The organism is Roseateles sp. FW305-36 (genome assembly GCF_058787015.1).
Genome location: NZ_JBYSZK010000025.1, coordinates 1 through 42,925, shown reverse-complemented (window position 1 = coordinate 42,925; position 42,925 = coordinate 1). Strand labels below are relative to the sequence as shown.

At 65.2% G+C, this 42,925-nt stretch carries 34 protein-coding genes; 15 read left to right on the top strand and 19 right to left on the bottom strand.

What is annotated here, in order from left to right; genetic code table 11:
- Positions 1 to 106: 106 nt before the first annotated feature.
- The 7 genes from AC3WOE_RS29450 to AC3WOE_RS29420 form a co-directional block, all read right to left on the bottom strand.
- Entirely contained in the window at positions 107 to 1,093 is a 987-nt protein-coding gene (locus AC3WOE_RS29450; protein WP_492695882.1) for a Bug family tripartite tricarboxylate transporter substrate binding protein, read from the bottom strand.
- 168 nt (positions 1,094 to 1,261) lie between these two features.
- Positions 1,262 to 2,254: a Bug family tripartite tricarboxylate transporter substrate binding protein gene (locus AC3WOE_RS29445; protein WP_492695880.1), complete on the bottom strand. Its 993-nt coding sequence runs from the start codon at positions 2,252 to 2,254 to the stop codon at positions 1,262 to 1,264.
- Between the two features lie 8 nt (positions 2,255 to 2,262).
- Entirely contained in the window at positions 2,263 to 4,296 is a 2,034-nt protein-coding gene (locus AC3WOE_RS29440) for a GGDEF domain-containing protein (RefSeq protein WP_492695878.1), read from the bottom strand.
- A complete protein-coding gene (locus AC3WOE_RS29435; RefSeq protein ID WP_492695876.1) occupies positions 4,293 to 6,392 on the bottom strand; it encodes a GGDEF domain-containing protein in 2,100 nt (699 codons plus the stop codon). The genes AC3WOE_RS29440 and AC3WOE_RS29435 overlap by 4 nt, the downstream gene beginning before the upstream one ends.
- 114 nt (positions 6,393 to 6,506) lie before the next feature.
- A complete protein-coding gene (locus AC3WOE_RS29430) occupies positions 6,507 to 8,201 on the bottom strand; it encodes an ABC transporter ATP-binding protein (protein ID WP_492695874.1) in 1,695 nt (564 codons plus the stop codon).
- A gap of 2 nt (positions 8,202 to 8,203) precedes the next feature.
- Positions 8,204 to 9,292, bottom strand: coding sequence for an ABC transporter permease (locus tag AC3WOE_RS29425; protein ID WP_492695872.1), 1,089 nt, complete (start codon positions 9,290 to 9,292; stop codon positions 8,204 to 8,206).
- Complete coding sequence (locus tag AC3WOE_RS29420) at positions 9,289 to 10,227, bottom strand: ABC transporter permease (protein WP_492695870.1); 939 nt, start codon at positions 10,225 to 10,227, stop codon at positions 9,289 to 9,291. Before AC3WOE_RS29420 ends, AC3WOE_RS29425 begins: the two co-directional genes overlap by 4 nt.
- Positions 10,228 to 10,379: 152 nt before the next feature.
- Between AC3WOE_RS29420 and AC3WOE_RS29415 the strand changes: the two genes are divergently transcribed.
- From AC3WOE_RS29415 to AC3WOE_RS29375, 9 genes are all read left to right on the top strand, one after another.
- Positions 10,380 to 12,191 carry an ABC transporter substrate-binding protein gene (locus AC3WOE_RS29415; RefSeq protein ID WP_492695868.1) on the top strand — a complete coding sequence of 604 codons (1,812 nt, stop codon included), beginning with the start codon at positions 10,380 to 10,382 and terminating at the stop codon, positions 12,189 to 12,191.
- A 32-nt stretch (positions 12,192 to 12,223) separates the two neighbouring features.
- Positions 12,224 to 14,020: an ABC transporter substrate-binding protein gene (locus tag AC3WOE_RS29410; protein WP_492695867.1), complete on the top strand. Its 1,797-nt coding sequence runs from the start codon at positions 12,224 to 12,226 to the stop codon at positions 14,018 to 14,020.
- Between the two features lie 104 nt (positions 14,021 to 14,124).
- The gene (locus AC3WOE_RS29405; RefSeq protein WP_492695865.1) at positions 14,125 to 14,454 is read left to right on the top strand and encodes a PspC domain-containing protein; all 330 of its coding nucleotides are present in this window, start codon (positions 14,125 to 14,127) and stop codon (positions 14,452 to 14,454) included.
- A 94-nt stretch (positions 14,455 to 14,548) separates the two neighbouring features.
- On the top strand, positions 14,549 to 16,168 hold the full coding sequence (locus tag AC3WOE_RS29400; protein ID WP_492695863.1) for a wax ester/triacylglycerol synthase family O-acyltransferase: 1,620 nt from the start codon (positions 14,549 to 14,551) through the stop codon (positions 16,166 to 16,168).
- A 6-nt stretch (positions 16,169 to 16,174) separates the two neighbouring features.
- Positions 16,175 to 16,804: a hypothetical protein gene (locus tag AC3WOE_RS29395; RefSeq protein ID WP_492695862.1), complete on the top strand. Its 630-nt coding sequence runs from the start codon at positions 16,175 to 16,177 to the stop codon at positions 16,802 to 16,804.
- Positions 16,805 to 16,906: 102 nt separating this feature from the next.
- Positions 16,907 to 17,728, top strand: a complete 822-nt coding sequence (locus tag AC3WOE_RS29390; RefSeq protein WP_492695860.1) for an esterase/lipase family protein — start codon at positions 16,907 to 16,909, stop codon at positions 17,726 to 17,728.
- Between the two features lie 98 nt (positions 17,729 to 17,826).
- Positions 17,827 to 18,597, top strand: coding sequence for a DUF4184 family protein (locus tag AC3WOE_RS29385; protein WP_492695858.1), 771 nt, complete (start codon positions 17,827 to 17,829; stop codon positions 18,595 to 18,597).
- 64 nt (positions 18,598 to 18,661) lie between these two features.
- Positions 18,662 to 19,258, top strand: coding sequence for an ATP-dependent Clp protease proteolytic subunit (locus AC3WOE_RS29380; RefSeq protein WP_492695857.1), 597 nt, complete (start codon positions 18,662 to 18,664; stop codon positions 19,256 to 19,258).
- Positions 19,259 to 19,268: 10 nt separating this feature from the next.
- A complete protein-coding gene (locus AC3WOE_RS29375; RefSeq protein ID WP_492695855.1) occupies positions 19,269 to 20,165 on the top strand; it encodes an alpha/beta fold hydrolase in 897 nt (298 codons plus the stop codon).
- 19 nt (positions 20,166 to 20,184) lie between these two features.
- On the opposite strand, the gene AC3WOE_RS29370 is transcribed toward AC3WOE_RS29375, so the two are convergent.
- The 5 genes from AC3WOE_RS29370 to AC3WOE_RS29350 all read right to left on the bottom strand — a co-directional run bounded on the left by AC3WOE_RS29370 (position 20,185) and on the right by AC3WOE_RS29350 (position 22,667).
- On the bottom strand, positions 20,185 to 20,730 hold the full coding sequence (locus AC3WOE_RS29370) for a hypothetical protein (protein WP_492695853.1): 546 nt from the start codon (positions 20,728 to 20,730) through the stop codon (positions 20,185 to 20,187).
- 68 nt (positions 20,731 to 20,798) lie between these two features.
- Positions 20,799 to 21,185, bottom strand: a complete 387-nt coding sequence (locus tag AC3WOE_RS29365; RefSeq protein WP_492695852.1) for a DUF1801 domain-containing protein — start codon at positions 21,183 to 21,185, stop codon at positions 20,799 to 20,801.
- A 10-nt stretch (positions 21,186 to 21,195) separates the two neighbouring features.
- Positions 21,196 to 21,633, bottom strand: coding sequence for a copper chaperone PCu(A)C (locus tag AC3WOE_RS29360; protein ID WP_492695850.1), 438 nt, complete (start codon positions 21,631 to 21,633; stop codon positions 21,196 to 21,198).
- A gap of 95 nt (positions 21,634 to 21,728) precedes the next feature.
- Complete coding sequence (locus AC3WOE_RS29355) at positions 21,729 to 21,938, bottom strand: hypothetical protein (RefSeq protein ID WP_492695848.1); 210 nt, start codon at positions 21,936 to 21,938, stop codon at positions 21,729 to 21,731.
- 441 nt (positions 21,939 to 22,379) lie between these two features.
- A complete protein-coding gene (locus AC3WOE_RS29350) occupies positions 22,380 to 22,667 on the bottom strand; it encodes a helix-turn-helix domain-containing protein (RefSeq protein ID WP_492695845.1) in 288 nt (95 codons plus the stop codon).
- 189 nt (positions 22,668 to 22,856) lie between these two features.
- Here AC3WOE_RS29350 and AC3WOE_RS29345 point away from each other — a divergent pair, with 189 nt between their 5' ends.
- A complete protein-coding gene (locus tag AC3WOE_RS29345; protein ID WP_492695843.1) occupies positions 22,857 to 26,660 on the top strand; it encodes a hypothetical protein in 3,804 nt (1,267 codons plus the stop codon).
- 51 nt (positions 26,661 to 26,711) lie between these two features.
- On the opposite strand, the gene AC3WOE_RS29340 is transcribed toward AC3WOE_RS29345, so the two are convergent.
- Positions 26,712 to 26,969: a helix-turn-helix domain-containing protein gene (locus AC3WOE_RS29340; RefSeq protein WP_492695840.1), complete on the bottom strand. Its 258-nt coding sequence runs from the start codon at positions 26,967 to 26,969 to the stop codon at positions 26,712 to 26,714.
- A 212-nt stretch (positions 26,970 to 27,181) separates the two neighbouring features.
- Here AC3WOE_RS29340 and AC3WOE_RS29335 point away from each other — a divergent pair, with 212 nt between their 5' ends.
- The gene (locus tag AC3WOE_RS29335) at positions 27,182 to 27,601 is read left to right on the top strand and encodes a hypothetical protein (protein WP_492695838.1); all 420 of its coding nucleotides are present in this window, start codon (positions 27,182 to 27,184) and stop codon (positions 27,599 to 27,601) included.
- Between the two features lie 125 nt (positions 27,602 to 27,726).
- On the opposite strand, the gene AC3WOE_RS29330 is transcribed toward AC3WOE_RS29335, so the two are convergent.
- The 4 genes from AC3WOE_RS29330 to AC3WOE_RS29315 form a co-directional block, all read right to left on the bottom strand.
- The gene (locus AC3WOE_RS29330; protein WP_492695836.1) at positions 27,727 to 28,548 is read right to left on the bottom strand and encodes a hypothetical protein; all 822 of its coding nucleotides are present in this window, start codon (positions 28,546 to 28,548) and stop codon (positions 27,727 to 27,729) included.
- A gap of 61 nt (positions 28,549 to 28,609) precedes the next feature.
- A complete protein-coding gene (gene hyoA, locus AC3WOE_RS29325; RefSeq protein ID WP_492695834.1) occupies positions 28,610 to 32,950 on the bottom strand; it encodes an NACHT domain-containing antiphage protein HyoA in 4,341 nt (1,446 codons plus the stop codon).
- A gap of 73 nt (positions 32,951 to 33,023) precedes the next feature.
- Positions 33,024 to 35,006, bottom strand: coding sequence for a sensor histidine kinase (locus tag AC3WOE_RS29320; protein ID WP_492695832.1), 1,983 nt, complete (start codon positions 35,004 to 35,006; stop codon positions 33,024 to 33,026).
- 96 nt (positions 35,007 to 35,102) lie between these two features.
- Positions 35,103 to 35,777: a response regulator gene (locus AC3WOE_RS29315; protein WP_492695830.1), complete on the bottom strand. Its 675-nt coding sequence runs from the start codon at positions 35,775 to 35,777 to the stop codon at positions 35,103 to 35,105.
- 237 nt (positions 35,778 to 36,014) lie between these two features.
- On the opposite strand from AC3WOE_RS29315, the gene AC3WOE_RS29310 reads away from it, so the two are divergent.
- From AC3WOE_RS29310 to AC3WOE_RS29295, 4 genes are all read left to right on the top strand, one after another.
- The gene (locus AC3WOE_RS29310) at positions 36,015 to 36,695 is read left to right on the top strand and encodes a hypothetical protein (protein ID WP_492695828.1); all 681 of its coding nucleotides are present in this window, start codon (positions 36,015 to 36,017) and stop codon (positions 36,693 to 36,695) included.
- 125 nt (positions 36,696 to 36,820) lie between these two features.
- Complete coding sequence (locus AC3WOE_RS29305) at positions 36,821 to 37,168, top strand: hypothetical protein (RefSeq protein ID WP_492695826.1); 348 nt, start codon at positions 36,821 to 36,823, stop codon at positions 37,166 to 37,168.
- Positions 37,169 to 37,269: 101 nt separating this feature from the next.
- Positions 37,270 to 38,031 (top strand): hypothetical protein, encoded by a 762-nt coding sequence (locus AC3WOE_RS29300; protein ID WP_492695824.1) that lies wholly within the window; start codon positions 37,270 to 37,272, stop codon positions 38,029 to 38,031.
- 65 nt (positions 38,032 to 38,096) lie between these two features.
- On the top strand, positions 38,097 to 38,666 hold the full coding sequence (locus tag AC3WOE_RS29295) for a hypothetical protein (RefSeq protein WP_492695822.1): 570 nt from the start codon (positions 38,097 to 38,099) through the stop codon (positions 38,664 to 38,666).
- A gap of 63 nt (positions 38,667 to 38,729) precedes the next feature.
- Here the strand turns inward: AC3WOE_RS29295 and AC3WOE_RS29290 are convergent, their stop codons facing one another.
- Complete coding sequence (locus AC3WOE_RS29290; protein ID WP_492695820.1) at positions 38,730 to 39,431, bottom strand: hypothetical protein; 702 nt, start codon at positions 39,429 to 39,431, stop codon at positions 38,730 to 38,732.
- A gap of 105 nt (positions 39,432 to 39,536) precedes the next feature.
- Positions 39,537 to 42,647, bottom strand: coding sequence for an error-prone DNA polymerase (locus AC3WOE_RS29285; protein WP_492695818.1), 3,111 nt, complete (start codon positions 42,645 to 42,647; stop codon positions 39,537 to 39,539).
- Positions 42,648 to 42,925 lie beyond the last annotated feature (278 nt).

The following is a 42,925-nucleotide window of genomic DNA, read 5'->3' as shown; positions in this document are numbered from 1 at the left end:
GCGACCTGGAATGCCGTCAAGCATCTGCAGTCTCCATCAGAGGCTTGACACCGAACACAGTTGCTCGGGGGACCGGCCAAGGTATGCCTTGGACGAGGGGCTCCATTTAATCGACTTTCGCGCCCGATGCCTTCACGACCTTGGCCCACTTGGCAGTTTCTGCGGCGATCAGCGCCGCGAACTCCGCCGACGTGCCGCCACCGGCCACCGCCCCCTGTCCCGCCAGCCGCTCGCGCAGGGCCGGCGTGTTCAGCGCCGCCGCCGCTTCGCGCTGCAGGCGGGCGACCTGGTCGGCCGGCTGATGCACGGGCGCCAGCAGGCCGAACCAGGAGCTGGCCTCATAGCCCTTCAGCACCGCGCCACCGGCCTCGGCCACCGTCGGCAGGTCGGGCACGGCGGGGCTGCGCTGGGCGCTGGTGACTGCGATGGCCAGCAGCTTGCCGGCCCTGATCTGCGGCAGGGCCGAGGGCAGGTTGTCGAACATCAGGTCCATATTGCCGGCGATCAGGTCCAGCAGGGCCGGGCCCGAGCCGCGGTAGGGGAAGTGCAGCATGTAGCTGCCCGTCATGCTCTTGAACAGCTCGCCGGCCAGGTGGATGGACGTGCCGTTGCCGCTGGACGCCATGTTGAGCTTGCCGGGGTTGGCGCGGGCGACACGGATCAGATCGGCCACCGTCTTGATGCCAAGGCGTTCGGCATTGGCCGGGTTCAGCACCAGCACATTGGGCACGGCCGCCACCAGCGTGATGGGCGCGAAATCCTTCACCGGGTCATAGGGCAGCTTGGGATACAGCGCGCTGTTGATGGCATGCGTGCCGACGGTGCCCATCAGCAGCGTGTGGCCGTCGGTGGCCTTGGCGACTTCGGCCGAGCCGATGTTGCCGCCCGCGCCGGCCTTGTTGTCGACGACGACGGCCTGGCCCAGGCGCTGCTGCAGCTCGGGCGCCATCGCGCGCGCCAGCAGGTCGGTGGTGCCGCCGGGCGTGAAGGGCACGACGAGGCGGATGGGCTTGCTGGGCCATGAGGCTTGCGCGAAGGCGGGCAGCGCGACGCTGCCGGCCAAGGCGGTGACCTGGCGGCGGTTCAACTTCATGGCAGTCTCCATCGCAGTTGTTCGTATTCGGGCCGAGCGCCGGGCCGCTCCCTAGCCGGCCCGCGTTGGCGATGTGCATGCGGCTCAATGCCGCGTGCATCGTCGTCCCCGCGGGGGACCGACCAGGATTGCCGCGTTTAGCGGGCAAGACTGGGCGAGGGGCTCACTCTATCTGTCGACTTTGACACCCGAGAGTTGGACGACGCGCGCCCACTTGGCCGTCTCGGCGGCAATCAGCGCGGCAAACTCGGGGCCGCCGCTGCCTTGCACGAGCATGCCACGGCTGGTCAGGCGCTCGCGCACCGTCGAGCTCGCGAGCGCCGTGACGCTGTCGCGCTGCAGGCGCGCGAGCTGGTCGGCCGGCTGGCTGCTGGGTGCGAACAGGCCGATCCAGGCACTGGCCTCGTAGCCCTTCAAGACCGGCCCGCCGGCCTCCTCGACGGTGGGCAGCTCCGGCAGGCTGGGGCTGCGCCGGGCACTCGTCACCGCCAGCGCCAGCAGCTTGCCGGACCTGATCTGGGGCAGGGCCGAGGGCAGGGTGTCGAACATCAGGTCCATGTTGCCGGCAACGACGTCCTGCTGGGCCGAGACCGTGCTGCGATAGGGAAAGTGCAGCATATAAGTCTGGGTCAGGCGCTTGAACAGCTCGCCGGCCAGGTGCGAAGGGTTGCCGTTGCCGCCGGAGGCGATGTGCAGGCGACCGGGCTGGGCCGTGGCCGCATGGACGAGATCGGTCAGGCGGCGCACGCCCAGGCTCTGGGCCACGGCCGGATTCATCACCAGCACCAGCGGCACGGTGGCGACGAGGGAGACCGGGGCGAAGTCCTTGATGGCGTCGTAGGGCAGGCGCCGCGACAGCAGCGGGTTGATGACATGGGTGCCGACGCTGCCCATCAGCAGGGTGTGGCCGTCGCTCGCGCCGGCAACCTCGGCCGTGCCGATATTGCCGTCGGCGCCCGGCCTGACTTCGATCGTCACCGGTTGACCCAGGCTGCGTTGCAGCTCGGGAGCAAGCAGGCGGGCGGCGACGTCGGACGCACCGCCGGCCGGATAGGGCACGACGATGCGCAGCGGCCGCGTCGGCCACGGCCCGTTGGGTTGGGAGTGGACGGCCGGCGCCGCCGAGGAGGCCAGCCACAACATCAGGTGGCGGCGCTGCATCGACAACCTCATGCGGGGCCCGGCAACTGCCTGAGCCTGACCTGGCCATTCATGCAGGCGGCGTCGAAGTCCTGCAGCACGGCGGCCATCGAGTGGTTGTCGGGCGCCTCGACGGCGCTGATGCCGACGCCGCGATTGCGGCCCTCGGCCTTGGCCTTGTAGAGCACCATGTCGGCCCAGTTGACGGCCTGCTCCCAATGCAGACGCAGGCCGGCACCGGCCGCGCCGCCCAGCGGGAAGCTGGCAAAGCCCATCGACGCCGTGACGCGCAGCGGGCCCTCGGGCGTCTCGACCGGCTGGCCGCCGATGGAGCGCAGGATGCGCTCGGCCATCAGCGCGAGGTCGTCGCCGGGCAGTTCGGGCGCGAAGACGAGGAACTCCTCGCCGCCCCAGCGCACGACGAGATCGGTGTCGCGCACCGCGGCCTTGATGCGGCGCGCCACCTCGACGATGACGGCGTCGCCGGCGGCATGGCCGTGCCAGTCGTTGACGTTCTTGAAGTGATCGATGTCGATCATCATCAGCGCGCCGACGAAGCCTCCGCCCTTGGCCTCGCGGGCCCCCTGGTCCATGACGGCCAGGAAGTGGCGGCGGTTGGAGAGGTCGGTCAGCGGATCGCGCTCGCTCTGGGCGCGCAGCAGGCTCTGGTTGGCCGTCAGGCGGGCCTGGGCACGGCGCATGCGCACCAGGGTCACGCCGATCAGGGCCACCGACAGCAGCAGCAGCGCGCCGACGGCAAAGCCCACCTGCTGCGCGAGCTGCTGGTTGGCGATCTGCTGGTCCTTGAGCTGGCCATCGCGGGCCAGCAGGTCGAGGTCGCGCTGCTTGGCGGCGCTGTCGTATTTGCGACCCAGCTCTTCCAGCGCGGCAGCGCGATTGCGTTCGTTGGCGCGGGTGTTGAGGTCGCGCTCCGCATGCAGGGCGGCCAGGGCCTCCTTGTACTGGCCGGCCTCGGCCCAGGTCTCGGCCAGCTCGCGCAGCTCGCGGGCACGATAGACGAGGTCGGCCGGATCGGTGCCAAACTCGCCCACCTTGGCAAGCTCCATGCGGGCCTGGTCGAACTGGCGCAGCTTGATGTGGGCGACAGCCAGGTTGTGGTGCGTGCTGCGCTCATAGAAGCGGTCACCGAAACGCTGCAGCACCGGCAGGGCGCGCTGGGCGGCCGCGATGGCCTCCTTCGCCAGGCCCAGGTGCATATACGAATCGACGAGGTTGGAGCGCAGCTGCGCCGCCAGATGCGGCGCGTCGGCCTGCTCGGCCAGCAGCAGGGCGGCCTCGACGGCGCTGCGCGAGGCCGGCATGTCCTTGGCCCGGCGCTCGACGGCGGCTTCGGAGTTGCGCACCCGCGCGCCCGCGACGAGGTCGCCCGCGGCTTCCGTGGCGGCCGTGCGCAGCTCCGCGCGCGCGGCGTCCAGCCGGTCCTGAGCCTGCAGGGACACGGCGAGCATGCCGTGGGTGAGGGCGACCAGATGCTTGTCCTCGCCGGCCTTGACCAAAGCCAGCGCGCGCCGGATGCTGGCCTCGGAGAGCGCAAAGGCGCCCTGGGCGTACTGCTCGCGCTGCAGGATGCGCAAGGCCTCCCAGGCGCTGCGGAAGTCGCAGCCCAGCTCGCGCACGGCGCGCACCTCATCGCCGGCCGGGCAGTGCTTGTCCAAGCCCGACAGAGCGCGGCTGGCCAGGGTCGAGGCGGACTTGCCGGTGCGCTCCTGCGCCAGCGCGCGCAGCAGCCAGCTGCGGTCGACACCGTCTTCACGCGCCATCAGCTGCACGGCGACGGCATCGGCGGCCTCGGCGCGGCCGGCGGCCAGCAGCACGCGGCCGCGCGCCATCAGCCATGGCGCCTCGCGCGGCTGGCCGGGCTCGGCGTGGGTGGGCCAGCGCTGCTGCAGTTCGGCCAGCATGGCCTCGGGCGCATCAAAGGCACGCCGGGTGATGTTGGCCAGCAGGGTGTCCTCGGCCACCGGGTCGGGCGCGACGACGGGCGCGGCCCCGGCCATGCCGAAGGCCAGCGACAGCAGCAGGGCGGCCGTGCGGCGGCTCATGCGTTGGCCGGCCGGCTGGCCGTGTCGGGGTGGAAGCTGCTGTCGGCCGGGCGAACCGGGCCGCTCAAGGCCTGCAGGCCGACCTGACCCTCCGCCCAGGCGGCCTCCAGCCGGGCCGTCAACTGGGCCGCGGCCAGGGCGTCCTCGGCATGGATGCGTTCGACGCCATAGGCCTTGTTGCGGCCATGGGCCTTGGCGAGATACATGACGGTGTCGACCAGGTCGATGGCGCGCTCCCACGACAGGCGCAGGCCATGCGGCGGCACCGGCAGGCTGACGAAGCCGATGGAAGCCGTCACGGGCACCTCGCGCCCTTCGTAGACGACGGGCTTGCCGCCGACGAGGTCGAGCAGGCGCTGGGCCAGCTGGGGCGCGAACATGCCCTCGCGGCTGCGCGCGACGATGAGGAATTCCTCGCCGCCCCAGCGCACGATGAGATCGTCGTCACGCACCGCCTGGCGCAGCCGGCCGGCGATCTCGATGAGAACGGCATCGCCGGCCGCATGGCCGAAGCCGTCGTTGATGCGCTTGAAGTGGTCGATGTCGATGAGGAAGACGCTGGCGGCGAGGCCGCCGCCGCTGGCCAGGCTCTTGATGGCGGCCTGGAAGTGGCGGCGGTTGGCCAGGCCGGTTAGCGGGTCGGTCTCGCTCTGGCGCTTCAGCGAGGCGTTGCTGTGGGCCAGGGCCTCGTTGGTGCGGCGCACACGGCGGAAGGCCTGGTAGAGCAGGCCCAGCGACACGAGGACGCAGCCGCCCATGGCCGACCACAGCGTCAGCGCCAGGTTGCGCTGGTGGACCTGCTCGGCCTTGAGGGCATTGTCGCGGTTGAGCAGCTCGATGTCGCGGGCGCGCTGCTCGGCGTCCTGACGCTCCTGGGCCTCCAGCAGCAGCTTGCGGGTCTCGTCGCGCAGCACGCGCTCGTCCATGCGGCGGTGCTCGCGGTAGGCGGCGATGGCGCCGGCCAGGTCGCCAGCCTTCTCCAGATAACCCGCCAGCTCCTGCCAGCCGGCCGAGGCATAGGCCAGGGCGCCCTGCTGCTCGTCCAGCGTGATGCCGGCGCGCACGTCGTCGCGGCCCTCGGCAACGCGGCCCATGGCGATCTTGGCCAGACCGATGTTGGAGCGCGCCACGCTCTCGGCGCTGATGTTGCGGGTGTCGCGCGCCAGCGGCAGGGCCTGCTCGGCGAGTTCCAGCGCGCGCGCCGGATGGCCCTGGCGCAGGTGGTAGTCGGCGAAATTGGCCAGGCCCAGGGCGCGCACCGAGTCGGCGCCGGCCCGGGTGGCCTGCTCCAGCGCGTCGGAGTTGGCCTGCAGGGTGATGCTGGAGTCGCTGTCGTCGGCATAGACGATGCCGCGCATCGTGTAGACCCGGTTCAGCGTCATCGGGTCGGGGTCCTTCTGGGCCTCGGTCAGGGCCTGGCCGATGAGCTGGCGGGCACGCGCCGGCGTGTCGGCGCGGCTGGAGGTGAAGGCCAGGTCGACGAGGGTCAGGGCGACGCGCCAGGGCTGGCCCATCTGCTCGGCCAGGCGCAGCGCCGAATGGCCCTGGTTCAAGGACAGGTCGAGCTCGCCGGAGTCGCTGGCGATCGCCTCGAGCTGGTAGTGGTAGCGCCAGCGGAACAGGGGCGCGGCGGCATTGAGCTGGGCGGCGTCCACGGCCAGCAGCAGCTTGCGCGCTTCGCGCAGGTCGCCGTGGGAGCGCAGGTACTCGGCGCTGACGCTGGCGGCCGCCACGGTGGCCGCGGCACGCAGTTCGCCGGCCGGCCAGTCGCGCAGGCGCTGGCCGACCTGGTCGGTCACGGAACGGTCGCGCGCGTAGGCGGCAAGCAGGCCGCGCAGGGCCAGCACCTCGAGCTCGGCCGCACTGCCGGGCGACAGTTTTTCGCCGCGGGCCCGCAGTTCCAGCTCCAGGGCCGCCGGCCTGGCGCGCGCGGCGCGCTCGATGCGCTCGAGGTCGCGGGCCAGGCCCTCGTCGCGCACGGTCGACTCGGCCGCCGACGGCGCACGGGGGCCATCGCCCGGCGAGCAGGCGCACAGCAGTGCCGCCGCGGCCAGCGCCGCGCACAGCGTGGGGAGTGAAGCCAGTGGTCGATGCATCGAAACGCTAAGAGGCGGGGCATGCCGCGCCGCGCCTCTGATTTCAGCGCGGTTCGGCACGGCTGTCGTGGTAACCACGCACGAGACCGTTGAAATTGCACGCAACCGTAAGAATCACCCGGGCCAGGCGGGCCGGACGCCCGGGCCCTGGTAGCCGCGCGGCACGGCGCCGAGCAGGCGGCGCGTGTATTCCTCACGCGGCGCCCGGATGAGCTCTGGCGTTGCGGCCTGTTCGACAACATCCCCGTTCTGCATGACCAGCACCTCGTCCGAGATGAATTTGACGACCGCGAGGTCGTGGCTGATGAAGATGTAGCTGAGGCCGAATTCGTCCTGCAGGTCCTTCAGCAGATTCAGCACCTGGGCCTGCACCGACACGTCCAGGGCCGACACCGCCTCGTCCAGCACCAGCACCTCGGGCTGCAGTGTCAGGCAGCGCGCGATGGCGATGCGCTGGCGCTGGCCGCCGCTGAACTCGTGCGGGTACTTGGCCATCGCGGTCTCGTCCAGGCCCACGCGCTGCAGCAGGGCCACGGCACGCGCCTCGCGCTCGGCCGTGTCTTTGCCGATGCCGTGGATCTCCATCGGCTCGCGCAGGGTCTGGGCGATGGTGAAGCGCGGGTTCAGCGAGGCATAGGGGTTCTGGAACACGACCTGGATGCGGCGGCGCATCTGCTGCCAGTCGGCGCCGCTCATCTTCAGCAGGTCCCGGCCCTCGAACAGCACCTGGCCCCCGGTGGGTTCGTGCAGGCGCAGCAGGGTCAGGCCCATGGTCGTCTTGCCCGAGCCGGACTCGCCGACCACGCCCAGGGTGTGGCCCTTGCGCAGCTTGAAGCTGACACCCTTGACGGCCTTGAACTCGCGCTTGCCGAACAGGCCCTGCTTGAGCCAGAAGCTCTTCTGCAGGCCGGTCACTTCCAGCAGCACGGGAGCGCTGTCGTCCTTCACCACGGCGTCATTGCCAGCGGCGCGCCCGGCGATGTGATCGTCGATGACCATCAGCCGCGCCGGGTTCTCGGTCAGCGAGGGCCGGCAGGCCAGCAGGGCCTTGGTGTAGGCGTCCTGCGGGTCGTTGAAGATCTGCGCCACCGCTGCCTTCTCGCGCACCTGGCCGTGGCGCATGACGACGACCTGGTCCGAGATCTCGCCGACGACGCCGAGGTCGTGGGAGATGAAGAGCAGGCTCATCTTGTGCGACTCCTTGAGCCGCGCCATCAGCTCCATGACCTGGCGCTGGATGGTCACGTCCAGGGCCGTCGTCGGCTCGTCGGCGATGAGGAGCTTGGGTGAGCAGGCCAGGGCCACGGCGATCATGACGCGCTGCTGCTGGCCACCCGACATCTCGTGCGGATAGGCCGCCAGGCGCCGCTTCGGCTCGGGGATGCCGACCTCGTGCAGCAGTTCCTCGGCGCGCACCAGGGCCTGGCGGCGGCTCATGCCCATGTGCTTCATCAGCGGCTCGCAGATCTGCGTGGCCACGTTGAAGACCGGGTTCAGCGAGCTCATCGGGTCCTGGAAGACGCAGGCGATCTCCTTGCCGCGGATGGCCTGCAGTTCGCGCAATCCCGTCTGCAGCAGGTCGCGCCCCTGGAACAGGATGGCCCCCGAGCGCTCGGCATTGCTGGGCAGCAGGTTGAGGATGGACATGGCCGTCACGCTCTTGCCCGAGCCCGACTCGCCGACCAGGGCGACGGTGCTGTTCTCGGGCACGTCGAAGCTGATGCCCTTGACGGCCAGCTGGCGCTGCATGACGCCGCCGACCTTGCCCATGCGGAAGGCGACCTTGAGGTCTTGGATGCTGAGCAGCATGGTCACTCCAGCCCTCGCAGTTTCGGGTCCAGCGCATCGCGCAGCGCGTCGGTGAAGAGCGCGAAGGCGGTGACGAAGACGGCCATGAAGACGGTCACGGCGGCCAGTTGCCACCAGTAGCCCAGGATGAGCTCGCCCTGGGCCTCGCTGAGCATGGTGCCCCAGCTGACCTGGTCGACGCCGACGCCCAGGCCAAGATAGCTCAGGATGACCTCGCTCTTGATGAAGCTGACCACATGCAGCGACAGCTGCACCAGGGCCACGTGGGACACATTGGGCAGGATGTGCTTGAACATGCGCGACCACTGCGAGGCGCCGATGGCCTCGGCCGAGCGCACGTATTCGCGCACGCGGTGCTTGATGAACTCGGCACGGATCAGGCGATAGATGCCGGTCCAGCCGGTCAGGGCCAGGATCATGGCCACCATCAGCACCTGGCGGGTGGAACGGCCGATGGCCGCGTCCAGGCCGCCCAGGTCCATGTGCTGGGCCACCGCCGCGAAGGAGAACAGCAGCACGATGTAGGGGATGGCGGTGAAGACGTTGTAGACCCACTCCAGCAGGTCGCCCACCTTGCCGCCGAAGAAGCCCGACAGCGCCCCCAGCACGGTGCCGATGAGGGTGGCCACCACGGCGCCGAGCAGGCCCACCATGATGGACACCTGGGCCCCCTTGATGACCTTGGCCAGCACGTCGCGGCCGAGGCGGTCGCCGCCCAGCGGCAGGGTCTCGGCCCGGGCGATGTCCTCGGTCTTGAACTGCTTGGCGCGCTCGGCCCATTCGGCATAACGCGGCGCCAGCGGATCGATGTCCGACAGGTCCACATTGGGGCCCTTGGGCGTGGCGATGGTGCCGGTGTCTTCCGCGGGCTGCGGACCGACCAGGGTTGGCGGCGCGTTGGGCACGCCGACTTCCTTCTGCCAGCCCGAAGCGACGAGGTTGGTCGCCGCCAGCAGCACCAGCACCAGGAAGAGGCCGACGATGACCATGCTGGTCATGCCGACGCGGTCGGCGCGAAGGCGCCGCCAGGACGCGGCGAGCACGCCGCCGGAAGCGGCTGGCGACGGGGAGGTGGTCAGGACCGCACTCATTTCAGCACCACGCGCGGGTCGACCAGCTTGTAGAGCAGGTCCACCACCAGGTTGACCGTCATCGTCAGCGCGGCCAGGTAGATGGCGAAGGCCTGGATGACCGGATAGTCGCCGCGGTTGACGGCCAGCAGCAGCTCACGGCCGAGGCCGGGGATGGAGAAGAACACCTCGATGAGGAAGCTGCCCACCAGCACGCCGGGCACCAGCACCGACACATTGGTGAGGATGGGGATCATGGCGTTGCGCAGCACGTGCTTGAGCAGCACGGTGCGCTCGGTCAGGCCCTTGGCGCGGGCCGTGCGCACGTAGTCGTGGCCGATCTCGTCGAGAAAGAAGCTGCGGTAGAGGCGGATCTGCGGCGCCAGCGACACCGCCACCGCCACCAGCACCGGCAGCGGCGCATAGGTGGTCAGGTTGGTCCAGTGATTGCCCGTCCAGCCCTGCACCGGGAACCAGCCCAGGCGGAAGGCGAACAGGTATTGCGCCAGGATGACGTAGACCAGCAGCGAGATGGACACGGCCACCGTCGTGCAGACCATCACGGCGCGATCGGTCAGGCTGCCGCGCACGGCGGCGACAGCCATCGCGAAGGGAATGGCCAGCAGCACTTCCAGCACCAGGATGGGCACGGTGACCGTCAGCGTGGCCGGCAGGCGCGTCGCGAAGAGGTTGGCGACCGACTCGTTGGTCGCCCAGCTCTTGCCCCAGTCGAAGGTGACGATCTGCTTGATGAAGATCCACAGCTGCTCCCAGACCGGCTTGTTCAGGCCGAGCTGTTCGCGGATGGAATCGATCTGCTCCTGGCTGGCATTGAGGCCGCCGAGGATGACGGCGGGGTCGCTGCCGAAGTACTTGAACAGGAAGAACACCAGCAGCACGACGCCGAGCAAGGTCGGGATCATCTGCCACAGGCGTCGGACGAGATAGGCCGCCATCGAGGACTCCAGGGGCTCCTAAAACCACAAACCCCGCCGGGGACGCGGGGTTACACGGGAAAACGGGGCGGAGTCTATGCGAGCTGACTTGCAGTTTGGCCTGACGGTTTCACTAGACTCCGCGACTTTCCCGACGTCCGAGCGCGCCCGCGATGAAAGCCTCCTCCCTGCTGACCGCCCTGCTGCTGGCCTGCACCCTGCCCCCCGCCCTGGCCCAGGGAGGGCCGGCGCCCGAGAAGGTGCTGCGCTACGCCTTCCGCAGCGCCGAGACCGGCTTCGACCCGGTCCAGATCACCGACACCTACTCCAAGGCCGTCGTCGCCGGCATCCTCGACGCGCCGCTGGAATACGACTTCGGCGCCCGCCCCTTCAAGCTGCGCCCGGCCACGCTGGCCGAGATGCCGGAAATCAGCGCCGACTTCAAGACCATCACGATGCGGGTCCAGCCCGGCATCTATTTTTCCGACGACGCGGCCTTCAAGGGCGCCAAGCGCGAACTGGTGGCGGCCGACTACGTCTATTCCCTCAAGCGCCACTACGACCCCAAGCTCAAGAGCGGCAACCTCTACCTGCTGGAGAACGCCAAGATCCTCGGCCTGTCGGAGCTGCGCCGTGAGCTGATGAAGGCCAAGAAGCCCTTCGACTACGACCGCGAGGTCGAAGGCCTGAAGGTGCTGGACAAGTACACCTTCCAGATCAAGCTCGGCGTCCCGGACCCGCGCTTCATCTACCAGCTCAGCGATGCGGGTGCCTTCGGCGCCGTGGCCCGCGAGGTGGTCGAGTTCTACGGCGACAAGATCATGGAGCACCCGGTCGGCACCAACGCGTTCCGGCTGGCCGAATGGCGGCGCAGCTCCAGGATCGTGCTCGAGAAGAACCCCAACTTCCGCGACAAGCGCTACGCCGAGACGGTGCCACCCGAGGCCGATCCGCGCGTCAAGGCCGAGGCTGCGGCCCTGCAGGGCCGCAAGCTGCCGATGGTGGACCGCGTCGTCATCGAGATCATCGAGGAGGCCCAGCCGCGCTGGCTGTCCTTCCTGCGCGGCGAGTTCGACGTCATCGAGGAAGTGCCGGCCGAGTTCGCCAGCATCGCGATGCCCAACAACCACCTGGCACCCAACCTCGTCAAGCAGGGCATAGGCATGACGCGCTATCCGCGCGCCGACGTCTCGGTGTCCTACTTCAACATGGAAGACCCGATTGTCGGTGGCTACACGCCCGACAAGATCGCGCTGCGCCGCGCCATCAACCTGGCGGTGGACCTGGACAAGGAAATCCGGCTCGTGCGCCGCGGCCAGGCCGTCAAGAGCCAGAACGGCATCCCGCCCCTGGCCTTCGGCGGGGACCCGGCGCTGAAGACCGAGATGAGCGAGTTCGACCTGGCCAAGGCCAAGGCCCTGCTCGACCTCTACGGCTACACCGACAAGGACGGCGACGGCTGGCGCGACCTGCCCGACGGCAAGCCGCTGGTGCTGGAGTACGCCACCTCGCCCGACACCAGCTTCCGCCAGCTTGCCGAGCAATGGCAGAAGAACATGGACGCCCTGGGCGTGCGCATGATCTTCAAGATCGCCAAATGGCCCGAGCAGCTCAAGGCCTCCAACGCCGGCAAGCTGCAGATGTGGGGCGTGGGCTGGGTGAGCACGACGCCCGACGGCGACACCTTCCTCGCCCTGGGCTCCAGCAAGGCCAAGGGCAATGCCAACAAGGCCCGCTTCGACCTGCCGGCCTTCGAGGCCCTGTACGAGCGCCAGAAGGCCATGCCCGACGGCCCCGAGCGCGCTGCGCTCATGCAGGAGGCCCAGCGCCTGATGGTGGCCTACGCGCCCTACAAATTCCACGTCCACCGCATCTGGACCGACATGGCCCAGCCCTGGGTCAAGGGCTACAGCCGCAACCTCTTCGTGCGCGACTTCTGGAAGTACGTCGACGTCGACACCGCCGCGCTGCCCAAAGCCAGGTGAAGCCAAACAACGCCCAGCAAAGCCCCGCCGTGATGAAACACCTGCTCGCCGCGCTCGCCCTCGGCCTGTCACTAGCCACCCCGGTCCATGCGACCGAGCCGGTGAAGACGCTGCACTACGCCTTCAAGGCGGCCGAGACCGGCTTCGACCCGCCGCGCATCTCCGACATCTATTCGCGCACCGTCACGGCCCACATCTTCGAAACCCTCTACGCCTTCGACCCGCTGGCCCGACCGACGCGGTTGATGCCCCTGATCGCCGCCGGCGAGCCGGAGATCAGCGCCGACTTCAGGATCTTCAAGTTCAAGATCCAGCCGGGCATCTACTTCGCCGACGACCCGGCCTTCAAGGGCAGGAAGCGCGAAGTCACCGCGCCCGATTTCGTCTACAGCATCAAGCGCTTCGCCGACCCGGCCAACAACGCCCAGGGCTGGGTCAACTACGAGGACCAGGCCATCGTCGGCCTGGACGAGCTGCGCGAGCAGATCATCAAGTCCAGGAAGCCCTTCCCCTACGACGCCGAGATCGAAGGCCTGAAGGCCCTGGACCGCTACACGCTGCAGATCAAGACCCGCGGCCCGCGCCCCCGCCTCGTCGAAGCCATCTTTGCCGGCAACGACCTCTACGGCGCCGTCGCCCGCGAGGTCGTCGAGTTCTATGGCGACAAGATCATGGAACACCCGGTCGGCACCGGCCCCTTCGTGCTGAAGGAATGGCGCCGCAGCTCGCAGATCGTGCTCGAGCGCAACCCGATCTACCGCGAGCGCCACTACGAGGCCCAGCCCGCGGCCGACGATCATGAGGCCCAGGCCATCTATGCGAAGTTCAAGGGCCGCCGCATCCCGATCATCGACCGCGTCGTCGTCGACATCATCGAGGCCGACCAACCGCGCTGGCTGGCCTTCCTGAACGGCGAGCACGACTTCATCGAGCGCGTGCCTGAAGCCTTCATCACCCAGGCCGCGCCGGGCGGAAAGCTGGCACCGGGACTCGCCAAGCGCGGCATGCATGCCGTCTTCACGCTCGCATCCGACATGTCGCTGGTCAGCTTCAATCTCGAAGACCCGGTCGTCGGCGGGCTCACGCCGGACAAGGTCGCGCTGCGCCGCGCCCTGTCCCTGGCCTATGACGTAGACAAGGAGATCCGCATCGCCCGCCGCGGCCAGGGCGTTCCTGCGCAAGCGCCCATCGTGCCCAACACCAGCGGCTACGACCCGGCGTTCAAGAGCGAGATGAGCGACTACGACCCGGCCCGCGCCCGCGCGTTGCTGGACATGTACGGCTACGTCGACAAGGACGGCGACGGCTGGCGCGACCTGCCCGACGGCCGGCCCCTGCTACTGACGCGCAACACGCAGTCCGATTCGCTGAGCCGGGCGCTGGACGAGTTGTGGGAGAAGGCCCTGCGCGCCATCGGCATCCGCATGCAGACCAAGGTGGCGCAGTGGCCCGAGAACCTCAAGGCCGCACAGGCCGGCAACTACCAGATGTGGCCGGTGAATTCCTCGGCGGCATCGTCCGACGGCCAGGAAGCCCTGCAGCGCCTCTACGGCCCCGCCTCGGGCACGCAGAACCTGCCACGCTTCAAGGACGCCCGCTTCGATGCGCTGTACGACCGCATGCAGGGCATGCCCGACGGCCCCGAGCGCGAGGCGCTGTTCAAGGAGGCCAAGCGCATCGCCGTGGCCTACCTGCCCTGGAAGGTCGGCGTGCACCGCGTCGTGACCGACATCGAGCAGCCGGCCATGACCGGCTACTACCGGCCGCTGTTCTGGCAGGACTTCTGGCAGTTCATCGACATCGATCCGGGCAAGCAGCCTGTCCATTGATTTCCGCGGCCGCGTCCCACCGATTCGACCGACTGTCGCAAGCCCGTGGCCTGCACGCACAGGACCGCTAGGCTTCGTCTCATCAACACCGAAAGGAGCCCCGGATGAACGACGCAGAAGAACTCAACAAGCTGGCCGACCTGCATGCTCGCGGGGCGCTCAACGACGAGGAATTCGCCAAGGCCAAGGCCCGCGTGCTGGGCGGCCAGACGAGCTCCGCTGCCGGCAGCGCGCAGAGCCCCAACATCGGCGCCGTCAACAGCCTGCGCCGGGCCCGCATCGACCGCTGGCTGGGCGGCGTCTGCGGCGGCATCGCCCGCGTGACCGGGCTGGATTCGTGGATCTGGCGCCTGATCTTCGTGATGCTCTTCCTGGCCTTCGGCACCGGCGTGTTCCTCTACATCCTGCTGTGGATCTTCGTTCCTGAAGAGTGACGCGGCGGGCGGCCCGGGAAGGGTCGCCCCCGAGACGCCGGGGGCCGGGAGCGCGGGTATGCTGGGCTGAAACAGCCGCCCAGGAGACGCCCCGATGAAACAGCTCGCCGGCCTCGACGCCAGCTTCCTCTACCTGGAAACGCCGCAGATGCCGATGCACGTCGGCGCCCTGCACCTGCTGGAGCTGCCCGCCGGCTACGACGGCGACTACATCGAGGACCTGCGCGAGCACATGCGGGCCCGCATGCCGCTGCTGCCGGCCCTGCGCCGCCGCCTCGTCGCCATGCCGCTGGGCCTGTCCAACCCCGGCTGGGTGGACGCCGAACCCGACCTCGAGGAGCACATCGTCGAGATCGCCCTGCCCGAGGGCAGCGGCATGGCCGAACTGGAGGCCCAGGTCGGCGCCCTGCATCCCGTGCTGCTGGACCGCAGCCGCCCGCTGTGGAAATTCCATGTCTTCACCGGCCTGGAACCCGGCCCCGAAGGCCAGCAGCACGTCGCCCTCTACACCCAGCTCCACCACGCCGCGGTGGACGGCCAGGCCGCCGTCGCGCTGGCCCAGGTCATCCTCGACCTCAGCCCCGAGCCCCGGGCCCTCGACGCCATCGCCGCGCGCGGCAAGAAGCGCGGCCAGCTCGGCACCGTCGGCATGCTGCGCGCCGCCGTCTCCCAGCAGTGGAAGCAGACCGTCAAGCTGGCCCGCTCCCTGCCCAGCGCGGCCAACATCCTCGGCAACATGGCCATGGGCTATGCCGGCGGCGCGGCGGCCGGCGCCTCCATCGACAAGCTGCGCCACCTGCTGTCCGACGTGGCCGCCCAGACCACGGCGGTCGTGCGCGGCAAGAAAGCCGTCTCCAGCCTGGGCCCGGCGCCGCGGACGCGCTTCAACGTCAGCCTGTCGGACACGCGCTCCTTCTCCGGTGTGACCCTGTCGCTGGCCGAACTCAACCGCACCCGCAAGCGCCACCAGGCCAGCGTCAATGACGCCGTCCTCTTCGTCATCGGCGGCGCGCTGCGGCGCTTCCTGACCAAGCACGGTCCGCTGCCGCGCAAGAGCCTCGTCGCCGCCGTGCCCGTGTCCACGCGCGCCGCCGGCGACACCACCTCCAACAACCAGGCCACCATGACCTTCATGAGCCTGGGCACGCACCTGAGCGACCCGGGCGAACGCCTGGCGCACGTGATGGCCTCCAGCAAGGCCATGAAGGCGCAGATGAGCCAGCTCAAGAGCCTGATGCCGACCGACTTTCCCAGCCTGGGCATCCCCTGGCTGATGCAGGCCGGCGCCATGCTCTACGGCCGCGCCAAGGTGGCCGAGAAGCTGCCGGTGGTGGCCAACGTCGTCATCTCCAACGTGCCCGGGCCGCAGCTGCCGCTGTATCTGGCCGGCGCTCGCATGCTGACCAACTACCCCACCTCCATCGCCGTGCACGGCCTGGCCCTGAACGTGACGGTGCAGACCTACAACCAGTCCCTGGACATCGGCCTGATGGCCTGCGGCGAGGCCATGCCGGAGACGGCCGAGTTCGCCGCCTATGTCGAGGCCGCCTTCATGGAGTTCCAGGCCCTGCCGGTGGCCGAGGTCGTCGAACCCGAGCCGGCGCCGGTGGTGAAGAAGGTGGCGGCGAAGAAGACACCGGCCAAGAAGGTCGCAACCAAGAAGACGGTGGCGAAGAAGGCGGCGGCGAAGCGACGCGTCGCCAAGGCGGCCTGATCGCCGATGGGCGAACTCGACTGGGATTCCTGGATTGGAATCGGCGCGCTGTTCCTGGGTGGCGCCGCCGTTTTGTGGGGTGTCACGAACGGCAAGATCAAGCTGCAGCTGAATCGCCAGATATCGATTGAGGAGCGCCTCGCGCGTTACCCAGTCAGCGCCGGTGCCGTCGTCATCAAGGGTCAGCGTGGGCGTGCATGGTCGCGGCAAGCACCTGCTCTCCTCCTCGGAGTCGTGTTGGCGCTGGCCGTGCCCTATGTGCAGCGCAACGGATTGCCCTTGCTGTGCGACCACCTGAGTGCTGCCGAGGCCACTCGCTGGACGCTGCTGCTGTACTTCCCTGTCCTGCCGGCGGTATTTGCGCTTGCAGCGGTCTTCACCGCCATCAAGGCTGTGAGGGTACTGCGAGGCGGCTACTCGCCGCCGCTCGACGCCGTACTCCTGCAAGACACCATCGCCGTGACCGGATGGCGCGCCAAGCTGCATGGCACGGCGGGGCTGCTGGTCATGCCATTGCTAATGGGCGGCATCTGCTACCTCGGCTATGAAGCCCGCCAAGCGTTCGACGAAGTCAAGCTCCAGACGCGCATCGCGGCGAAGTGCGCCGCTCGCCAGCCCGGCGAACAACCGCACTGAAGTCACCCACGCGACACCCCAGCCCCCCGGGCAAGCACGCCCCGGAAACAGGCGACAGCTGGCTAACATCGCCATGCTTTGCCTGCTCCCGATTCCCATCGCATGCCCGCCATCCGCTCGCCGCGCTTCTCGCGCTGGAACCAGCCCCCCGCCCCCCCGCACCACGACTGGTCCGACCTGCGCGCGCCCAACGCCTGGCTGCTGATGCTGGAGGGCCGCGCCCCCTGGGAGTACGCGGCCCTGCTGGCCAGCATGCCGTGGATGAAGAAGCTGCCGCACGGCGACGGCCATCCCGTTCTCGTCTTCCCGGGCCTCGGAGCGCATGACTTCACCACCGCGCCGCTGCGCTCCATGCTCGACTCGCTCGGCTACGCCACCCAGGGCTGGGGCCAGGGCTTCAACTTCGGGCCGCGTGCCGGCGTGCTGGACCAGACCAAGGCCGACCTCGTCGAGCTGCATCGCCGCCACGGCCGCAAGGTCAGCCTGCTGGGCTGGAGCCTGGGCGGCATCTACGCCCGCGAGCTGGCCAAGGAATGCCCGGAGCTGACGCGCAGCGTCATCACCCTGGGCACGCCCTTCACCGGCCATCCGCGCGCCACCAATGCCTGGCGCTTCTTCGAGATGGTCAGCGGCCATGCGTCCAACGATCCCGAGCTGATGGAGCAGATCCGCCAGGCGCCGCCGGTGCCGACGACCTCCATCTACTCCAAGACCGACGGCGTCGTGGCCTGGCGCTGCAGCGTCAACGAGCCCTCGCCGCTGGCCGAGAACATCGAGGTCCAGGCCAGCCACATCGGCCTGGGCGTGAACCCGATCGCGCTGTACGCGCTGGCCGACCGCCTGGCCCAGCCGGAAGGGGAGTGGAAGCACTTCGAGCCCAAGGGCGCGAGGCGCTGGTTCTACAGGACGCCGGTGCGGCCCTAGCCCCAGCCCTTGTGGGAAGCTGGCACTGGCTGCATCTCCTGCCCGAGCCACTTCCGCCATCCCCTCGAGAGACAGCCAAGCGCTGATCGCCGCCGCCCATGCCCTGGACCTTCGCCCATCCCGCGGCCATCCTGCCGCTGCGGCGGCTGTGCCCCCGCTGGTTGTCCCTGCCCGCCCTCATCCTCGGCACCCTGGCGCCCGACATGGGTTACTACGTCGGCATGCACGGCAAGTGGCGCGCCTTCTGCCACAGCCCGGAGGGCGTCGTCATCGCCTGCCTGCCGGTGTGCCTGCTGCTGCTGGCGCTGCTGCTGCGCTTTGCCGCGCCACTGACCGTGCTGCTGCCCGAGCCGCACCGCGCCCTCGTGCGTGCCGAGCTGCGGCCGTCGCCCCACCCCGTGTGGACAGCCGCAGCGGTGGCCGTGCTGTCCATCCTGCTCGGTGCCACCACGCATCTGCTGTGGGACTCGTTCACGCACGACGGCTTCTGGGGCACCGAACTGCTGCCAGAGCTGGACGAGCCGCTGCTGGACGCCACGGGGCAGCAATTCAATTTCGCGCAACTGCTGCAGCACCTGAGCACCGCCATGGGCGTCGTGCTGCTGGCCCTCGCCTACCGGCGCTCGGTACGCGCGCGGCTCCCCGCCACGCCGCCCGCGCGCGACCCGCGGCGCACCAGGTTGCTGCTCGCCTGCGCGGCCGTGGCGGTCATGGTCGGCGCCACGTCCGCCTACGCGCTCACACCCGCGACGCTGCCGGCCTACATCTCGCACCGCCTCGTGCGCACGGTCGTCTGGAGCACCAGTTGCTTCGCCACGCTGTTCATCCTCGCGAGCCTGCTCTGGTGGCACCGGCGGCGCGATGGCTGATGCCCCCGCCCAACGCCGCCTGCCGTTCTCGCGGTAAGGTATCGCCCTCAACCGGACCCCGACCATGCATCACCACACCCTCGCCGCCGAAGACAAGGCCGCCAAGAAAGAAGCCCCCGAGAAGATGGAAGAGCAACTGCTCTTCAAGGGCCGCTTCGTCATGGTCTTCGGCGAGATCGATGACAAGATGGCCCTGGCCACCTGCCGCCGCCTGCTGGCCCTGAGCCAGGAATCCGACGCCCCCATCACGCTGCTGATCTCCTCGCCCGGCGGCCATGTGGAGAGCGGCGACGCCATCCACGACATGATCCGCTTCGTGCGTGCGCCGGTGAACGTGGTCGGCACGGGCTGGGTGGCCAGCGCCGGCACCCACATCTATCTGGCCGTGCCCAAGGAGCGCCGCTTCGCCCTGCCCAACACGCGCTTCATGATCCACCAGCCCGCGGGCGGCGCCGGCGGCCAGGCCAGCGACATCGCCATCCAGGCCAAGGAAATCCTGCGCACGCGCGCCCGCATCGCCGCTGTCATCGCCCGCGAGACCGGCCAGCCGCTGGACCGCGTGGCCGTCGACATCGAGCGCGACTTCTGGATGAGCACCGACGAAGCCATCGCCTACGGCCTGGTGTCGCGCGTCATCGAACGCCAGGTCGACCTCGGCTAAGCCCTCGTCCATGCAGGTCAGCGCCAACGGCGTCCGCATCGAAGTCGACATCCAGGGGCCGGCCGACGGCGAGCCCCTGCTGATGATCATGGGCCTGGGCATGCAGCTCATCGCCTGGCCCGAAGGCCTGGTCGAGCAGCTGGTGGCCCGGGGCTTTCGCGTCATCCGCTTCGACAACCGCGACGTCGGCCTGTCCCAGCCCTTCGACGAACTCGGCGTGCCCAACATCCCGATGGCGGCGCTGATGCACACGCTGCGCCTGCCGATCAAGGCGCCCTACCAGATCGCCGACCTCGCGCGCGATGCCGTCGGCGTGCTGGACGCCCTGGGCATTGCCCGGGCCCATGTCTGCGGCGCCTCCATGGGCGGCATGATTGCCCAGCACCTCGGCTTCGCCCATGGCCAGCGGCTCAAGAGCCTGACGCTGATGATGACGACCAGCGGCGCCCGCGGCCTGCCCAAGGAAAGCCTCAAGGTGCGCCGCGCCCTGCTGTCCCGGCCACGGCCGGGGACGACGCCGGAGCAGAAGTTCGAGAACGTGCTCGACCACTACGTCGGCCTGTACGGCATCATCGGCAGCCCCGGCTTCCCGCCCGAGCCCACCACGCTGCGCGAGCGGCTCGCGCTCAGCGTCAGGCGCGCCTTCCGGCCCCAGGCCGTCGCGCGCCAGCTGGTGGCCGTCGCGGCCGACGACCGCCGCGCCGAGCGCCTGTCGCGCATCAGCGTTCCCACCCTCGTCATCCATGGCCAGGGCGATGCGCTGATTCCCGTCGCCGCGGCCCATGACCTCGCCAGGCGCATTCCCGGCGCACAGCTGCAGACCATCCCCGGCTGGGGGCACGACCTGCCCGAGGCGCTGTGGCCGCAACTGGCCACGTCCATCGCGGCCATCGCCGCCAAGGCTTGAGGTCCCCGCCGGGGCGAACTCAGCCCGCGGCGCCCAGCTGCTCGACCGCCTCGTAGGCCTTGACGGCAGCGCCGGCTTCCGCGGCTCGCCCGCTGTTCGCCAGAGCCTGCGCCTGCTTCGCATCGGCCAGCTTGGCCTCATAGGCCTGCCGCTCCCGCGGCGACACCTGGCCGTCCTGGTCAGTGTCGGCCGGGTCGTAGGTCTGGCTGCTGCTGGGGGTGCTGCTGACGCCGGCGGCGCTGCCGCCACCGCCAGCCGGTGCCTGCGCACGTGCGCTCGCGCCGCCGCCCGCAGGGGGCGCCGGGGGCTCGCTGGCCTTGAATTGCTGCGCGCTGACCTGGCCTGCGCCGCCGCCATCCAGGCGGGCCGACAAGTTCTCGGCTTGGGGCGCAGCGGGCGCCGCCTGGGCAGCCGCTTCGGCCCGCTTCGCGCCTTCGGCGGAAATCTGCACCACCGCGGCCTGCGCGTCTTCGGCAGTCGCCGGGCTCTTGTTGCCAGGATCCAGCCAATCCGCGGGGCGAAGCAGGGTGCCGACCAGCGCTGGGGTGTTGACGGCGGTGACCATGGGCGACTCCGGTGTATTGCCCGCCTATCGGCAGGCCGGGCGGGAACTGAAGCTGCTTTACACCGGCTTCACACACTCGCTCGCTGGGGGTCGCCCAGCTCACCATTCAGGGCGACGGCGGCCCTCACCAGGGCCAAGGCCGTCGCGCGCTCGAGGGGCGTGTCCTCGCGCAGCTCCAGGGTGCGCAGCTCGAACTTGCCGCTGCCGCGCATGCGCGGCTCCAGGTCCAGCAGCCGCTTGCCGCGCCAGAAGCCGAACAGCAGGCGGGTCGGCTCGGCGCGGATCAGCAGCACGGGGCCGTTGCTGAAATAGACGAGGTGGCCCCACTTCAGCTTCTCTTCCACGCCAGGCGCAGCCTCCAGCACGGCGGCACGCAACGCCACCACCCGGGCCTGCTGCCAACCGTCCAGCGCGGCGACGTAGCTTTCGGGGTCGGTGGCGTCAACGCGATACATCAGCGCGATATCAGCGAGCGACAGCCCTGATCTCGACCGTGGTGCGCTGCTTGTCCTCACCCTCGACGGTCAGCGACAGCGGCACGGTCTCGCCGGCCTTGATGGGGTTCTTCAGGCCCATCAGCATGACGTGATAGCTGCCGGGCTTGAGCGCCACGGCCTGGCCGGCCGGCAGCGGCAGGGCGTCGACGGCGCGCATCCTCATGACACCGTCCACCATCTTCATCTCGTGGACCTCGACCACGTCGGCGATCGGTGAACTGGCCGCGACGACCTTGCCCGGCTTGGCGGCAGTCAGCTGCATGAAGGCGCCCGTCGTCTTCTGCGGCGCGACAGTGGCCCGCACCCAGGCGTCGTCGACCTTGACTTGGGCCTGGGCGGCAAGGGACAGCAGCAGGGCGGAGGCGATGAACAGGCGGCGCATGGTGGATGACGAAGACCAGGACATGGACTCCATTGTGCGCAAGGACCGCCAGCGCCGCCGCGCCGGCAGCCGGAACCCATGCACGGCCAACGGGAGTCCTCGGGCAGCGAGGCCGAGGCTCAGGGCAGGCGGCAGACGCGCGGCGCCATCACCTCGCGGCCGATGACGGTACGGGCATAGAGATAGTTGGACAGCGCACGTTCGCTGAGGTGGTCCAGGTCCACCTCACCGCGCGCGTCGCATGGGAACACCCAGGCGCGGCCTTGCTGGAACAGGGACTGGAAGCGCAGTTCGAAATGCGGCGTGCTGGAAGCGGCAAACGTGGCCATGGCGGTCTCCTTCCTGGGGGCGGTGCGGAAGGTGGGCTGCCGGTGCCGGGTGGTGTTGGCCGGCACGTCGCAGCGCAGGCGCCTGGCGCCCGTCGGGGAACGGCTGAGCCCATCATGCGGCGCCCCTGCGGCGACGGGATCATGAAAAGAGAGGAGAAGCCGGGGCTTTTCCCGCCGGGGGCGACGAGGTGGGAAGGCCTGACAGAGTCGGAAAGCAACTCCGTACGAAAGTAGGAAACCGACCCGGCCTTTAAGTTGGAAATAGCCTAATGCTTGGGCTCAGCACTTGCGCCAGCCCAAAGTAGCGCATTTCCATCGCATTCGCGGGTCGGAGACGCCTGAAATCCTCTGAAGGTTGATCTGGTTTCCTGCACCTGGGACCAAGAAGCCGGGAGGCGTCCACTGCGCCTTGGCAGTCTTTGGAGGGATCCACTGTTCAGCTTAAAGCATTCCGACGCGGTCAAGTTCGTCCCGGACTCGAGCAAGGGCGGCAGCCACGTCGCCCTCATCGCCAGGGCAGTAGCAGAGAGTCAATAGAGTCAGCGGGTGAACCCCCAGAACGCTTGCCAATTCATCGATTTTCCCAAGCGTGGGGATGCGCTCACGCCGCTCCAGCTTGCTCACGTAGGTTCGCCCGGACACAGCGTCGAACTGTGTCTGCTGAACCTCGAGGGCGAGCCTCAACCTGCGAAACGCGGTCGCGAAATCGGAAGAAGGTGAAACGGTCATGCCATAGGTGCCAGAGTGCAGTGCTCCGGCTAAAGGCCTGCTGCCAGGGAGGACGCGCAGCTTGCGCAGCTCCCAGACATTCTGAACGCGTTTTGCGTCGAAATGCCCCTCCGACCCGACCGAGCAGGATCGCCTCCAGCGTAGGCGCCCCCAGCTACGATGCTTCGATCTGACCTAAAACACCTGAACGTGCTGGAAATCAAGGGCGAACACATCGCCGCGCTTGGCGATGAGGATCTGAGGGCGCTGGTCATCCAGTTGGTCGAGGCGGAGATCCGCCGCCGGGACCTTCCGTGGTCTTCAATCTTGGGCGGCGGCAATCAGACTGCGCCCGACGGCGGAATCGACGTGCGTGTGCGACTGCCGGCTGACGGCGGGGAGCTTGACTTCATCCCGAGACCAAGCAGCGGCTTCCAGGTGAAGTGCGAGGACATGCCCCCCGCCAAGATCACGAAGGAGATGCGCCCTGGTGGTCCCCTTCGTCAGTCGATCAAGGATCTGATTACCGAGCGCGGTGCATATGTCATCGTCAGCTCCAAGGGCACGGTCGCAGACGCCGCCCTGGCCAACCGGCTGGCCGAGATGCGCAAGGCAGTTTCAGACGAGCCCGGCGCCGAGTGGCTGATGGTCGATTTCTATGACCGCGATCGTCTCGCTCGATGGGTGAGGCAGTACGCAGGGGTCGAAATGTGGCTGCGCGACCGGGTGGGCGCCCGTCTGCAAGGCTGGCAGCCCTATGGCCCCTGGGCAGGCGTCAAGGCAAGTGAGGCGTACCTTCACGATGACTCGGCGCGCTTGCTGGAACGCACTGCCGGGCGAAGCGCACGAGCCGTTTCCGTTGTCGAAGGGATCGATCAACTCCGGGAGAAGGTCGGTAAACCTGGCCAAGTGGCTCGATTGGTCGGTCTCTCCGGCACTGGTAAGACCCGCCTGGCGCAGGCGCTTTTCGAGGCGGGTGTCGGCAGTTCAGCGCCACTCGACCAAGCACTGGTGATCTACACCGACCTCGGTAACGCGCCCGAGCCGAACGCTCGAGAGATGTTGCTCAGCCTCGGTGCTGGGGAACAACGCGCCATCGTCGTGGTGGACAACTGCAACCCGGAGACTCACCGGGCATTGGCGGCAGTCGTGCACCGGTACCCCGGCTGTCTGAGCCTGTTAACAGTCGAATATGACGTCGCCGATGACGATGTGCCGGAGGCGACCGACGTCTTCGAGTTGGAGCCGGCGTCCAGTCAGGTTCTTGGTCAAATTCTTGAGCGCTACGCGCCGCATCTCAATGCGCCAGACGCGTCCCGCATCGTTGACTTCTCCGGTGGCAATCCGCGAATCGCCATCTATCTGGCTCGAACCGTCACCACTGGCGAGTCACTTGGGACCCTCACCGATGGCGATTTGTTCCGCCGTCTATTCCGCCAAGGGCAGGCCGACGATCCCGCCTTGATGAAGGCGGCCGAAGCGTGCTCTCTGGTTTACTCCTTCGACGGCGAGGACATCAAGAGTGACGCTTCGGAGCTGCGAGTCCTGGCAGGGTTGATCGGCGTCAGTGCGCCCGAACTTTTCAGACACGTCGCGACTCTTAAGAGCCGAGATTTGGTGCAGAGCCGAAGCACCTGGCGCGCGCTGCTGCCACCTGCGCTGGCCAACCGTTTGGCGAAGGCCGCGCTGAAGAGCATTTCTCCAGGCGACATCCTGGACGCTTTTGGACCGAATCAGCGCTTGCTAATCTCCTTCAGCCGACGGCTCGAGTATCTGCACGACAGTGAAGAAGCCCGAGCGATAGCAAGCCGTTGGCTTGCCGACGAGAACTGGCTGGCGAACCCAGCTGCGCTGAATGACCTTGGCCGCAAGCTCTTCTTCAACCTCGCGCCGTTGGTGCCAGACGAGGTGCTGGACGCCATCGAGCGGGCCATGTCCCCGGCAACCATCGCGGATTTCGCGAGCCGGCAGAAGGGATCGCTACGCTCATGGAGCGCGCTCGTACGGCACCTGGCATTCGAGCCGGCGGCTTTCGACCGGGCGGCGGCGCTACTGCTGGCGCTTGCAGACATTGAAGGCTCTGATGTCATCGACTGCCAAATCGCTTGGAAGGAGTTGTTCCGCGCAGCTCTTTCTGGAACCAAGGCGCCGCCCGACCAGCGGGCACGGCATCTTGAGCGCCTCCTCGCGTCGGAAACCGGCCGGCGCCTTGAGCTGACATGGGAAGCGGTCAAGGCGACGTTGGACGTATTCCAGGTCAACTCATCACACGACTTTTCGTTTGGTGCTCGCCCTCACGGCTATGGTTGGGAGGCGCAGAACGACAAGGACGCTCAGGTCTGGTTTGATCACGCCTTCAAGCTTGTGACACAGATTGCGACGTCAAGCGCTGCTGGGCGGGATTGGGCCAAGAACGCAGTCGCGGAGCATTTCCGGGAGCTTTGGAGCTGCGGCGCCCAGAGTCAGCTTGTTGCTTTGGCGCATGATTTTGCTGCCCACGAGGGCTGGCCTGCCGGCTGGGTGGCCGTCAAGAGTGCGCTCCGTTTTGATGGGAAGCACATGCCTCCCGACCTCCTCAAGGCGCTGCGGGAGCTGGGCGCATCCCTTGCGCCGAAGGGCCTGCTGCAAGACATCCGTACTTACGCCCTTGGTCATGCGAGCGGCTTCCTTGACGTCGCCGACCATCTGGACGAATCAGACGAGGAGGAGGAGCAGAACCCCATCGATGCATGGCAACGTGTGGAGGCAAAGGTTCTTGAGCTAGGGCAGACGCTTGCGCACCACGAGGAGCTTCTGCGCCAGGTCCTGCCGGAGCTGTTTGCAGCTCGGGAGGGGCGCCATATTGCGCTTGGACGTGGTCTCGGGACTGCGGCAGTTGATCCGTCGCCTGTCTGGGACTTACTGCGCGAGGCCTTCCTCAATTCGCCCGCGAGCCCACCCAATATCGGGATACTGAGCGGCTTTTTTGCTGGTTTGAAGAGCCGCGATGCAAAAGCGTCAATGGCTCTCCTAGCTACCGTTGTTGGGCACGAAAGATTGGACCCGCTCCTTCCCACCTTGATGGGTGCCCCCACTGACGACAGCGAAGGCGACGAACTCATAGCCGCGATGCAGCGACCAGGCGCCGTCGCGCATCGGTTCACGCTGCGAGTCGCGCGCCCGGACGCCGACGGGTTGTCACTTGGAAAATTTTGCGAGGCCGTCGAGGAGTTGTCGCGCTTGGACCGTGGCCTGACTTCTGCGTTCGACGAGTTGTGCAGCGAGCTGTTCGCTCGCCGAGGGCGATCTGGCCCTATGCCACCGGAGCTTGTCCACCTTGGGCGCAGCCTGCTTGCCAAGTTCAACTGGGACGTTGGCGACTATCGCGTTGTCGGGCAGATCAACGAGGTGGCGCGCATGGCCCTAGTCGGCCCTGAAGCAGCAGAAGCAGCAAGCGCGCTGGCCACGAGGTTCGCGGCCGCCCTCGACGACTACCGCACCCACAGTGACTCGTACGGCCAGCTTGCGATCACCGTTTTCAAGCTGCAGCCTCGAGCCGCGCTCGATGCATTCTTGGCAGAGCCACGGAAGCACCGCCCATTCGGATTCCGTTCGAAATTCTTGGCACGCAACGGGCCAATCATCCAGTCTGCGCCTGAGGAGATCATCCTCGACTGGGTTCGAGTTGATCCCGACGCGCGAGCGCCGGTCATTGCCGCTGAAATCAACATCGTCAGCGTGGATGCCGCGGCAGGTCTCAGGCTCAGCCCTCTGGCCGAGCGTCTGTTGGAGTTGAGTACCGAAAAGAAGCCCGTCCTGGAAGCGCTTGCCAACCAACTCCATCCGAATGGATGGTCTGGGAGCCTTGCCGACACGCTGGCGCCGTTTTTGGCGCTGTTAGAGGGCCTGACCCGTCGGACGGAATCAGAAATCGCAGACTGGGCCCACGAGCACCTGGCGAAGGTGCGCGCGCGAATCGAAAAAGAAAAGACCTTCAGGCGGGCCCAAGAGCAGTCGTTCGAATCGTTCGAGTAGCGCAGCTAAATCCTGTCGGCTCGGCACCGGCGAGACGGCCGCACAAGCTCTTCACGAAGGGTCCAGCGGGTCCCGAAACCTCTCTGGGTCGACCAAATCCTTCAGAGGGACGCTCAGCGCAGAAGCGAGTCGGCTCATGTTGTCGATCGATATGTTTCGCTCAGCCCGTTCGACGGCGCTGACGAAAGTTCGATCCACGCCGGCCTCGATCCCCAGGACCTCTTGCGACCATCCCACGATGTGCCGCGCACGCTTCAGATTTTTGCCAAAAACCACGCGGTCGCTGGTCGGCTTCTTGGACTCCGTCATTGGAGAGGAGCATCGGCAAACCTCATCCGCCGCGCCACTGCGTTTGCGACGCCTTATGATGTGTTTGCGATTCATTTTGGATCGCGCGATCCACTGAATGAACTACAGACGCAGCCATTGCCTATTGGGAGGCACGGCTGACGGTCTGGATCTAGCCTGGGCAGGTGCGGAAGCACCCTGCCGTCACGCAATGCATCTGGGAGGAACCGAGCGTGGCTATCCATCGTCGATTGGTCTTGGTGGCATTCGCCATATCCCTGACCGCCTGTTCAGGCAAGCCGTCGGATGCAGAGGCAACACGCCTTTTCATCGACGAGAACAAGACCATGGACGCCCTGAAGTTCTTCGACGTTGAGAACGTGAAGAAGGTCAACGGCTACGAGCGCAATGCCCAACAGTACGTCGTCGAGATGCAGTACGACTTGCTTCCGAAGATGGACTCTCAGGAACTGGAGGACGTGTTGACGCGAGAGGCGGGCAACACTCTCTTTGGCCGCCAGCAACTGCAGGCCGATCTTGGATACCTTCGGCGGGAGTTCGGTACGTTCAAGAAGGGGCAGCGCTTCACGAAGAAGCGGCCCATGGTCTTGGTAAAGACTGAAGCCGGCTGGGCGCTTGCCAGTCGCTTGTGAGGGGCAGTCCCCTCGAACGCCCCGCTGGTCCGCTCGTTTCAACTATTTCCGAAACCGCAACGCGCCTCAAGCTATTGCCGGCTAGTGTGAGCCAACTGGGCTTGTCGCCCGCCTCTGCTCACCACTCAAGGATCCAGATCATCCAGCTGACAGGGGATGCTTCCAATCGCGCAGTTCCCCACCATCTCAGCCCAAGTGTCGCGGCCGTGAATGAAGTATTGGTACGTATGCGCTTCAGGATTCCAGCGCATGGGACGGAGCCTGTGCTGTTGGCTGCTTCCGACGACGAAGATTTGCAGCTCGCCCCCAGTCTTTCGAGCTGCTTTCGCTCCGAAAAACACTCGATCGAACGCCCTTAGCGGATCTTGGTCAATGCTCGCCTGTCTGCGGCCAGGCCTCGACTTGGACAGCCGCTCGAGCTCTTCCTGAAGAAGCGCTCGATCGCTCCCCGTGACATACGGAAAGTCCGTCAATTCGCGAACTTCGTAGTCCAGGGACGGGCCGGTGGCTGGCTTTATCGCCATCGCGGCAGGAGACCCTTGGGCATCCAGCCCTGCAATGATGACCTCGCATGCGGCGCTGCTCCCCATATTTTCTCGAGCATCAAAGCCGATGTCATTTGCGACGATGCATGCGTAGTTCGCCACGTCTCTCACGTCGGGAGCCGACGGGCCCACAAGGTACCGCAGCGATTCTTGAAGGCAAAAGATGATGTTGTAGGCAATCAGCGTGCTTCCGGCTACTGCGACCACAAAGGTTTTGAGGACGATGCCGTCCTTCGTTGAGACTCTCGCTTCTATCTCGACGACCTTGGCGCATTTGTTCGAAAGCTTGACGATCCCATCTTTACCGGGCCTTGTAGTTCGCGAATCGCTCACCACAAGGATTGATGGATTACCAACGTTTAGCTCAAACTCCAGCGCCTTCCAAACAGCAATCGTCGTCATATCTGCTTCGGCCCTTGAGACCTGATGAACGTAGAACCCTGGTACGGCACGGATTGGACAGCTACGGCGCCGGACAGCTTGAAACGTCGATCACGCCGACATAGGGCTGCGGACAGTCCTGATCTGAGGCACGGATCTCGGCGGCCATCGCGCGAAGACGAAGAACGACTTGGTCAAACCCAATGAAGGTGCCATCAGACATCTCCCAGCCTTTCGCCCGCGCATCCTGATGAACAAGCAGGAGGATTCCCTCCCGACCGTCTCGGGCACGCAGGTACTGACCGCACAGCTGTTTGACTAGCGCGGATTCGAGCTGAGAGAGCGACCAACTTTCCGCGACCTTGATCTCCATCGCAACCCTTGCGCTGCTCGCGCGAGCTCTGAAGCGAATGTCCGGCTCTTTCTCACCGGCAACATGCGGCTCACGCTCAATCGTGTACGCGACACCCTGAAGTTGCTGAAATCTATCCGCCATCCAGTTTTGGACCGCAGGCTCGTTTGGCAAGGCCTTCAACGTCTTCCCTTGCTGGTAGTCCCCATGAATCAGCTCATGTTGGAGGTCCTCAAGGCGATCCAGCACCGCGACCTGCAACTCCCTTCCGGTTACAGGTGGACGCTCGAAACTTTGCTCGAAGTTCGCCGCCTCGCCGGCTGCCCATGCTGTGTTCTCGGCATCGTTAGACGCGCGGTCGAGGGCCAAGGCATTGACCCGTGACGCTGAGATTGGAAACTGATTTGCGATCAGACGCTTGATCGCTTCGAACGCCGCTTCACCAGTCGTATTTATCAGGGCGTTGAAGGCCGCAGACCTGGCGGCCTCCGCGTGATCTCGTAGATCAGGCGAGTAGGCACCTTTCCTTGAGCGATCGCGGTCGTCCTCCATCCGCACGCGCCGATATGCCAGCAAGACAAGCCGTTCCAAGGTGCTCAGGTCGATGGCAGACGTTACCGAGATGGGCCCATGCCAACGCGAACCGAATATTTGCGGCAACGTCCTCAACACCAGAGCGGTTCCTTCCGCCTCTTCAAGGAGGCTCAGCTTCGACATCAACGTGTCCGTCGCGCCATGAGCATCAACTGCATACGCGGCGCCCAAGTACTGCGCGCTCACATCCGGGTCGGCAACGTCATTGAACCGTTCGATGGCCAGCCTATAGAACTCAGCCTTGCAAGCATCTGGCAGGCCATGCACGAGCACGGGCAACATAGGCCGCAATGCCTTCGGGTTCAAATCCGGCCGCGCTACGAGTTCTCTCCATAGGCACGGCCACATCAAAGCAGCAAGATTCTTCGAACTCCGCTGGATGAAGTCGAGGAACTGGTACGGCACTCCAGGCGAAGGCTTGTCGAGGTCACTCGCGACTTCCTTCGCCAGGACCTCCTCCACCGGTTCCGGCCAGGCATCAACTAGAGCCGCGAGCCAGTCCGGGAACCCGTTGATTTCCAGTGTTGCGTATCGGATAGCAAGGACGGCCTCTGCCCGCGAAAGCTTCGATGCCCATTTCGGATCGCTCGCTGCCTCGATGGAGACGCCTGCAATGCACATGCAATCCACCGAGCTGATCTGGTTGTCCTGGCCTTGCGGGCGCGCACTGCGAAGGGTCGGAGTCCAGTCGCGCCAGATCTTCGACAGGCCGCTAGCCAAGGCAGACGCGACCTCCTTGCCGACGATCTCCTCAATCGGCTCGACGCTGTCGATCGCATATCGTGAGTTGCGTGGCCGAGCTTGATCGAGCAGTTGCCACAGGTGAAAGATGCGGCTATCGACCCCCGCAGGAGTCGTGGGACGCAACTGCCTTAACGCCGCGGGGTCGGAGCGTGCTTCGCTAACGAAATCGATCCACGACTGATCCCGTTCCGCCTGCTTACTTTCTGCAGCTCGAACAGCTTCCGCCGACCTGCGTTCGCTCTCGATCTCCGAGTCGGACTTCACGCGTGGCGTCATCCATTCGGTGACGACAGTCTTCATCTCGCCGTCAGCTTCGGCAACCGCGGCAATTCGGTTTTTCAGTCCCTCGTCCCTATCCCCGTCGTTCGACCAGAGATTCATCGCAGCATCGATGGCAAGCCGGCGCTCCGTTGCGAGCTTCCGCCCAGGTGCGTCCTCCAGCAGCCAGGCGACGTCCTCTAGCTTGAGTTCGCCCGGCCATCCAAGGAAGCGCATCTGGAAGAAGTGGAGCAAGGGGCGGCCGTCCAGGGTCGGATGGTTTGCCAGGCTACCTGCTGCCCTCCAGAAAGCCGCACGCCTTCGTTCAGAGGTCAAGGACGCCAGATTGACCGCTTCAGCCACGCCTTGGCGGACTGCCTGAAGGTATCCAAATCGGTGGTCGCCCAGCCGCACGAGCGCATCGATCGCAGCGTCTGGTGCATCGCTGGAAGGCGAGAGCTCAAGCAGCTTCCTGGCCGCCGAGCAAAGTATCGACTGGTACTGCGCCTCTAGCGAGTCGCTGTCATATGGATCAAATTCTCGCGGCGGCTCACCGAGATTGCGCAAGAGTCCTTGGATCAATCGAGTGAGCTCATCCGCGGTTGACAGCCTCCTCGCAAGCTCTTCGCCCCTCCAGTCCAAGTGGAAGCCCCCACCGTCGTCATCGCCGAGCTTCACGCGTTCGACGATCTCGAGGAGATCGTCCACAGATAGAAGACGCGGGAAGAGATCCTCGACAGCTTCCCAGGCCACCGTGGTCGTGGACAGCGATGCGCAATCGCGCTTTACGTACTCGACGTATGCCTTCAGCTGCCGGTCATCTCCTAATGCAAGCAGGGCGCGGCCGGCGAGGACGGCGCTGTAGGTATCCGGGTAGCGGCCAAATGACGCGGCCTCAGCAATATCCGCGCAGTCACGTAGCTTCCCGACCCAAATCAGCCGAAGCATGAACTGGCGGATCTCCTGGTCTTCCTTGTTAGCCTCCCAGATGACTCTCACTGCAGGAGAGAGGTCTGACTGGGCGAATCGCATCAGGCTGCTGTGGGCGAGGAAGGGGGTCTCTTCCCCTGCCCGCATGCGCTCAACCAAGGCCGTCAGTGCTGCCTTGCGCATTTGGAGGGACAAGCTTCCTGGATCGCCGGCAGTGAGCAGAAGGAACGGCGCTCGACGGATCACCTCGGCCGCAACACTCTGGTCCCACAGGCTCAGCCAGGCTGACGTTTCGAGCAGGGACGGCCTGACTAAGTCGATGCCATACGTTCGCGCGAACAGAAGCTGGTGCAAGCGACGCTCGGGAAGGTTTGCCTGACGCAGCCTGACAAGCCATCGTGCAGTCAAATACGCACGGACGACTCCCTCGTTGTCGTTGTGCAGCCTTGCTCGCCCAAAAGTTGCCGGGTCGAAAGCCGGTCGAGTCAGCAATTGCACGCGGTCTTCGCTTGACCAATCGGGAAGAACCTCTTCAAGCTCCAGAGGAGGCGTCCAGGCGCCCCGTGCGTCTCCCACTTCCCCATCAGGGATCGCGATAGCACTCTGCCGGCCGAAGACCATTGAGGCCCCAATTCGCTCCAGCGCTTGCCGAACACGGCCCTGATCAAGAGGGTCTTTTCGAGCGCGATCTGGATCGTGTTCTCGAGCACGTTTGACCAGGCTGAGCTCAATCATCTCGGTCAGACTGCCGAGCCGGCCGTGATCGCGCCAGTAGCTGACGATCCAGTCGAGATCCAGTGGTCGCCGAGCAAACTCCCAAAGGTTGTGCGCCTCAATTGCGGCAATCAAGGCATCAAGATTCGGTGCCTCCTTTGCAGCCGCATATGCACGCACCTTGTCTTCGTCGAGCGGCGCCATGACGACGACCAAAGGCACCTCCGCCGGCTCAGGATCCGGCCGCTTTTCCTTGCGCAGTACACGGCGAACCAGTTCCTCTAGCGAAAGGCGGGGCTCCTTCGAGGATCCGTCCGGAATCGGAAGCTCTTCTTTCAGTCGGCTTACGTCGCGAGCGAACTCCCAGTCCGTGTGACGGCCGGATAGAACGATGTGAGCCCGTCCATCGGCTCCATGGATGCCAGAAGCAATCTCCTTCAGAGCCTGCTCCAAGCGGACGTTGTCAAGCTTTGCCTCGTCGATCGAGTCTATGAAGAACCAAGCGGGGTCAGCGCTTTTGTGCCACTCGCAGAACCGTTGCCTATCGGCGACCCTAAGGGCCTTTTCGAGCCCTCCACGTGCAACCTCCTGAACCGTTGCGTAGAAGGCAAATTTCCCAGCTGCAGACTTGAGACGCGCTTGCTCCTTGAGTTCCTCAGTCTTGCCGCTGCCAGCTTCAGCCAGGATGACGACACGACGCTTGGCAAGCAAGTCGGACCAGGGAAGGTTGTCCCCTTGCAAGCGCAAAGCCTGTCGGTGGATGGATCTGACCTGAGCATCAGGTTCATCAACCCATTCGTAGAAACGTCGATCAAGGGGAATGGTTGTCATTTGGCCAGCGAGCACTTTCGTTTCCAGCGATCCAGCCGACGCGAATGGGCCGTTCGAGAAGGCTCCGCGAGCCTCAATCCACCGCGGTTTGCACTAGCGGCAACTCGAAGCAGAACGTAGCTCCATGCTCGGTGTTCTGCGCCCATATCCACCCGCCCATCTTCAGCATGTTGATTCTTGCTATGTAGAGGCCCTGTCCGCGGTTGTCCGACTCGTCTTGGGCACTGATTCCGTAGTCGAAGATCTTCTCGAGCATCTTGGAATCAATGCGAGGGCCCTGGTTCGAGATCGAAAAGACTGCGGACTGATCGCCTACCACTAGGCGGAGGATGATTGGGCTGCCTTCCGGCCGATAGCGATCTGCGTTACTCAGCACATGGGACATCGCAGTCTCCAGCGCGAAGCTATCGCCTCGGGCGAAAACTGGAGTCGCGACACCTTCATAGATAACGTTATTGATGTTCTCGAGAGCGCAATTCGTAGCAAGCTGCTGCAGGAACTCCGCGATATCAAATGGCTGACGCTCGATGGTCATGCCAGACATGGCATCACTCAACGACGCAGATCCAACCAGCACATCCAGTGCCTGCTGCATTCGTTGGACGTAGCGCGCGATCTCCGTGTCTGCTTTCGAAGCCGCAAGTGCACCCAGCCCAATCAATGGCCCTCGAACCTCATGGCCGATCTCTTGCCATTGCTCGCGCTCGCGGATCAAGCGCTGCGACTCCATAGTGATGGTTTCGTTGAGCCTGACGGTCAACTCATCCAGGCCAGCGGCGAGAACACCCAGCTCATCCGACCCTCGCATCGATTCAAACTTGCGCTCGAGCTCGCCACCGTTGTGGAGCGACTCCGTGATCTCTGCTGCTCGACGCTTCATAGTGGTGACTCGTCGCAAGATCGTCCTCTCGATCGCCAACCAGAACATTAGAGTCGCCGCGATGAACAACGGCAGGACATACGCTGTCGCCTTAACGACGCTTGCGAGCGGCACATCCACGTTGCCTTGATCACCTGTAAGCGTAAGGCGATAGAGACTCTTGCGGACGGAGACGTCGGTCGTCCTTGTCCAGTGCTTCGATTCTCTCTCTGGCAGTGATGCCAGGTAGTCGAGGACTACGAGAATTGGATCTCGTTGCGTGGGCGCGCTGGTGCCCAATACGAGTGGGTCGCTTGTTGTTAGGTCGCTATGTGCCGCTGCTTTGATCACTTCGCCAGGACGCAGCGAGTTGGCGAGAGAAGACCATGAAAGCGTGCGCGTGCCTTTGTGTACGGCTGAATTGAGCACGACGTTCCCATCGGGGGCTGTGACCTTTACGACGAGCGTCAAGTCCCGGAACGTCTTTGGAGGCCAGACCCCGTCCGCTTGAGCCTCCTGCCAAGGTCGGATAGGTAGCCTAAAGACGTATGCGCACTCGTCCTCGTCTGTGACTAAAGCAGTTCCTGAAAAGTCGCGCTCGAGTTGTTGCAACTCGCGAAAGGCGGTCATCTGCAAAAGCTTCGGCGCAGGCTTCTGTTGCGCTACCGCGCTGATCACAGTCTTTGCTCGGCTCAAGAACGGCTTGCGGACGGGCGGTGGCACCTCGAAGACGATCTTCCACGTCTGCTTGTCGTCAAGTCCCGCTGTGGAAACCTCAACGATGGTGCTCCCGTCCAGTGGACTTCTAGGCTCGTGAGCTTTCAAAAACTTTCCGTTGAACTTTCCGGCCAAGAACACATAGGCGCCGATCGTCCGAGACCCAGCAACGCTCGCGCAAACACGACCCTTGTCGCCGTAGTCCATCCAACATTGGGTCTGGTCGATGTTCGACCAAGCTTGCCTAGCGCTCCCTACATCGATCGAGTCGTATGGAAGGACGTACGGGTGGATGCGCCCATCCTTCTCCAAAGCAAGGGCAGCACCATTCAGCAGACCCAACTGACCGGACTGCAGGCTCATCCGTTGCTGAATTTGCGTCAGGCGTTCAGCCATACTGGCCTGGTAGGTCTCAAGGCTTGTTTGGCGTAGCCAGGCCAGGATGCCCCATGCCGTGAGGATCGCAGCGAGTATGAGCAAGACGAATCCGACTCGCACGAGAACTCGGAGCCGATAGACAGCAAATCTCGTTGGCGCTTTTGACATCAGGCCTCCAAGCCTCAATGCTGTCCAGGCTCAGAGGATGAACTTGTAGCCGGCCTTGGGCTCATTCTTGATCGGGTCCGGGAGACCCGCATCCCTGAACGCTTCGCGGATGTTCTGAATATGCTTCCTCACGTTCGCCGGATTTTTTCCCGACTTAGCAGCATCGGCCAAGGTCGCATAGGAAACCATCTGCCCACGCTGGGCGACGAGCATTCCCAACATGCTCCTTGCGATCAAAGGTACGGAGAGTCGCTTCCCGCTCCAGTTGGGATTGAACGGGTCGAACGTTCCGTGGCCCAAGTCCGAGGGCACCGACGGTCGGCGTTTCATCTCCATCTCGATGGCGACGTTCGCATCCATGAATTCGCCCTTCAATGAGTCCATGTCGGAACTCTTCTCCACGTATTCCCAGGCGTCGAGCGCCGTGAAGGCACCCTTGTAGAGCGCTGCTGGCACAGACGTGATCACGAGAACAGGGACTGGTCGAGTCATGTTGATCGCGTTGATTACGGCGAAACCGCCATGGCGATCATTCTGTAGGTGCACGTCGAGCACGACCAGGTCGAACCTCTCGGCTTTGATGCCTGCTATGGCCTCATCCCGCGAGTAGTAGGGGTAGATCTGCGCACCCCGCCAAGCTTCCTTAAGCCAAACGGCGAACGTGGCGCTTTGATGCGCGTCATCCTCTACAAGAGCGATCTTCATAGGTTCCTCACTGTGAGTGAGGACGATCTTCTCAGCCCTGCCAGGCTAGAAATCTCACCTGTGGTGAGCCTTAACTCACAGCGGTCGGACAGCGTACGAATTCGGTGAGCAAAGACGTGTTGCTTGCACCAGATGCACACCCCCGTCATCTAGGTGTTTCCCTGATACTGACTTCAACGCGAAACAGAAAGCGCGTTGCGAAAACCCTCAACAAGCCGTCCTCACAAGGAGTTCGAAATGTCCAAGATCAAATTGTCGCTCGTCGCCCTCATGCTGGCAGCCGGTTTCGTGTCTGGCGCTTCGGCGCAATCGCAAAACCTGGCCTGCCAAACGCCCAACGGCGTGTTCCCGATGCCGGGCGGCATCCCTCAACCGGGTCTCCCGTGCTTCGGCCCCGCCGGGCAAGGTGTCACCATCTTCATTGGTGGTGGCCTTCCTGGCGGCCAGGTCCCCATCTCCGCGCCGCTGCCCTTCCCCGGCGGCATGCCTGGTACCTTCCCGGTCCGCATGCCCGCACCGTTCCCGGTGCCGCCGATTGGACCCACTGGCCGATTGGCGGGCGCTTTCGGTGTCAACCATGAAGGCCAGGTCGCGGCGCAATGCGTGGCGCAATACGGCGTCACCTATGCCGCTGGTGGCTGCGTCGCAGGTCGTTTGACGGCCGACGAGTTGAACAAGTGCTTTACGGACGGCATCGGCGGTCGCGGCTGCTTCGGAGACAACAACACGCTGATCAGCATGATCCGCGGCAATGCCGAAGCGGCGCAACGCGAATCGACGGTGCCCGGCGGCATCATTCGTTTCACGTTTGGCATCAGCCCCGATGACATTCAGAAGCATGGCCCCCTCGGCGGACAGAATAGCGAAGCCCGCAAAGCATGCAACGCCGTTGCCGGGATTTTTGGCGGCCGTTGCTGATGCAGACTAGTGATCGCCAGGGGCGCATTCGCGGCCCTTGGCGGTCACCTTCCGGCCGACTGATGTGGCACTTCGTCGCGCCGGCTTTCGGGGACACTGGGTGCCAACAACGGTGGGGGAGCGGCATGAGCACTGGTAGCTTGAAGCGCGATGGGGTCTGGAATGAAGACTTGAAGTGCTGCTGGATCAGCATAGAGAGCACCGACGCCACCACGATGACCTTCACCGTTCCGGATCTTCATAGCACCGACATGTACGGCACCGTGGCGTTCGCCAGGCGCCTAAATCCCGACGTGCGCACCATATTCATTAAGCAGCTGGACGCGTATTACCACCTCTACAAGCTGGATGTGGACGAGGACTCCAACGCAGATGCTTCGAATTGGAGTTCCTATCGTCGCGACACCACCCGTCCGGGCTTGGCGTTCGCGCTGTCCGGCGGCAAGTCCTATCGCGATCGCGACGAATCGTAGAGACCGGCGCTCCTTCTGCTTTACTGAGCGACGTGGCTTCGGCTTCTGGATGACGGACAAGCGCGCGATCGCGCACTTGTCCGCAGCGCCGCTCTCACCACATGCTTACCCCATACGAAAACATCATCATCGGGAATTTCCTGTACAGCCTTGGATTGGCCATGGGCAGGAGTCCTCGTCCAGTTGAGGCCTGCATCAACCTCACACAGCAGACGCCGCTGGATCAAGTGCTCGGGGACGTGATGCTTCAGTTCCCGGGCGCTTGGCGCCTGATTGAGTTCAAGCGTCCCGGCGCGAGCCTCGCCAAGGAGGACACAAAACTCCAGTCGTTCATCGGCGCGGCACGTGATCCTTCGGTTTTGAAGACTTCGCTGTTGACGCATTGGTTTGTCGGGTCGGGCGATGAGCAGCGGCGCAGCGACGGCGCTCAAGCAATTGAGCCAATCCGAGTTCGTCCCTACCTAAAGATGCACGACACGGGCGGCATCGGCATGGATGCTTTTGCGGAGTCGATCGTCAGGGAAGCCCACGGACGCAGTCTGTCTGACGACCAGCTTGACCTCTACATGCGGATCATTCAGGCATTTGGCGTCATCAAGGGCTGTACCGCCGGACTGCTCGTAGGTATCGACACGTCCAGCACAAGTGGAGGCCTGTACTACCTACCGCTTGAGAACATCGCCGACCTACGTGCCACATCGCAGGTACTCCTTGAGCGCCAGGAGAAGCAGCTTGACCAAGCCAAGCAGCAGCAGGCTGCGCTGGATTCCGCGAGACAGCAGATCCGGGAGCTTGAGATCGAGCGGGATGCGACCTACGAACGCTCCAAGGTAAAACAGCGGTCGGCAGACCTGTCGCTGTGACGCGAGCCTTCCGCGACCACTGATTTCATTCACTTGTGGCCTTCGCGGCCCGGCCCACGAAGAAGATGAACTCTCAATCTCTAGTGCCCTCGCCCGGCAAGACGCCACAAACCGTTGACGAGCTGATTCCTGTGGTCGCCAACGTCATTGAGCACACGCGTACGCTACAAAGGAACTCGGCTGCCGCGATCCTGAAGGTTGACGGCGCCAGTGCTGACCTCAACCGATCGGCTGAGGCGCTTCTCAAGGTCAAGGAGGACGTGACGGTATCTGTTGCCGAAGTCGTGGGGACCGCGTTCGAAAACGCCTTAGATAAAGCCGGGGAGAAACTGGCCGACCCTCTGACCGAGGCGCGCGATCAAGCGATTGCGGCGATCAAGCGGCTTACCGTTGCGGTCGACAAGGCGAAAGATGACCTAAATACTGCGTCAAAAAACGCATCAAGAGACTTGGAGCTCCAAGCCGGGAAGGTGAGCAATGCCTCGAAGGAACTCATCGCCAGGAAGTCGCTCTACGTGCTTGCGGGCCTCTTGCTCGGCCTAGCCCTCGGCGCAGCTGTGACCACCGTGTACTTCACGGTCTTCTCGGATCGCTCTGCCGACATGGGGGTGCCTCGCAGGACGTTGCCGCCCTGAACCAATCTAAAAGGATGGTCGAGCTTGCCCGCTCTGGTGTACGTCGCGAGCAAGGGATGGGGACTAAGGCTCGCGATTCGCCTCCAGAGCCGTGTCGTTGGCCTCGAGCCAGCGCTCAAGGCTTTCGAAATGCGCAGGCCAGACCTCGTTGTACTCGGCATGAAAAAGCACGATGCAAGCACGCATGCCAAGCAGATGACTGCTCGCGTACTTGTCCTTCCACATGTTGGCGAAGGATGTGACACGGTTCTCTGTGTCGACGGTTGAATAGCCGACGCAGATGCCCTCGTAGTTGGGATGGGCGCTCTCGGAGAGGTTCGCATACAGCGACATCAAACCGGGATAGCGTTTGTCGCAGTGACCTAAGACAGTGATGATGTTGATGGCGGCGAAGGACGTCGCCTGGTTTTTGGACCCGAGCAGTAATTGCGTCGTCTTGTCCGAGAACTCCGAGAAGTCCAGTCCACCGTCCAACACTTTTGAGGTCATCTGGTTGAGATAAATCAGCAGCGCTAGCGTCTCGAACCCGCTACGCAGCAGGATGCGGGCGCCGAGGATGTGGCCAGATTTGAAGAGCAAGAACGACTGCGACAGCAGGTCGTGCAAGCGCCAGCAAACCGATTCCCTGAGCGTCAGGCTTCGAAATGGCGCCTTCCACTTGTGGGCGGTCGGGCTACGTGCGTATAGGCTGCCGCCGTCAATGTCGGGACACAAGCTCGACTGCCAGCGGAGGAGGTCTTGCTCGATCAATCGTGCTTCGTCCATGCGTCATTTTCCGACGTAATGAGTGAAGGGGCAGCGACGACCATTCTGCGATTTGCGGCTGGAAGGGTTCAGCCTTTAGGCTAGTGTCTCGGCCAACGGTGGCGTTCATCTGAAATCTCGGCTCTTGGTCGACAGACCACCCAACAGCGAGGTCCAGTCCTCCATGTGCTTGGCGATGATGTTGCACACGTTGCCTTCGCGCTGCCAGCGCCCCTTGACCGCCATCAGCCGTGAGCCCAACACGACCGGGCGGAGGTGCTTCTTCTCCGAGACGGACGGGTAGACGATCAGCCGCACCTTGCCATCCTCATCCTCCAGCGAGATGAAGATGATGCCCTTGGCCGTCTCGGGTCTCTGCCTCATGGTCACGAGGCCCACGGTCTGGACTTCGCGCCCGTCAGGCACGTCCATCAATTGCGTCGACGTCAGAAGCCTGCGCCTTGGCATCGCGAGGAACTCCGACCGCAACAAAGCCAGCGGATGGGAGCGCAGCGTCAGGCGCAGCGCGGAGTAGTCGAAGACCACTTCCTCGCCCTCTGGCGCTTGAGGCAGCTCCAGGTAGTCCTCGTGGACCGGCGCGTCTTTCAACAAGGGCGGCACCGTTCGCAGCGCCGATGCTGTCCACACCTGCTGTCGCCGATGGCCGCTCAGGCTAGCCAGCGCGTCGGCTGAGGCCAGCACGGTCAGTTGCTGCTGGTTGAGCCCTGACCGGCGCGCCAGGTCCTCCGTGTTCGAAAAGGGCGCGTCCCTTCTGGCAGCGCAAATTGCCTCCGCAGACTCCAGCTGCAGCCCCTTGACGATGGTCATGCCCAGCCGCACCGCTGTGCCACTGTCGCAGGGCTCCAGCACGCACTCCCAGTCGCTGTGCATGACGTCCACCGGCAGCACGACGACGCCGTTGCGCCTGGCGTCTTGCAGAAGCTCGCTGACGCTGTAACAGCCAAGCGGTTGGGAGTTGACCATGGCGGCGAAGAACTCCATCGGGTGATGACACTTGAGCCAGCAGCTCGCGTAGACCAACAGCGCGAACGACGCCGCATGCGATTCTGGGAAGCCGTACTCGCTGAAGCCCTCGATCTGCCTGAAGACCGACTCTGCGAAGTCCGGGTCGTAGCCGCGAGCAGCCATGCCCTCGGTGATCTTCGTGTAGTGCTTCTTCAGTCCACCCTTGCGCTTCCAGGCCGCCATGTCGCGACGCAACCCGTCGGCCTCACCGCCCGTGTAGCCCGCCGCGATCATGGCGATCTGCATGACCTGTTCCTGAAAGATCGGCACGCCCAGCGTCCGCTCCAAGGCGGCCAGCAACGCCTCGCTCGGAATCGTTACCGGCTCGAGCCCTTGGCGCCTCTTCAGGAAGGGGTGCACCATGCCCCCGTGGATGGGCCCTGGCCTGACAATGGCGACCTCAATGACCAGGTCGTAGTAGGTCCTTGGCTGCATCCGCGGCAACATCGCCATCTGAGCGGGCGACTCGATCTGAAACACGCCGGTGGTCTCGGCCCGGCAGATCATTTCGTACGTCTCAGGATCCTCAGCCGGGATGTCCTGCATGACGAACTCGTAGCCCATGGTCTGGCTGACCATGCGCAACGCCCTGCGGATCGCGGTGAGCATGCCCAACCCGAGCACGTCGACCTTCATCAGCCCGACCGCGTCGATGTCATCCTTGTCCCACTGGATGATGGTGCGATCCTCCATGCTGGCGTTCTCGACCGGCACCAGGCGCGTCAGCGGCCCGTTGCTCAGCACAAAGCCGCCCGGGTGCTGCGACATGTGGCGAGGCATGTTCAGGATCTGCCGCACGAGCCCGACGAGCTGCTTGACGGCGAGGTCGTTGACGTCGATGCCCACCTCCAGCAACCGCTGCGGCTCGACCTCCTCCTCCCACCAGGGAAAGTTGTCGTTGAGCTTCAGCAGAAGTTCCAGTTCGAAGCCCAGCGCCTTGCCTACGTCCTTCAGCGCGCTCTTGATGCGGTAGGAGATGACGACAGCCGTCAGCGCGGCGCGCTCGCGGCCGTACCGCTTGTAGAGGTACTGGATGACTTCTTCCCGGCGTTGATGCTCGAAGTCAATGTCGATGTCGGGTGGCTCATCGCGCTCGCGGCTGATGAAGCGTTCGAGCAGCGTCGACAGCCGGGCCGGGTCTACCTCGGTGACGCCCGTGCAGTAGCAAACCACCGAGTTCGCCGCCGAGCCTCGCCCCTGGCAGAGGATGTTCTGACTTCTGGCGAACTGGACGATGTCCGCCACGGTGAGGAAATAGTGCTCGTACTTCAGCTCGGTGATCAGCTCGAGTTCGCGCTCGATTTGGTCGTTTACCGAGGCCGGCACACCGTTTGGCCATCGCCGGCCCGCACCTTCGTAGGTGATGCGCCGCAGATAGCCCGCCGGCGTCTCGCCTTCGGGCACGACCTCGCGTGGGTAGTTGTAGCGAATTTCCTCGAGCGAAAAGTCGCAGCGTTTGGCAACCTGCATCGTCTCAGCGATCAAGTCTTCAGGGAACGTCCGCGCCAGGCGACCACGCGTGCGCAGGTGCCGCTCTGCGTTGATGTCCAGGGCCTTGCCGCACTGGGTCAGCGGTTTGCGCAGGCGCACCGCCGTCATGACGTCCATCAGCGCCTTGCGGCCGCGCACGTGCATCGTCACGTCGCCGACAGCCACCAACGGGATAGCGGTCTCCGTGCTGGCGGCGCGCAGGCGTTCCAGGCGGATCTCGTCGTCGGTGCGTCGAAGCTGGTCGAGGCCGAACCAGACGCGGCCGATGAAGTGCGTCAGCAGCCAGCGCCCGAGCTGGACCAGGGCCTCCTGCTTGGCGTGACGCTCGGGGCAGGCGATAACGACGCAGTCGTCAAGCGCGCCCGGCTGAACATCGTCGAGCGCCAGCTTGTACGTCCCCTTCTTGGCCGCGCGCCTGAGCTGGGAGATGAACTGGCAGAGGTTGCCGTAGCCGTTGATGTTGCAGGCCAAGACGACCATGGTGAATGGGAAAGCGCAGTTCACCGCGAACTGGCTGCCGATCAGGAGCTTCATGCCGCGCTCCTTGGCCTCCACGTGGGCGCGGACCACGCCCGCGACGCTGCACTCGTCCGTGATTGCGATGGCCGAGTAGCCGAGTTGCTGGGCGCGCTCGATCAGCTCCTGAGGGTGGCTGGCCCCCTTCTGGAAGCTGAAGTTGCTGACGCAACGCAGCTCGGCGTACTCAGGAAGATCTGCCATCGCCTCACCATGAGCTCAGGCGTAGGCGCCGTCGAGGAACCAGGCGAGTTCGCCGTCGTCCATCTGCGTGCAGAAGATGGACAGCGTGCCAGCGGTCTCCGAGACCGCAACCCAGTAGTCGCGCTGTTGGCTGCGAGTGATGGACGTGCCGGGGACGCGGTCCCACCAACCGCACTCAACAAGCTCGGGGCCGGTCAGCAGGGCGGATTCAACCGGTCATCGCAACACATGCGCTGAATCTCTCAGCGGGCGTCTGGAAGCCGAGCGTCTTGCGCGGC

Coding starts and splice junctions, on each gene's coding strand:
- AC3WOE_RS29300 (WP_492695824.1), top strand. CDS start 37,270: ATGCTTACCCCATACGAAAACATCATCATCGGGAATTTCCTGTACAGC.
- AC3WOE_RS29400 (WP_492695863.1), top strand. CDS start 14,549: ATGAAACAGCTCGCCGGCCTCGACGCCAGCTTCCTCTACCTGGAAACG.
- AC3WOE_RS29315 (WP_492695830.1), bottom strand. CDS start 35,777: ATGAAGATCGCTCTTGTAGAGGATGACGCGCATCAAAGCGCCACGTTC.
- AC3WOE_RS29380 (WP_492695857.1), top strand. CDS start 18,662: ATGCATCACCACACCCTCGCCGCCGAAGACAAGGCCGCCAAGAAAGAA.
- AC3WOE_RS29410 (WP_492695867.1), top strand. CDS start 12,224: ATGAAACACCTGCTCGCCGCGCTCGCCCTCGGCCTGTCACTAGCCACC.
- AC3WOE_RS29310 (WP_492695828.1), top strand. CDS start 36,015: ATGTCCAAGATCAAATTGTCGCTCGTCGCCCTCATGCTGGCAGCCGGT.
- AC3WOE_RS29360 (WP_492695850.1), bottom strand. CDS start 21,633: ATGTCCTGGTCTTCGTCATCCACCATGCGCCGCCTGTTCATCGCCTCC.
- AC3WOE_RS29375 (WP_492695855.1), top strand. CDS start 19,269: ATGCAGGTCAGCGCCAACGGCGTCCGCATCGAAGTCGACATCCAGGGG.
- AC3WOE_RS29365 (WP_492695852.1), bottom strand. CDS start 21,185: ATGTATCGCGTTGACGCCACCGACCCCGAAAGCTACGTCGCCGCGCTG.
- AC3WOE_RS29405 (WP_492695865.1), top strand. CDS start 14,125: ATGAACGACGCAGAAGAACTCAACAAGCTGGCCGACCTGCATGCTCGC.
- AC3WOE_RS29290 (WP_492695820.1), bottom strand. CDS start 39,431: ATGGACGAAGCACGATTGATCGAGCAAGACCTCCTCCGCTGGCAGTCG.
- AC3WOE_RS29350 (WP_492695845.1), bottom strand. CDS start 22,667: ATGACCGTTTCACCTTCTTCCGATTTCGCGACCGCGTTTCGCAGGTTG.
- AC3WOE_RS29340 (WP_492695840.1), bottom strand. CDS start 26,969: ATGACGGAGTCCAAGAAGCCGACCAGCGACCGCGTGGTTTTTGGCAAA.
- AC3WOE_RS29355 (WP_492695848.1), bottom strand. CDS start 21,938: ATGGCCACGTTTGCCGCTTCCAGCACGCCGCATTTCGAACTGCGCTTC.
- AC3WOE_RS29445 (WP_492695880.1), bottom strand. CDS start 2,254: ATGCAGCGCCGCCACCTGATGTTGTGGCTGGCCTCCTCGGCGGCGCCG.
- AC3WOE_RS29295 (WP_492695822.1), top strand. CDS start 38,097: ATGAACTCTCAATCTCTAGTGCCCTCGCCCGGCAAGACGCCACAAACC.
- AC3WOE_RS29425 (WP_492695872.1), bottom strand. CDS start 9,292: ATGAGTGCGGTCCTGACCACCTCCCCGTCGCCAGCCGCTTCCGGCGGC.
- AC3WOE_RS29385 (WP_492695858.1), top strand. CDS start 17,827: ATGCCCTGGACCTTCGCCCATCCCGCGGCCATCCTGCCGCTGCGGCGG.
- AC3WOE_RS29370 (WP_492695853.1), bottom strand. CDS start 20,730: ATGGTCACCGCCGTCAACACCCCAGCGCTGGTCGGCACCCTGCTTCGC.
- AC3WOE_RS29305 (WP_492695826.1), top strand. CDS start 36,821: ATGAGCACTGGTAGCTTGAAGCGCGATGGGGTCTGGAATGAAGACTTG.
- AC3WOE_RS29285 (WP_492695818.1), bottom strand. CDS start 42,647: ATGGCAGATCTTCCTGAGTACGCCGAGCTGCGTTGCGTCAGCAACTTC.
- AC3WOE_RS29430 (WP_492695874.1), bottom strand. CDS start 8,201: ATGCTGCTCAGCATCCAAGACCTCAAGGTCGCCTTCCGCATGGGCAAG.
- AC3WOE_RS29395 (WP_492695862.1), top strand. CDS start 16,175: ATGGGCGAACTCGACTGGGATTCCTGGATTGGAATCGGCGCGCTGTTC.
- AC3WOE_RS29450 (WP_492695882.1), bottom strand. CDS start 1,093: ATGAAGTTGAACCGCCGCCAGGTCACCGCCTTGGCCGGCAGCGTCGCG.
- AC3WOE_RS29415 (WP_492695868.1), top strand. CDS start 10,380: ATGAAAGCCTCCTCCCTGCTGACCGCCCTGCTGCTGGCCTGCACCCTG.
- AC3WOE_RS29390 (WP_492695860.1), top strand. CDS start 16,907: ATGCCCGCCATCCGCTCGCCGCGCTTCTCGCGCTGGAACCAGCCCCCC.
- AC3WOE_RS29440 (WP_492695878.1), bottom strand. CDS start 4,296: ATGAGCCGCCGCACGGCCGCCCTGCTGCTGTCGCTGGCCTTCGGCATG.
- hyoA (WP_492695834.1), bottom strand. CDS start 32,950: ATGACAACCATTCCCCTTGATCGACGTTTCTACGAATGGGTTGATGAA.
- AC3WOE_RS29435 (WP_492695876.1), bottom strand. CDS start 6,392: ATGCATCGACCACTGGCTTCACTCCCCACGCTGTGCGCGGCGCTGGCC.
- AC3WOE_RS29330 (WP_492695836.1), bottom strand. CDS start 28,548: ATGACGACGATTGCTGTTTGGAAGGCGCTGGAGTTTGAGCTAAACGTT.
- AC3WOE_RS29420 (WP_492695870.1), bottom strand. CDS start 10,227: ATGGCGGCCTATCTCGTCCGACGCCTGTGGCAGATGATCCCGACCTTG.